The sequence below is a fragment of the Duganella sp. GW822-FHT06D06 genome (genome assembly GCF_058799615.1).
In genome coordinates, this window is record NZ_JBXALQ010000002.1 from 1 (window position 1) to 57,145 (window position 57,145).

Annotated in this window: 52 protein-coding genes and 1 tRNA gene (1 of these 53 cut by a window edge); 15 read left to right on the plus strand and 38 right to left on the minus strand. The window is 65.0% G+C overall.

Features of this window, described 5'->3' with window-relative positions; all coding sequences use genetic code 11:
• Positions 1–2: 2 nt before the first annotated feature.
• From AC1RMD_RS03155 to AC1RMD_RS03275, 25 genes are all read right to left on the minus strand, one after another.
• Positions 3–75 (minus strand) — tRNA-Gly (locus AC1RMD_RS03155).
• A 71-nt stretch (positions 76–146) separates the two neighbouring features.
• Positions 147–2,126, minus strand: a complete 1,980-nt coding sequence (locus tag AC1RMD_RS03160) for a DUF6351 family protein (protein WP_492923578.1) — start codon at positions 2,124–2,126, stop codon at positions 147–149.
• A gap of 55 nt (positions 2,127–2,181) precedes the next feature.
• The gene (gene pgsA / locus AC1RMD_RS03165; protein ID WP_492923580.1) at positions 2,182–2,766 is read right to left on the minus strand and encodes a CDP-diacylglycerol--glycerol-3-phosphate 3-phosphatidyltransferase; all 585 of its coding nucleotides are present in this window, start codon (positions 2,764–2,766) and stop codon (positions 2,182–2,184) included.
• Between the two features lie 96 nt (positions 2,767–2,862).
• Entirely contained in the window at positions 2,863–4,722 is a 1,860-nt protein-coding gene (uvrC, locus tag AC1RMD_RS03170) for an excinuclease ABC subunit UvrC (RefSeq protein WP_492923582.1), read from the minus strand.
• A 9-nt stretch (positions 4,723–4,731) separates the two neighbouring features.
• The gene (gene acpS, locus AC1RMD_RS03175) at positions 4,732–5,127 is read right to left on the minus strand and encodes a holo-ACP synthase (protein WP_492923584.1); all 396 of its coding nucleotides are present in this window, start codon (positions 5,125–5,127) and stop codon (positions 4,732–4,734) included.
• Positions 5,124–5,885 (minus strand): pyridoxine 5'-phosphate synthase, encoded by a 762-nt coding sequence (gene pdxJ / locus AC1RMD_RS03180; RefSeq protein WP_217945918.1) that lies wholly within the window; start codon positions 5,883–5,885, stop codon positions 5,124–5,126. Before pdxJ ends, acpS begins: the two co-directional genes overlap by 4 nt.
• Before the next feature lie 21 nt (positions 5,886–5,906).
• Entirely contained in the window at positions 5,907–6,767 is an 861-nt protein-coding gene (recO, locus tag AC1RMD_RS03185) for a DNA repair protein RecO (protein ID WP_492923586.1), read from the minus strand.
• Positions 6,768–6,779: 12 nt separating this feature from the next.
• Positions 6,780–7,682 carry a GTPase Era gene (gene era, locus AC1RMD_RS03190; RefSeq protein WP_332855850.1) on the minus strand — a complete coding sequence of 301 codons (903 nt, stop codon included), beginning with the start codon at positions 7,680–7,682 and terminating at the stop codon, positions 6,780–6,782.
• 11 nt (positions 7,683–7,693) lie between these two features.
• Positions 7,694–8,500 (minus strand): ribonuclease III, encoded by an 807-nt coding sequence (gene rnc, locus AC1RMD_RS03195; RefSeq protein ID WP_492923588.1) that lies wholly within the window; start codon positions 8,498–8,500, stop codon positions 7,694–7,696.
• A gap of 37 nt (positions 8,501–8,537) precedes the next feature.
• Entirely contained in the window at positions 8,538–8,927 is a 390-nt protein-coding gene (locus AC1RMD_RS03200; RefSeq protein ID WP_492923590.1) for a DUF4845 domain-containing protein, read from the minus strand.
• A 37-nt stretch (positions 8,928–8,964) separates the two neighbouring features.
• Complete coding sequence (gene lepB, locus AC1RMD_RS03205; RefSeq protein ID WP_492923592.1) at positions 8,965–9,882, minus strand: signal peptidase I; 918 nt, start codon at positions 9,880–9,882, stop codon at positions 8,965–8,967.
• Positions 9,879–11,672 carry a translation elongation factor 4 gene (gene lepA, locus AC1RMD_RS03210; RefSeq protein WP_492923594.1) on the minus strand — a complete coding sequence of 598 codons (1,794 nt, stop codon included), beginning with the start codon at positions 11,670–11,672 and terminating at the stop codon, positions 9,879–9,881. The genes lepB and lepA overlap by 4 nt, the downstream gene beginning before the upstream one ends.
• 239 nt (positions 11,673–11,911) lie before the next feature.
• On the minus strand, positions 11,912–12,154 hold the full coding sequence (locus tag AC1RMD_RS03215; RefSeq protein ID WP_492923596.1) for a glutaredoxin family protein: 243 nt from the start codon (positions 12,152–12,154) through the stop codon (positions 11,912–11,914).
• A 41-nt stretch (positions 12,155–12,195) separates the two neighbouring features.
• Positions 12,196–13,722, minus strand: a complete 1,527-nt coding sequence (locus tag AC1RMD_RS03220) for a Do family serine endopeptidase (RefSeq protein ID WP_492923598.1) — start codon at positions 13,720–13,722, stop codon at positions 12,196–12,198.
• Between the two features lie 132 nt (positions 13,723–13,854).
• Positions 13,855–14,169 carry a sigma-E factor negative regulatory protein gene (locus AC1RMD_RS03225; RefSeq protein ID WP_492923600.1) on the minus strand — a complete coding sequence of 105 codons (315 nt, stop codon included), beginning with the start codon at positions 14,167–14,169 and terminating at the stop codon, positions 13,855–13,857.
• A gap of 87 nt (positions 14,170–14,256) precedes the next feature.
• Positions 14,257–14,859: an RNA polymerase sigma factor RpoE gene (gene rpoE / locus AC1RMD_RS03230; RefSeq protein ID WP_492923602.1), complete on the minus strand. Its 603-nt coding sequence runs from the start codon at positions 14,857–14,859 to the stop codon at positions 14,257–14,259.
• A 77-nt stretch (positions 14,860–14,936) separates the two neighbouring features.
• Positions 14,937–15,365, minus strand: coding sequence for a protein YgfX (locus tag AC1RMD_RS03235; RefSeq protein ID WP_492923604.1), 429 nt, complete (start codon positions 15,363–15,365; stop codon positions 14,937–14,939).
• Positions 15,366–15,542: 177 nt separating this feature from the next.
• Positions 15,543–16,790 (minus strand): beta-ketoacyl-ACP synthase II, encoded by a 1,248-nt coding sequence (gene fabF, locus AC1RMD_RS03240; protein WP_492923606.1) that lies wholly within the window; start codon positions 16,788–16,790, stop codon positions 15,543–15,545.
• 30 nt (positions 16,791–16,820) lie between these two features.
• Positions 16,821–17,060, minus strand: coding sequence for an acyl carrier protein (acpP, locus tag AC1RMD_RS03245; RefSeq protein WP_008449912.1), 240 nt, complete (start codon positions 17,058–17,060; stop codon positions 16,821–16,823).
• A 155-nt stretch (positions 17,061–17,215) separates the two neighbouring features.
• A complete protein-coding gene (gene fabG, locus AC1RMD_RS03250; protein WP_492923609.1) occupies positions 17,216–17,962 on the minus strand; it encodes a 3-oxoacyl-ACP reductase FabG in 747 nt (248 codons plus the stop codon).
• A 45-nt stretch (positions 17,963–18,007) separates the two neighbouring features.
• Positions 18,008–18,949 carry an ACP S-malonyltransferase gene (fabD, locus tag AC1RMD_RS03255; RefSeq protein ID WP_492923611.1) on the minus strand — a complete coding sequence of 314 codons (942 nt, stop codon included), beginning with the start codon at positions 18,947–18,949 and terminating at the stop codon, positions 18,008–18,010.
• A gap of 112 nt (positions 18,950–19,061) precedes the next feature.
• Positions 19,062–20,075, minus strand: a complete 1,014-nt coding sequence (locus tag AC1RMD_RS03260) for a beta-ketoacyl-ACP synthase III (protein WP_492923613.1) — start codon at positions 20,073–20,075, stop codon at positions 19,062–19,064.
• 15 nt (positions 20,076–20,090) lie between these two features.
• Complete coding sequence (gene plsX, locus AC1RMD_RS03265) at positions 20,091–21,152, minus strand: phosphate acyltransferase PlsX (protein WP_492923615.1); 1,062 nt, start codon at positions 21,150–21,152, stop codon at positions 20,091–20,093.
• Between the two features lie 194 nt (positions 21,153–21,346).
• Positions 21,347–21,529 (minus strand): 50S ribosomal protein L32, encoded by a 183-nt coding sequence (gene rpmF / locus AC1RMD_RS03270; RefSeq protein WP_008449924.1) that lies wholly within the window; start codon positions 21,527–21,529, stop codon positions 21,347–21,349.
• 198 nt (positions 21,530–21,727) lie between these two features.
• A complete protein-coding gene (locus AC1RMD_RS03275) occupies positions 21,728–22,225 on the minus strand; it encodes a YceD family protein (RefSeq protein ID WP_492923617.1) in 498 nt (165 codons plus the stop codon).
• Positions 22,226–22,353: 128 nt separating this feature from the next.
• Here AC1RMD_RS03275 and AC1RMD_RS03280 point away from each other — a divergent pair, with 128 nt between their 5' ends.
• Genes AC1RMD_RS03280 through AC1RMD_RS03290 form a run of 3 tightly spaced genes read left to right on the plus strand, consistent with a single transcriptional unit; the run spans position 22,354 to position 24,941 of the window.
• A complete protein-coding gene (locus tag AC1RMD_RS03280; RefSeq protein ID WP_492923619.1) occupies positions 22,354–22,944 on the plus strand; it encodes a Maf family nucleotide pyrophosphatase in 591 nt (196 codons plus the stop codon).
• An 8-nt stretch (positions 22,945–22,952) separates the two neighbouring features.
• A complete protein-coding gene (locus tag AC1RMD_RS03285; protein ID WP_492923621.1) occupies positions 22,953–23,678 on the plus strand; it encodes an SAM-dependent methyltransferase in 726 nt (241 codons plus the stop codon).
• Between the two features lie 3 nt (positions 23,679–23,681).
• The gene (locus AC1RMD_RS03290; RefSeq protein WP_492923623.1) at positions 23,682–24,941 is read left to right on the plus strand and encodes a lipoprotein-releasing ABC transporter permease subunit; all 1,260 of its coding nucleotides are present in this window, start codon (positions 23,682–23,684) and stop codon (positions 24,939–24,941) included.
• Positions 24,942–24,967: 26 nt separating this feature from the next.
• Here the strand turns inward: AC1RMD_RS03290 and AC1RMD_RS03295 are convergent, their stop codons facing one another.
• Both AC1RMD_RS03295 and AC1RMD_RS03300 read right to left on the minus strand, forming a co-directional pair.
• Complete coding sequence (locus tag AC1RMD_RS03295; RefSeq protein WP_492923625.1) at positions 24,968–26,236, minus strand: EAL and HDOD domain-containing protein; 1,269 nt, start codon at positions 26,234–26,236, stop codon at positions 24,968–24,970.
• Between the two features lie 105 nt (positions 26,237–26,341).
• Entirely contained in the window at positions 26,342–27,271 is a 930-nt protein-coding gene (locus AC1RMD_RS03300; RefSeq protein WP_492923627.1) for a 23S rRNA (adenine(2030)-N(6))-methyltransferase RlmJ, read from the minus strand.
• A gap of 176 nt (positions 27,272–27,447) precedes the next feature.
• Between AC1RMD_RS03300 and AC1RMD_RS03305 the strand changes: the two genes are divergently transcribed.
• The gene (locus AC1RMD_RS03305) at positions 27,448–27,705 is read left to right on the plus strand and encodes a hypothetical protein (RefSeq protein ID WP_492923629.1); all 258 of its coding nucleotides are present in this window, start codon (positions 27,448–27,450) and stop codon (positions 27,703–27,705) included.
• Positions 27,702–27,929 carry a hypothetical protein gene (locus AC1RMD_RS03310; protein ID WP_492923631.1) on the plus strand — a complete coding sequence of 76 codons (228 nt, stop codon included), beginning with the start codon at positions 27,702–27,704 and terminating at the stop codon, positions 27,927–27,929. Before AC1RMD_RS03305 ends, AC1RMD_RS03310 begins: the two co-directional genes overlap by 4 nt.
• Before the next feature lie 50 nt (positions 27,930–27,979).
• Here AC1RMD_RS03310 and aceA read toward each other — a convergent pair whose 3' ends face one another.
• The 4 genes from aceA to AC1RMD_RS03330 all read right to left on the minus strand — a co-directional run bounded on the left by aceA (position 27,980) and on the right by AC1RMD_RS03330 (position 32,043).
• Positions 27,980–29,275, minus strand: a complete 1,296-nt coding sequence (gene aceA / locus AC1RMD_RS03315) for an isocitrate lyase (protein WP_492923633.1) — start codon at positions 29,273–29,275, stop codon at positions 27,980–27,982.
• A gap of 282 nt (positions 29,276–29,557) precedes the next feature.
• Positions 29,558–30,160, minus strand: coding sequence for an FxDxF family PEP-CTERM protein (locus AC1RMD_RS03320; RefSeq protein ID WP_492923635.1), 603 nt, complete (start codon positions 30,158–30,160; stop codon positions 29,558–29,560).
• A 127-nt stretch (positions 30,161–30,287) separates the two neighbouring features.
• Entirely contained in the window at positions 30,288–30,782 is a 495-nt protein-coding gene (rraA, locus tag AC1RMD_RS03325; RefSeq protein WP_492923637.1) for a ribonuclease E activity regulator RraA, read from the minus strand.
• Positions 30,783–30,819: 37 nt separating this feature from the next.
• On the minus strand, positions 30,820–32,043 hold the full coding sequence (locus tag AC1RMD_RS03330; protein ID WP_492923639.1) for an MFS transporter: 1,224 nt from the start codon (positions 32,041–32,043) through the stop codon (positions 30,820–30,822).
• 94 nt (positions 32,044–32,137) lie between these two features.
• On the opposite strand from AC1RMD_RS03330, the gene AC1RMD_RS03335 reads away from it, so the two are divergent.
• Both AC1RMD_RS03335 and AC1RMD_RS03340 read left to right on the plus strand, forming a co-directional pair.
• The gene (locus tag AC1RMD_RS03335; protein ID WP_492923641.1) at positions 32,138–32,926 is read left to right on the plus strand and encodes an AraC family transcriptional regulator; all 789 of its coding nucleotides are present in this window, start codon (positions 32,138–32,140) and stop codon (positions 32,924–32,926) included.
• A 98-nt stretch (positions 32,927–33,024) separates the two neighbouring features.
• A complete protein-coding gene (locus tag AC1RMD_RS03340) occupies positions 33,025–33,948 on the plus strand; it encodes a GGDEF domain-containing protein (protein ID WP_492923643.1) in 924 nt (307 codons plus the stop codon).
• A 5-nt stretch (positions 33,949–33,953) separates the two neighbouring features.
• Here the strand turns inward: AC1RMD_RS03340 and clpB are convergent, their stop codons facing one another.
• The 7 genes from clpB to AC1RMD_RS03375 all read right to left on the minus strand — a co-directional run bounded on the left by clpB (position 33,954) and on the right by AC1RMD_RS03375 (position 45,202).
• On the minus strand, positions 33,954–36,536 hold the full coding sequence (gene clpB / locus AC1RMD_RS03345; RefSeq protein WP_492923645.1) for an ATP-dependent chaperone ClpB: 2,583 nt from the start codon (positions 36,534–36,536) through the stop codon (positions 33,954–33,956).
• A gap of 100 nt (positions 36,537–36,636) precedes the next feature.
• Positions 36,637–37,113: a molybdenum cofactor biosynthesis protein MoaE gene (locus AC1RMD_RS03350; protein WP_492923647.1), complete on the minus strand. Its 477-nt coding sequence runs from the start codon at positions 37,111–37,113 to the stop codon at positions 36,637–36,639.
• A complete protein-coding gene (locus tag AC1RMD_RS03355; RefSeq protein WP_492923649.1) occupies positions 37,110–39,566 on the minus strand; it encodes a DUF349 domain-containing protein in 2,457 nt (818 codons plus the stop codon). The genes AC1RMD_RS03350 and AC1RMD_RS03355 overlap by 4 nt, the downstream gene beginning before the upstream one ends.
• Positions 39,567–39,645: 79 nt before the next feature.
• On the minus strand, positions 39,646–40,371 hold the full coding sequence (locus tag AC1RMD_RS03360; RefSeq protein ID WP_492923651.1) for a hypothetical protein: 726 nt from the start codon (positions 40,369–40,371) through the stop codon (positions 39,646–39,648).
• Between the two features lie 151 nt (positions 40,372–40,522).
• Positions 40,523–42,931, minus strand: coding sequence for a bifunctional acetate--CoA ligase family protein/GNAT family N-acetyltransferase (locus AC1RMD_RS03365; RefSeq protein WP_492923653.1), 2,409 nt, complete (start codon positions 42,929–42,931; stop codon positions 40,523–40,525).
• A 29-nt stretch (positions 42,932–42,960) separates the two neighbouring features.
• Complete coding sequence (locus tag AC1RMD_RS03370) at positions 42,961–43,950, minus strand: DUF2804 domain-containing protein (protein WP_492923655.1); 990 nt, start codon at positions 43,948–43,950, stop codon at positions 42,961–42,963.
• Positions 43,951–43,960: 10 nt separating this feature from the next.
• On the minus strand, positions 43,961–45,202 hold the full coding sequence (locus tag AC1RMD_RS03375; protein ID WP_492923657.1) for a winged helix-turn-helix domain-containing protein: 1,242 nt from the start codon (positions 45,200–45,202) through the stop codon (positions 43,961–43,963).
• A 144-nt stretch (positions 45,203–45,346) separates the two neighbouring features.
• Here AC1RMD_RS03375 and AC1RMD_RS03380 point away from each other — a divergent pair, with 144 nt between their 5' ends.
• From AC1RMD_RS03380 to AC1RMD_RS03415, 8 genes are all read left to right on the plus strand, one after another.
• Positions 45,347–48,004 (plus strand): sensor domain-containing diguanylate cyclase, encoded by a 2,658-nt coding sequence (locus AC1RMD_RS03380; RefSeq protein ID WP_492923659.1) that lies wholly within the window; start codon positions 45,347–45,349, stop codon positions 48,002–48,004.
• Between the two features lie 87 nt (positions 48,005–48,091).
• Positions 48,092–49,342, plus strand: coding sequence for an exonuclease SbcCD subunit D C-terminal domain-containing protein (locus AC1RMD_RS03385; RefSeq protein WP_492923661.1), 1,251 nt, complete (start codon positions 48,092–48,094; stop codon positions 49,340–49,342).
• Positions 49,339–53,145 carry an AAA family ATPase gene (locus AC1RMD_RS03390; protein ID WP_492923663.1) on the plus strand — a complete coding sequence of 1,269 codons (3,807 nt, stop codon included), beginning with the start codon at positions 49,339–49,341 and terminating at the stop codon, positions 53,143–53,145. Before AC1RMD_RS03385 ends, AC1RMD_RS03390 begins: the two co-directional genes overlap by 4 nt.
• A 32-nt stretch (positions 53,146–53,177) precedes the next feature.
• Positions 53,178–54,329, plus strand: coding sequence for a serine hydrolase domain-containing protein (locus AC1RMD_RS03395; protein WP_492923665.1), 1,152 nt, complete (start codon positions 53,178–53,180; stop codon positions 54,327–54,329).
• 309 nt (positions 54,330–54,638) lie between these two features.
• On the plus strand, positions 54,639–55,259 hold the full coding sequence (locus AC1RMD_RS03400) for a putative metalloprotease CJM1_0395 family protein (protein WP_492923667.1): 621 nt from the start codon (positions 54,639–54,641) through the stop codon (positions 55,257–55,259).
• 41 nt (positions 55,260–55,300) lie between these two features.
• Positions 55,301–55,510 (plus strand): hypothetical protein, encoded by a 210-nt coding sequence (locus AC1RMD_RS03405; RefSeq protein WP_008449977.1) that lies wholly within the window; start codon positions 55,301–55,303, stop codon positions 55,508–55,510.
• A 77-nt stretch (positions 55,511–55,587) separates the two neighbouring features.
• Positions 55,588–56,529 carry a hypothetical protein gene (locus tag AC1RMD_RS03410; protein ID WP_492923669.1) on the plus strand — a complete coding sequence of 314 codons (942 nt, stop codon included), beginning with the start codon at positions 55,588–55,590 and terminating at the stop codon, positions 56,527–56,529.
• A 105-nt stretch (positions 56,530–56,634) separates the two neighbouring features.
• A protein-coding gene (locus AC1RMD_RS03415; protein WP_492923671.1) for a methyltransferase crosses the window boundary here: on the plus strand, positions 56,635–57,145 show its 5' end (the start). 659 nt of this gene lie beyond the right edge of the window; only the first 511 of its 1,170 coding nucleotides appear in the window; its start codon is at positions 56,635–56,637; its stop codon lies beyond the right edge, outside the window.

Below are 57,145 nucleotides of genomic sequence, written 5' to 3' on the forward strand. Positions count from 1 at the left end.
GGAGCGGGAGAAGAGTCTCGAACTCTCGACCTCAACCTTGGCAAGGTTGCGCTCTACCAACTGAGCTACTCCCGCGTCGCTGTCATCAACAACAGGCCAGCATTATAGATGATCCATGGCGGCTGTCAATGGCCTTGATGCCAATCTTATCGCTTCCGCTCCAAAACCGGCGGCCGGCCCTGGTCCGGCTGGCTGTAATCGCAGACGCCATGCGGGAATATCCGCTGCAGGCGGGCCTGCTGCTGCGCCGTCCAGGTCACGCCGGCGGGATAGCTGCCGTCCCGCAGCGCCTGGGCGACCGGCTTCAGCGCACACTTGAAAACGTCGCCCTTGATGGACTCCCCCGCCACCATGCGCGGACTGGAAAACAGCGGGAAGGCCTTGGTGCAGGCGCCCGGCGGCCTGGCGTCCAGGATGCCGTCCCAGACGGACGGTCCGGCGGCGATGACGACGCCGCCGGTATCGATGCAGCGGTCGGTGAATTCGACCGGCGCCGGGCCGCTGCCCAGGACCCGGTCCATGACCGACAAGGCTTCCAGCACCCGGCCCTGCATGTCGGCCTCGGAACGGGTGAACCAGATCACCTGGCGCCGGGCCTCGGCGCGGTTGGCGTCCAGCAGGCGGGCCCGCACCGAGAAGGCCTGGCGTGCATTGTGCATGTTCAGCTCCGGCTCCAGGTAGGGCCGCAGATCGATCATCGGGATGCCGAGGCGCTGGCCGGTGAACACCTGGCCCGAACTGTAGGCCTTGCGCATCGCCTCAACGCTGCCGCTGCCGCGCGGCGCCGGCGCGCCCTGCGGATCGCGGCAGGTGGCGCTGCGCAGCATGTTGCGGCTGTCGTAGGGGTCGTCCTTGCCTTGCCAATCGACGAAGTCGGCCTGCTCCTTCCAGCCGCCCACGCAGGCGTTGAGGCGCAGGAATTCGTCGATGCCGATACTGCCCTGCGCCAACGCCTTCAGGCCGTACTGCACGCCCACGTTGTCGATGGAGATGGGGGCGTAGCCTTGCTGGTCGGTGCCGTAGATGTCGGCCAGGTCGTTCCAGTGGGTCCATTTGACCAGGTCGAACGCACCGGCGGGATAACGGTAGTAGGCCGCGGCAAGGTCATAGCGGTCGTCCTTGTAGCGCGGGTTCAGCACCGTCACGATCGCCATCTTCCAGCCGTTGATGCACTCGGTCGATCCGGCGCCGCCGGTCCAGGCGTGGCGCGCGGTGTCGCTGGCGTTCATGCCTTCGATGGCGATCTGATTGGTCCATTTGGCCCATGGCGAGGCGGAATCGAGCGCCACTTCGTCCTTGAAGTACTGGCCCAGTAGCGGGCAATCCGAGATCGGGATGGTCTGCGTGATCATGTCCGGATAGGATTGGAGCGGAATGCCGCCATCCAGCAGGCCGGGATGGTTTTGCGCGAACAGATACTGCTGCACCGCGCCGCCCGACCCACCCAGGCCGATGGTGAACAGCGGCGCGCCATAGGCTTCGACAAAGCGGGCCTTGGTCAGCATGGCGGTCTGCCCGGCCAGGCGCATGTTGTAATGGACCCCGGCTTCATTGCCGGACGAGCTGACGATGGCGTAGCCCTGCTCCAGCATGGGGACCATCAACTGGCGCTCGTTGCCGCTCAAGCCTCCGGGCTTGAACCACAGCGGCAAGCCCTGGTGATGGCCGATGCCGACGCCGCCGCCCAGCCAGTACACCAGCTTGCGGTTCCAGGCCGCCGGCTCGGGCCTGGCCGTCGGCGCCAGCATGGCGATGGTGTAGACGAAGCGGTTGATGGTGCCTGCTTCCACCCGCACCACGAAGGGCACCGCCGCGCCGTTGCGCTGTATGGTCGTCTGGTCCGATGGGGGCGCCGTGTAGCCGGTGGCGGGATCGAAGGGTTTGAAGCGGCTGCCGGCAAGGTAGAAGTACTGGACCCGCGTGGCGATGGCGCAATTGCGGCTGTAGCCGACGATGGCGCCGCTGCCTTCATCGACCACCGGGTGGCCGATACCATCCTGGTTGTCGACGCTGGGCTGGCCCAGGCCTGCTTCCTGCGTGCGGCAGACGAAGGGCTGTTGCTGCGCCTGCGCCGCCAGGCAGATTGCGGTTGCCGCGCAAGCGGCCAGGAATCTCCAGAACGCCATGGCGGGTGCTCCTGATCTGGTGGGGTGGGCTTCACCAGATCATAGCATTTTGTCACTAGTTCAGCGTGCCCGCTTTTTCCTTGATCAGCGGCCAGGCCAGGCGCAGGTAGTAGAACATCGACCACACCGTCAGCACGGCCGCCACTTCCAGCAGGCGCGAGCCCCAGAACTGGGTGTCGATGGCGCCAAACAGCACGTCATGGAACAGCAGCAGCGGGATGGCCGTCATCTGCGCGGTGGTCTTGATCTTGCCGAGCGAGCTGACCGCCACCGATTTGGAGGCGCCGATCTGCGCCATCCATTCGCGCAGCGCCGAGATGGCGATCTCGCGGCCGATGATGACGAACGACAGCACGGCGTTGGCGCGGTCCAGCTGCACCAGCACCAGCAAGGCTCCCGCCACCATCAGCTTGTCCGCGACCGGGTCGAGGAAGGCGCCGAAGGCCGAGGTCTGGTTCCAGCGGCGGGCCAGGAAACCGTCGAACCAGTCGGTGACGGCGGCGACGATGAACACCAGCGTGGCCGCCAGGTTCTGATCCGCCACGGGCAGCACGGTGGTGGGCAGATAGTAGACGCCTACCACCAGCGGAATCAGCGCAACGCGCAACCAGGTCAACAGTATCGGTATATTGAAGGGCATAAGCTCGGAAATTAGTGCGGCCGTGAAAATTGTTGATGCGCCGCTAGTCTACCTTGCCCAAGCACATTAAACCAGTGCACTGTTGTTGTGCACGCCTCAATGCAGTTGGCGGTAGATCTCTTCCGCGAGGGCGCTGGAGATGCCCTCGACCTGCTTCAGGTCCTCGATGCTGGCGTCGACCACGCCGCGCAGGCCGCCAAAGCGCGCCAACAGGCGCTGGCGGCGCTTGGCGCCTATGCCTTCGATCTCCTCCAGGCGCGAGGTCTGGCGCGTCTTGGCGCGCTTGGCGCGCATGCCGGTGATGGCGAAGCGGTGCGCCTCGTCGCGGATCTGCGCCACCAGCATCAGCGCCGCCGATTCCTTGCCCAGCTCCTGCGAGGCCCGGCCGTCGACGAACATCAGCGTCTCCAGGCCGACGCGCCGCCCTTCCCCTTTGGCGACGCCGACGATCAGGCTGATGTCCAGCCCCAGTTCGGCGAACACCTGGCGCGCCATTTCGATCTGGCCCTTGCCGCCGTCGATCAGCACCACGTCCGGCATGACGCCGTCGCCGTTGGCGACCTTTTCGTAGCGGCGCATCAGCACCTGGCGCATCGCCGCGTAATCGTCGCCGGGGGTGATGTCGTTAATGTTGTAGCGGCGGTATTCGCCGTTCTGCATCTGGTGGTGATGGAACACCACGCACGAGGCCTGCGTGGCCTCGCCCTGCGTGTGCGAGATGTCGAAGCATTCCACGCGCAGCGCGTCGATGTCTTCCGGCTCCAGCTGCAGCGCCTCCACCAGCGCGCGCGTGCGCGACTGCTGCGAGCCCTGCTCCGACAGCAGCCGCGCCAGCGAGATCTCGGCGCCCTTCTGCGCCAGCTCCAGCCACTTGCGGCGCTGGTCCTGCGGCTGGAAGATCAGGTTGATGCGGTGGCCGCACTGCTCCTGCAAGGCCTGCATCAGCGCCGGGTGGTCGAATTCGATATTCAGGATCAGCGTGCCGGGGATGAACTTCTCGGTGTAGTGCTGGACCAGGAAGGCGGCCAGCACCTCAAGCTCGATCGGCTCTTCCGCGATCGCGGCGGCGTCGCCGATGTGGTTGGGAAAATAGGCGCGGTCGCCCAGGTGGCGTCCGCCGCGCACCATCGCCAGGTTGACGCAGGCGCGGCCGCCCTGCACCAGCACGGCGATGATGTCGACGTCGGCGTCGCCGGTGGTTTCCATGCTTTGCTGGTGCAGCACGCGCGACAGCGACTGGATCTGGTTGCGCACCCCGGCGGCCAGCTCGAATTTGAGCTCGCCGGCGTAGCCGTGCATCTTCTTTTCCAGGTCGGCCATCACTTCGCTCTGGCGCCCGCGCAGGAAGCGCGCGGCGTTTTCGACGTCGGCCTTGTAGTCGTCCTTGCTGATCAGATCCACGCACGGACCGCTGCAGCGGCCGATCTGGTGCAGCAGGCATGGGCGGGTGCGGTTGGAATACACGCTGTCTTCGCAGGTGCGGATCAGGAACACCTTCTGCAGGATCTGCATCGATTCCTTGACCGCCCACGAGCTGGGGAACGGGCCGAAATACTGGTTCTTCTTGTCCACCGCGCCGCGGTAGTAGACCATGCGCGGCGCGTCGCCGCCGGTGATCTTCAGGTAGGGATAGGATTTGTCGTCGCGGAACAGGATGTTGAAGCGCGGGCTGAGGGCCTTGATCAGGTTATTCTCAAGGATCAGCGCTTCGGCTTCGCTATGGGTGACGGTGGTCTCCAGCCGCGCGATGCGCTCGACCATCATGGCGATGCGCGGGCTGCTGAGGTTCTTCTGGAAGTAGCTGGAGACGCGCTTCTTCAGGTCGCGCGCCTTGCCGACATAGAGCACTTTGTCGTCGGCGTCGAAATAGCGGTACACGCCCGGCAGGTTGGGCAGCTTGGCGACGGTGGCCAGCACCAGTTCGCGCGGGTCGGGCGCGGCTTCCAGTTCAGTCATGCTATTTTCTCACTGCGCTTGTTCGACGATGACGAAGGCGACGGCGTATTCTTCCTCGTCGCTGACGGTCACCTGTGCCGACAGCTTATGCTGGTCCATGAATTCCTTCAACACGCCGCTGCAGACGATCATCGGCTTGCCGCTGGGGGCGTTGAGCATCTGCGCGGCCGGCCAAGTCATCGGCATGCGCATGCCCAGGCCGATGGCCTTGGAGAAGGCTTCCTTGGCGGCGAAGCGGGTGGCGACGAAGCGGATGCCGCGCGCCGCGTTCCTGGCCTTGCGCGACAGGTACTTTTCCATCTCCTGCGGGCCGAGGATCTTGGCGGCGAAACGGTCGCCGTGGCGCGCCAACGCCTCCTCGATGCGCGGGATCTTGCAGATGTCGGTACCTATGCCGTATATCACTTGGCCCGTCCCAGGCGGGTCGAGACCATGATGGCCTTCATCTCGCGCACGGCGTTCTCCCAGCCGACGAACACCGAATGGGCGACGATGGCGTGGCCGATATTGAGCTCGGCGATTTCCGGAATCGCGGCGATGGCTTGCACGTTGGTGTAGTGCAGGCCGTGGCCGGCGTTGACCTTCAGGCCCTTCGACACGCCATACAGCACGCCGCGGTGGATGCGCGCCAGCTCGGCCGCCTGCTCGGCGCCCTCGGTGTCGGCGTAGCGGCCGGTGTGCAGCTCGATCACCGGCGCGCCGATTTCGGCGGTGGCGTTCATCTGCGCTTCGTCGGCGTCGATGAACAGGCTGACGCGGATGCCTTCGGCCTGCAACTGCTTGACGGCCGCCTGCACGGCCTTGAAGTGGGTGACGACATCGAGGCCGCCTTCGGTGGTGACTTCGGTGCGCTTCTCCGGCACCAGGCAGACGTCGGATGGCTTGATGCGGCAGGCGAAGTCGATCATCTCCTGCGTGACGGCGGCCTCCAGGTTCATGCGGGTCAGCAGCTGCGGCGCCAGCGCGATCACGTCGGCGTCCTTGATGTGGCGGCGGTCTTCGCGCAGGTGCAGCGTGATGCAGTCGGCGCCGGCCTGTTCGGCCAGCAGCGCGGCGCGGATCGGGTCCGGGTAGGTGGTGCCGCGCGCGTTGCGCAGGGTGGCGACGTGGTCGATGTTCACGCCGAGGTCGATGATGGTGCCGGAAGGTTGCAGGAAGCTCATTGGTCTATACCGTTTATCTAGTTATAACTGCATCAAGTCAATCAGGATCTGGCGCGTGTTCAGCGGCGCGCCGCCCAGGTGGTGCGCCAGCAGGAAGCGCATCAGCTGCTTGCTCTGCGCCTGGGTGGCGACGTCCTGGTAGTCTTCGCGTTCCATGTCGAGCAGGGTCTTGCCGGCCACGCGCGGCCACGGATCGGCGGCGCGCTCGGGGCGCGGGCCGCGTTCCGGATCCACCACGTAGACCACGTCGGCCTGCACGGCGCGGCGGGTTTCGGTGCAGCGGGTCAGGTCGGCGGCGACACCCGTCTCTTTAAGTAGGGCCCGTTCGAATTTTCTCAAGACGATGGGCGCGGGTTCGTTGTGCGCCAGCTGGTTCAAGGTGGCGACGTAGTGGTCGAACAGGCGCGGGTGCGCGTCGTCGCGCGCCAGCAGCTTGACCAGCAGCTCGTTCAGGTAGAAGCCGCACAGCAGCGCGGTCTTTTCCAGCGGCAGCATGCCGCCCACCCATTCGGCCTCGGTCAGCGTGCGCAGTTCGGATTTGCCGACCCAGCTGGAGGACAGCGGCTGGAAGGTTTGCAGCACGCCGCGCAGTTGCGAGTGCGGCCGCTTGGCGCCCTTGGCGATCAAGGCCACGCGGCCGAAATCGCGCGTGAACAGGTCGATGATGAGGCTGGTTTCTTTGTAGGGATAGCTGTGCAGGACGAAGGCCGGCTGGCCTGCAACCTTGGTGCCGAAGGTGCGCTCGCGCGACGCTGCGCGCGGGCGTTTCGGTGGGGCTGGTGCTACTGGTGCGGCTGGTGCCGCCGGGGCGGGCACCGCTTCACGCTCCGCCTCAGGCTCGGGTGCCGCTGCGATGTCGGCGTCTAGCGTGGTGGTGGACATCGCCCCTCTTTCTTACTCGTAGCCGTAGGCGCGCAGACCCGCTTCGTTGTCGGCCCAGCCGGACTTGACCTTGACCCAGATTTCCAGGTACACGGGACCGCCGAACAGTTTTTCCATGTCCAGGCGGGCCTGGGTGGAGACTTCCTTCAGGCGCGCGCCCTTGTTACCGATGATCATGGACTTGTGCGTATCGCGCTCGACCAGGATGGCGGCGAACACGCGGCGCAGGTCGCCCTCCTGCTCGAACTGCTCGATCAGCACGGTGCTGGTGTAAGGCAGCTCGTCGCCGACGAAGCGGAACAGTTTTTCGCGGACGATTTCCGACGCCAGGAATTTCTCGCTGCGGTCGGTGATGTCGTCCGGTCCGAAGATCGGCTGGTTCTCAGGCAGGAAGCGCTTGATCTCCTTTTCCAGGCCGTCCAGCTGGAAGCGCAGCTTGGCCGACACCGGCACGATGGCGGCGAAGTTGAACTTGGCCGCGACCTGCTGGGCGAACGGCAGCAGCACCGCCTTGTCCTTGACGCGGTCGGACTTGTTGATCACCAGGATCACCGGCACTTCGGACGGCAGCAGGTCCATCACCTGCTGGTCGGCCGGGCCGAAGGTGCCGGCCTCGATCACGTACAGGATCAGGTCGGACGAGATCAGGGTGTTGGTGACGGTCTTGTTGAGCGTCTTGTTCAGCGCGTTCGAGTGGCGGGTCTGGAAGCCCGGCGTGTCGACGTAGATGAACTGCGCGTCGTCATGGGTCTGGATGCCGGTGATGCGGTGGCGCGTGGTTTGCGCCTTGCGCGAGGTGATGCTGACCTTGGCGCCAATCAGCGTATTCATCAGGGTCGATTTGCCCACGTTCGGGCGGCCCACGATGGCAATATAGCCACAACGGAAGTTGGCGGAGGTCGTTTCGGTATTCATTTCAGTTCTCTTTACTTGTTTGCTGCTTTGGCAGGCGGTGGCGACGGTTCATTACCGGCCTCGGTCGTCTGCACGGTGGCGATGCCGGCCAGCTTGAGCTGGGCAGCGCGCGGCTTGGACTTGCGGCCGGCGGCCGGTGTCTTCACCAACGCTTGTTCGGCCACTTCCAGCGCCAATTTGGCGGCGGCCTGTTCGCCGGCGCGGCGGCTTCCGCCGCGTCCGTAGACCTGGATGCCCAGTTTGGGCACCAGACATTCGATTTCGAATTCCTGGCTGTGCGCGGCGCCATGGGTGGCAACCACATTGTACAGCGGAAGTGAAATCTTCTTACTTTGCAGAAATTCCTGCAGCAGGGTCTTGGCGTCCTTGCCCAGGGTTTGCGGGTCCACCGATTCCAGGATGGGAATGTAGAAGGCCCGGATCACGTCGCGCGCGGGATTGAAGCCGGCGTCGAGGAAGATGGCGCCCAGCAGCGCTTCCAGCGTGTCGGCCAGGATCGAAGGACGGCGGAAACCGCCCGACTTCAACTCCCCTTCCCCCAGCCGCAGGAACTGCGACAGCTCCAGCTTTTGCGCGATCTCGTACAGCGATTGCTGCTTGACCAGGTTGGCGCGCAGGCGCGACAGGTCGCCCTCGTCGATCGTCACGAAACGCTCGTACAGGATGGACGCCACCACGCAGTTCAGGATCGAATCGCCCAGGAACTCCAGTCGTTCATTATGCAAACTGCTGTGGCTACGGTGCGTCAAGGCTTGCTGCAACAGGCCAGCATCCTGGAACGTATAGCCTAAACGGTTTTGCAATAACTGAAGATTCATTGTTCGGTTCGGTTCTTTTTTAAGCTGATTGCTTGATTTATTGATCGGTCTTGGCCGGGGCCGGCACGCCGCTCTTGGCGGTGGTGCCCTGGTATTCCAACAGCAGGCTGGCCGGTCCGACCAGCGGGATTTTCTTTTCGTAGGCGAAGCTGATTTCGAACTCGCCGTTTTCCTTGGCGATCAGCAGATCGCGGCTGGTGATCGAGCTGATGTAGCCGGTGGTCGCGTTGGCGTCGAACGACTTCTGCATCTCCACCACGGAGCCGCCGGTGGCCTTGGCCGTGACGATGGCGTTCTGGATCGCCCGGTATTCGGTGTAGGTCGGCACGATCTTCAGCGCCAGCACGCCAACGAAGCCCAGCGCGGCCAGCACGATGATCAGTCCGACCAGGGAAACGCCCTGCTGCTGTTTCAAGCTTGATTGCATCTTAGTCCCTTTCGCCGTGGCCCGCTGAGCGTGGATTTTACTGGATGCTGCCGATGCGGCGCAGGTTGCCCAGGTTCATCCACACGAAGAATGCTTTACCAACAATGTTCTTGTCCGGCACAAAACCCCAGTAGCGGCTGTCCGCGCTGTTGTCGCGGTTGTCGCCCATCATGAAGTAATTGCCCTGTGGAACCACACAGGTGAAGCCTTCGTACTTGTAGCTGCAATTTTCGCTGTACGGGAACTTCTTCACGCCATCCAGGCTCAACGTAGGCGCCGCCTCGCTGTTGAGGATGCGATGGCTGACGCCGGTCAGGTCTTCCTTGAACTGCTTGTTGTAGGCCAGGTGCTCGTCGTCGAGGTAGTCGTCCAGCGGCGTGTACTTCACTTCCACGCCGTTCACCGTTAAGCGCTTGTTTTCATATGTGATTTTATCACCCGGCACGCCAATGACGCGTTTGATGTAATCCTGGCTCATGTCCAGCGGATATTTGAACACCATCACGTCGCCGCGCTGCGGGTTGTTGATCTGCACGATCTTCTTGTTCAGCACCGGCAGCCGGATGCCGTAGGTGAACTTGTTCACCAGGATCAGGTCGCCCACCAGCAGGGTCGGCACCATCGACGACGACGGGATCTTGAACGGCTCGTACAGGAACGAACGCAGGAAGAACACCAGCGCGATCACCGGGAAGAAGCTGCCCGAGTATTCGATCCAGGTCGGCTGGCGCAGCAGCGCGGTCTCGATCGTGGCGCGGCTGCCCTGGTTGTCGAGCTTGATGCCGTCGGCGGTCAGCTTGGCGTTGCGGGCGTCGTAGTCGGCCAGCGCGCGGTCGGCGGCGGCGCGGCGCTGCTTGGCCAGGTAGAACACATCCAGGAACCAGATCACACCGGTGATCACCATCAGGACGAACAGGATTAAAGCAAAATTACCTAAGATCACTTGCAGGTTCATTTGTCGTCCACTTGTAAGATTGCCAGGAACGCTTCTTGTGGAATCTCTACCGAGCCCACTTGCTTCATGCGTTTTTTACCTGCTTTTTGCTTCTCCAACAACTTCTTCTTACGGCTGATGTCGCCGCCGTAGCACTTGGCCAGCACGTTCTTGCGCAAGGCCTTGACGTTCTCGCGCGAAATCACGTTGACGCCGATGGCGGCCTGGATCGCCACGTCGAACATCTGGCGCGGTATCAGTTCGCGCATCTTGGCCGCCACCTGGCGGCCGCGGTAGGCGGAGTTGGAACGGTGCACGATGATGGCCAGCGCGTCGACTTTTTCGCCGTTGATCAGCATGTCGACCTTGACCACGTCGGAGGCGCGGTATTCCTTGAACTCGTAGTCCATCGAGGCGTAGCCGCGCGAGGTGGACTTCAGCTTGTCGAAGAAGTCCAGCACGATCTCGCCCATCGGCATTTCATAGACCAGCTTGACCTGGCGGCCGTGGTAGGCCATGTCCATCTGCACGCCGCGCTTGCCGATGCACAAGGTGATCACCGAACCGACGTACTCTTGCGGCATGTACAGATTGACCGTGACGATAGGCTCGCGGATCTCGTTGATCTTGGTCGGCTCCGGCATCTTCGACGGATTGTCCACCTTGATGACGCTGTCGTCGCGCATGACCACCTCGTACACCACGGTCGGCGCGGTGGTGATCAGGTCCTGGTCGAATTCGCGTTCCAGGCGTTCCTGGACGATTTCCATGTGCAACAGGCCAAGGAAGCCGCAGCGGAAGCCGAAGCCCAGCGCCTGCGATACTTCCGGCTCGTACATCAGCGCGGCGTCGTTCAGTTTCAGCTTTTCCAGCGAGTCGCGCAGCGCGTCGTACTGGTTGGCCTCGACCGGGAACAGGCCGGCGAACACTTGCGGCTGCACTTCCTTGAAGCCCGGCAGCGGCGCGGCGGCGGGACGGTTGGCCAGGGTGACGGTATCGCCCACCTTGGCGGCCTTCAGTTCCTTGATGCCGGCGATGATGAAGCCCACCTGGCCGGCCGACAGCTGCGGCAGCGAGACCGAGCGCGGCGCGAAGATGCCGACGTCTTCCACCAGCTGCAGCGAGTCGGTGGCCATCAGCCTGATCTTGTCCTTGGGCTTGAGGGTGCCGTTCATCACGCGCACCAGCATCACCACGCCGACGTAGGCGTCGTACCAGGAATCGACGATCAGCGCCTGCAGCGGCGCGTCCGGGTCGCCCTTCGGCGGCGGGACCTTGGCGATGATCGATTCCAGCACGTCTTCCACGCCCAGGCCGGTCTTGGCCGAGCAGTGGACGGCGTCGCCGGCCTCGATGCCGATCACGTCTTCGATCTCGGCGATGGCGCTGGCCGGGTCGGCGTTCGGCAAATCGATCTTGTTCAGCACCGGCACCACTTCCACGCCCAGGTCGAGCGCGGTGTAGCAGTTGGCCACGGTCTGGGCTTCCACCCCTTGCGAGGCGTCGACCACCAGCAGCGCGCCTTCGCAGGCCGACAGCGAGCGCGACACTTCATAGGAGAAGTCGACGTGGCCGGGGGTGTCGATCAGGTTCAGGTTGTAGATCTGGCCGTCGCGGGCCTTGTATTGCAGGGCCGCGGTCTGTGCTTTGATCGTAATGCCGCGTTCGCGCTCCAGATCCATCGAATCGAGCACTTGCGACTCCATCTCGCGTTCGGACAAGCCACCGCACAATTGAATGATACGGTCCGCCAGGGTGGATTTACCGTGGTCGATGTGGGCGATGATGGAAAAATTGCGTATGTTGTTCATTAACAAATATTCAAAAACGGGTTTGAAACGACGGGGCGCGGAAACCGCGCGCAATACGAAAAAAGCGCTCCGAGCGGGGCGGTAATGCCCTGGCGAGCGCCTTGATGACAGCCACTAAAAGCAAAACGGAAGCTTTTCTACCCCCGCATTTTACCGGATTTCAGAGGGGAAAGGCCGACTTATGCGGTGCGAAATGCATATTGCTGAAGGTCCGGGGGCAAAAAACGTCGCGGGTATGCCTATTTATTGAGCAGTTCGCATACTTTCGCTTCGTCCAGGAAGTAGTGGCACAGCTCGGGCTGGGACAGGTCGGCGTACAGCACCGGGACCAGTTCATCGAAACGGGCCACCAGCGCGTCGTCGGCGTCGACGTCGATCACGTCGACGGTGATGGTCCGTTCGGGCGTTTGCAGACGCATCAGCGCGTCCAGCATGTCCTGGCACAGGTGGCAGTAGCTGCGGGAGTAAAGGGTAAAGTGCATGACCGGCGCCCCGCCGCGCCGAAACGGGCGGGGCGAACTCCTCACTTGGCGCTAGGACGCACGGAAACGAACTGCGCGACGTCGCCGCGGCGCACCAGCAGCACCGACGGCTTCTTCGCGTCGAGCTTGGCCACGGCCGCGTTGAACTGCTTGGCGTCCTTGACTTCGACGTTGTTCAACTGCAGCAGCACGTCGCCTTCCAGCACGCCGGCGCGGCCGGCCACGCCTTCGGCCGCGTCCACCACCACGCCGCCGTCGACACCCAGCTCCTTCTTCTGCTCGGCCGTCAGGTCGCTGACCTTCAAGCCCAGCGCGTTGGCCTTGACCACCGCTTCCGGCTCGGCCCCGCTGCCCTTGCCCTTGCCTTTGCCGGCCTTGGCGGTCTTGTCCGCTTCCAGCTCGGCCACGGTCACCGCCAGGTCCAGCTGCTGGCCCTTGCGCCATACCGTCACGCTGGCCTTGCTGGCCAGCGCCGTGCCGCCCACCAAACGCGGCAGGTCGGACGAACGGTTGACCGGCACGCCGTTGAACTTGAGAATGATGTCGCCCGCCTTGATGCCGGCCTTGTCGGCGGGACCGCCCGGCTCCACCAGCGACACTTCGGCGCCCTGCGCGCTCTTCAGGCCCAGCGATTCCGCCACTTCCTTGCTGACTTCGCCGATCTGCACGCCGATGCGGCCGCGCGTGACCTTGCCGTTTTTCTTCAACTGCTCCGACACGCGGATCGCCTCGTCGATCGGCACGGCGAAGGAAATGCCGTTGTAGCCGCCCGACAGGGTGGCGATCTGCGAATTGATGCCGATCACCTCGCCGCGCATATTGATCAGCGGACCGCCCGAATTGCCGGGATTGACCGCGACATCGCTCTGGATCAGCGCCAGGTAGTCGCCGGTGTCGCGCTGCTTGGCCGAGATGATGCCGGCGGTGACGGTGTTCTCCAGGTTGAACGGCGAGCCGATCGCGATCACCCATTCGCCGACGCGGATCTTGTCCGAATCGCCCATGATCAGGAAGGGCAGCTTGTCGCCCTCGACCTTCAGCACGGCGACGTCGGTGCGGGCGTCGGCGCCCAGCACCTTGGCCTTGAACTCGCGCTTGTCGGTCAAGGTGACGAATACCTCGTCGGCGCCGTCGACCACGTGGGCGTTGGTCATCACGTAGCCGTCGGCCGACAGGATGAAGCCGGAACCGACGCCGCGCTGCACCGGCTCGTCGGACGGCGCCTGGCGGCGGCCGCGCGGCGTGCTCTTGCCGCCGGGATTACCCGGCTGCGGCAAGGCGCCGCCAAAGAAGCGGCGCAGGAATTCCTGCATTTCCTCTTCGCCCGGTTGGCCGTCGGCGTTGCCGCGGCCGCCCAGCTTGAGACGTTCGGTGGTACGGATGTTGACCACGGCCGGACCGACGCGGTCGACCAGGTCGGCAAAGTCCGGCAGGCCGATGACGGCGCCGGTGACCGGCGCGGCGGCCGTTGCGGTCGCCAAGCCGAGCACGGCCGGCGAGATCCATACGCTTGCGCTGACCAGCAGCGCGGAAAGAGTTTTACTACCAGCAGAGAAATTATTTTTCATGGAAAGTATCGGTCTTTATAAAGTTCTGGAACGCAAATACCCCTCGGGCAAATTGCACGAGGCTAAGGCTAGCGTATGGTAAGCGAAAAATCGCCTGATGGCGCGCTCGCAGATCTTATAAGCGTATGCGTTTCAAGGCAAGATGACGTCCGCCGGCGACTCGGCCGGATCCGACGCCTGGGAAGCGGCTGGGCGGCCCGCCGGCGCGGCGGCGGGGGCATAGGCAGGCTCGGCTGCCAGACGGGCCGCCAGCGAGGCGCCGAAGCCGCCGCTCAGCTCGCCTCGGGCCTGTTCGCGCAACACGTCGCCGGTCAAGTGGTAGGCGCGCCAGGCCGCCTGCCCCTCCGCCGTATCCAACGCCGCCAGGGCCAGTTCGCGCTCGCTGTCCGCCAACTCGCCGTCGGCCAGCGCCGAGATGTTTTCGTGCAGTCTTTTCTGGGTATCCATCGCGTTTCCCGCCATGTCAAAACAAGTCCGCTGCGCCTGCCGCAGGCGCATTGCCAGACGCCAATAACACTTGCCATCATTCGCCGCTTACCAGCGCTTGTCAACCGGCAAATCCAGCAAAGGCCTCAATTTCTCGGCGATGACTTCGCGGGCGCGGAATATGCGACTGCGCACCGTGCCGATCGGACAGGCCATGATGTCGGAAATTTCCTCATAGCTCAGTCCCTCGATCTCGCGCAAGGCGATCGCGGTGCGTAAATCCACGGGCAAGGCATCCATCGCCGCGTTGACGGTTTGGGCGATCTGCTTGCTTGCCAGCATGGATTCCGGCGTATTGATGTCGCGCAAATGCTCGCCATCGGTAAAGGCTTCGGCTTGTTCGGCGTCGGCTTCGGTCGACGTGGGCGTGCGGCGCCCCTGCGTCGCCAGAAAATTCTTGGCGGTGTTGATGCCGATGCGGTACAGCCATGTGTAAAAGGCCGAGTCGCCGCGGAAATGCCGCAGTGCGCGGTAAGCCTTGATAAATGTCTCCTGCACCACATCCTCGGCTTCGGCCGGATCGTGGACGATGCGCGACAGCAGGCGCATCAGCCGGCGTTGATACTTCGCCACCAGCAGATCAAACGCCTGCTTGTCACCATCCCGTACCCGGTCCACCAGCACCTGGTCGCACTCACGTTCTGTCGTCACTCCTGCATTCCTCGGTGGCATGCAGCGTAGCCGAATAATATAGCCATATGCTATAGAGTTAGCCCGCTGCAAGAAGTTCACAGTGTTCGCGTTTTTATTTCAGCCCGTGTGGCAATGGCCCGGCAAGCCAGCGACAAGGCGCGCCAATCGGCGGGCGTCACGCTGTCGGGCAACACCGTCACCAGCCGCAGCTTGCCGTCGCCGTCGCCCAGCCGTAACATCAGCAAGCCCGGCCAGATGGTCGAACCCTGCAGCAGGCGCAGCGCCACCCCCGTCTCCCGGTATACCGTCAGCCGCAACTGGCCGACAGCGGAAATATCAAGCTGACGTGCAAAACGATACGGACGTCCACGCCACAGGCCAAATAGCCCGGCCAGCACGCAACACAATGGCGCGCACCAGCCAGGACAGGCGGCAGCCGACACTATCGCGCAGCAACACGCGCCGGCGTGCAGCAAGCGCAAACCGGACGAGGGGCGAACGATGACGGAAACCGCAATCGACATGACAGCAGCAGGCGTTCAACAACGGTGCAACAAAACAGGGAATCACAATCGGAAGCGCCGGCCGCGAAGGCCGGGCAATTCTGGCGCCGGCGAATGCCGGCGCCGAATCCTCGCTCACCCTGTTTTGACAGGGATCGCGGGGATTAGTTCGACGCGGGGTCGAACTATTTACGGACTTTAGATCTTGCCGAACACCAGGCTACCGTTGGTGCCGCCGAAGCCGAACGAGTTCTTGACTGCATACTCGATCTTCATCGGACGGGCCACGTTGGCGCAGAAGTCCAGGTCGCAAGCAGGGTCCTGGTTGAAGATGTTGATGGTCGGAGGCGACACCTGATGATGCACCGCCAGTACCGTAAACACTGCTTCCAGGCCGCCGGCGCCGCCCAACAGGTGACCGGTCATCGACTTCGTCGAATTGACCACCATGTTCTTGGCGTGCGCGCCGAAGGTGCGCTTGATGCCCTGCACTTCCGCCACGTCGCCTTGCGGGGTCGACGTGCCGTGCGCGTTCAGGTAATGCACCTGGTCCGGATTGATGCCGGCGTTGGCCAGCGCTGCCATCACGGACTTGCTGCCGCCGCTGCCATCTTCCAATGGCGAGGTCATGTGATAAGCGTCAGCGCTCATCCCGAACCCCAGCAGTTCGGCGTAGATCTTGGCGCCGCGGGCCTTGGCGTGCTCGTACTCTTCGAGCACCATCACGCCTGCGCCTTCGCCCAGCACGAAACCGTCGCGGTCCATGTCCCAGGGGCGGGACGCGGTCGCTGGATCGTCGTTGCGGGTCGATAGCGCGCGGGCCGAGGCGAAACCGCCCAGACCCAGTGGCGACACGGTCGATTCCGCACCGCCGGCCACCATGACGTCGGCGTCGCCGTACTCGATCATGCGGGCAGCCATGCCGATGCAGTGCAGGCCGGTGGTGCAGGCCGTGACGATCGACAGGTTAGGACCACGCATGCCGTACTTGATCGACAGGTTACCCGAGATCATGTTGATGATCGAGGCGGGCACGAAGAACGGCGAGATACGGCGCGGACCGCGCTTGTCGTACTCTTCCTTGGTTTCTTCGATCAGCGGCAGGCCGCCGATACCGGAACCGATGATGACGCCGATACGATCAGCGTTCTCGTCGGTGACGACGATGCCGGAGTCTTGCACCGACTGCATGCCGGCCGCCATGCCGTAATGGATAAAGGTATCCATATGGCGCGCTTCCTTGGCGGGGATGTAATCCTCGATATTGAAGCCTTTGACTTCACCGGCGAACTTGGTGGTGAAAGCTTGCGCATCAAACTTGGTGATGCTGGCAATCCCGGATTTACCCTCGGTGATCGCGGCCCACGATTCGGCAACAGTATTGCCGACCGGAGTCACGGCCCCCAGGCCGGTGATGACAACACGACGGTTTTTAGAACCTCTCAAGCGATTCTCCTAAAGTCGATCGGGCAGAAATTACGCCTTGACGTGGGCGGTAGCGTAGTCGATCGCTTGCTGCACGGTGGTGATCTTTTCTGCTTGTTCGTCAGGGATTTCCATTTCGAATTCGTCTTCCAGGGCCATCACCAGTTCCACGGTGTCCAGCGAGTCGGCGCCGAGGTCGTCGACGAACGAGGATTCGATCTTGATGTCTGCTTCGGCGACGCCCAGTTGCTCAGCGACGATTTTCTTAACGCGTTGTTCGATATCCGACATGTTATGGCTCCATTTGTTTGTTACGGAAAGCGCGCATTTTATCAGGTTTGCGCACTGAAAAACTAATTTCGGTAGCTGCTGCGTATTTGCCGACAACTAGTCCGAAATCACTGCTAAAAGACGAGAACCGGTAGTTTGGACGCCACCGGAACACATCAGTTCATATACATCCCGCCGTTCACGTGCAGGGTGGTACCGGTAATATACGCTGCCTGCGGCGAGGCCAGGAAGGCCACCGCGGCGGCGATATCCTCGGGCTTGCCCAGGCGCGCCAGCGGAATCTGGGTCAGCAAGGCGGCGTGCTGCTCTTCGCCCAGCGCCTTGGTCATGTCGGTGTCGATAAAGCCCGGCGCCACGCTGTTGACGGTGATGTTGCGGCTGCCGATTTCGCGCGCCAGCGCGCGCCCCATGCCTTCCACGCCGGCCTTGGCGGCGGCGTAGTTCATCTGGCCCGGATTGCCGGAGGACGCCACCACCGAAGTGATGTTGATGATGCGCCCGGTCTTGGCCTTCATCATGCCGCGCAGCACGGCGCGCGACAGGCGGCCGACCGAGCTCAGGTTGGTGGCGATGACGCTGTCCCACTCCTCGTCCTTCATGCGCATGGCCAGCTGGTCTTGCGTGATGCCGGCGTTGTTGACCAGGATGCCGACGGCGCCCCAGGTCTTGCTGATCTCGTCGATGACGGCGGCGCAGCGCGCGGCGTCGGTGACGTTGAGGACCATGCCCTTGCCCGCTTCAGCGCCGAACTCGGCCAGGTAGGCCGAGATCGCTTCTGCGCCGGCTTCGGTGGTGGCGGTGCCGATCACGCGGGCGCCTTGACGGGCCAGCTCCTGGGCAATGGCCTTGCCGATGCCGCGCGACGCGCCCGTTACCAGGGCAACTTGATTTGCTAAATTCATTTGTATCCTTAAACGTTGAGGGAGTGTGCCTGAAAACCCGGCCGCTTATTTAAGCAGAGTCAACACGCGTTCCAGCGAAGCTTGATCGATGATGGCGTCGCCCACCAGGGTGGCGTCGATGCGCTTGGTCAAGCCCATCAGCACCTTGCCCGGACCGCACTCGACCACTTGCGTGATGCCTTCGGCGGCGACCTTCTGCATGGTTTCCACCCAGCGCACCGGCGCGGCGGCCTGGCGCACCAGCGCATCCTTGATGCTGGCCGGGTCGCTCAGCACGGCGACGTCGACATTGTTGATCAGCGCGATCTGCGGCGCCGAGAATGTCAGGCCGTCCATGTATGCGCGCAGGCGGTCCGAGGCCGGCTTCAGCAGCGACGAGTGGAACGGCGCCGACACCGGCAGCTTCATGGCGCGCTTGGCGCCCTTGGCCTTGGCGATCTCGCAGGCGCGCTCGACCGCGATGGTGTCGCCGGCGATCACCACTTGCAGCGGCGCGTTGAAGTTGACGGCTTCGACCACCGCGCCGACCACGGCGGCGGCGGCTTCGGCGCAGGCGGCGCGGACCTCGTCGTCCGACAGGCCCAGCACGACGGCCATGGTGCCCATGCCGACCGGCACGGCTTCCTGCATCGCCTGGGCGCGGAAGCGCACCAGCGGCACGGCATCCTTGAACGAGATCACGCCGGCGGCGACCAGCGCCGAGTATTCACCCAGGCTGTGGCCGGCGACGATGGACGGCAGCGGGCCGCCGGCGGCGATCCACGCGCGGTAGACGGCGACCGCGGCGGTCAGCATGACCGGTTGGGTATTGGTGGTCAGGTCGAGCTCTTCCTTCGGACCTTCGGCCATCAGCTTGCCCAGGTCGAACTGCAGCGCGTCGGACGCTTCGGCGATGGTTTGCGCCACCGCCGGATTGCCGGCGAAGCCGTCCATCATCGCGATCGCTTGCGAACCCTGGCCAGGAAATACAAAAGCAAATTTAGTCATACTTCATCCATCTCATTTTTATTGAACGCTACGCTAGCATGCCATCGTGACAGGCTTGCTACCGCTGAGCCCGTTAGAACTCTAATTCTAATTCAGGCCGTTAAAACCGCGCCTAGTCCTGGCGAACATCAGGAAGGCCATTCATCTTCGCCAGGACGGCGCCCCAGGTGAAGCCGCCACCCACACCTTCCATCATGATGTGCTGCCCCTTCTTGATGCGGCCATCGCGCACGGCGACGTCCAGCGCCAGCGGGATCGAAGCGGCCGAGGTATTGCCATGCTGGTCGACGGTGACCACCATCTTCTCAAGAGGCAGGCCCAGCTTCTTGGCGGTGCTGTTCATGATGCGGATGTTGGCCTGGTGCGGAATCAGCCAGTCGATCTGGTCGGCGGTCATATTGGCTTTGTCCAGCGCTTCGTGCGCGACTTTTTCCAGCACCGACACGGCCAGCTTGAACACCGCCGGACCATCCATGTACAGGAAGGCGCTGCCGGCAACCGCGCCGCCATCGACCGAACCGGGCACGCTAAGGATGTCCGAATGACGGCCGTCCGCGTGCAGCTTGGTGGCCAGGATGCCCGGCTCTTCCGATGCGCTCAGCACGATGGCGCCGGCGCCGTCGCCGAACAGCACGCAGGTGGTGCGGTCGTCGAAATTGAGGATGCGCGAGAACACTTCGGCGCCGATCACCAGCACGTTCTTATGCACGCCGGCGCGGATGAAAGCGTCGGCGGTGGAGACCGCATAGACGAAGCCGCTGCACACGGCCTGCACGTCGACCGCCGCGCCGTTGTTGGTGATGCCCAGTTTTTTCTGCACGATGCAGGCGGTGCTGGGGAAGCTGCCGAAGAAGTCCGGCGTCGAGCTGGCCAGCACGATGAGATCGATGTCGTTCGGTTCCAGGCCGGCCATTTCCAAGGCCTGCTTGGCGGCGTTGACCGCCAGGTCCGACGATTTCTGTTCAGGCTCGGCGAAGTGGCGCGCCGAAATACCGCTGCGGCTGACGATCCATTCGTCCGAAGTCTCGATGCCTTTGGCGGCGAGTTGATCAGCCAGATCCTGGTTGCTCACCCGCTTTTCCGGCAGATAGCTGCCGGTGCCTATAATTTTGCTGTACAAAGTCATGCCGTCTACCGTCCACTAAATAGTTGAGCCAGGTACTTCCGGAGTTTCGGTGCTACGCGGCATCAGCTCGGCGATCAGTGTCGAGATATGCGGCAACACGTCATTTTTTGCTGCATCATACGCCCGCTTGATCGCCCATTCAAAGGAATATGCGTCGGCGCCGCCATGGCTCTTGAACACCAGGCCGCGCAGGCCCAGCAGGCTGGCGCCATTGTAACGCGACGGCGACAGGCGGTTCTTGATGGCCTTCAGGGCGCCGCTGCCCAGCAGCGCGCTCAGCATCGTCAGCGGATTGCGCTTGAATTCGGTCTTGACGGTGTCGGCGAAGAAACGCGCGACGCCCTCCACCGCTTTCAGCGTGACATTGCCGACGAAACCGTCGCACACCACGATATCGGTGGTGCCCTTGAAGATGTCGTTGCCTTCGACGTTGCCGTAGAAGTTCAGCGCGCCGCGCTCGTGGTCGGCCTGCAGCAGCTTGCTGGTGGCCTTGACGACGTCGTTACCCTTGATGTCTTCGGTGCCGACGTTGAGCAGGCCCAAGGTCGGACGCTCGATGTTCTCCATCGCCGACACCAGCACCGACCCCATGATGGCGAACTGGTGCAGGTGATGCGGTTCGCAATCGACGTTGGCGCCCAGGTCCAGCATATAGGTCGGACCGCCCTTTTGATTCGGCATGATGCTGCAAATCGCCGGACGGTCGACGCCGGTCATGGTCTTGAGCACGTAGCGGGCGACCGCCATCAGCGCGCCGGTATTGCCGGCCGAGACCGAGGCTTGCGCCTTGCCGTCCTTGACCTGCTCGATGGCGACACGCATCGACGAATCCTTTTTGCGGCGCAGGGCCACTTCGAGCGGATCGTCCATGGTGACTTGTTCCGAGGCGTGCACCACGCTCAGGCGCGGGTGCGCCTCGGCGTGATGCTTCTTGAGTTCGGCGCGGATAACGTCTTCCAAACCGACCAAGATCAGTTCAGCATCGGGCTCGCGTTTGACGAAGGAAATAGCTGCGGGGATAGTGACCGAGGGGCCGTGATCTCCGCCCATACAGTCGATAGAAATTTTGATTGTCATTTGTTTTGATTCAGTACCACGCTCCAGCCTTTACGAGGCAAGCTGCGGCAAGCTGCGGACCAACCAGTTCCAGGTCTACGCGTTTCAAAATGACGGTGTGCAAAAGAGGATTGCAGCCGATGATAAAGAAAAAGCGATGCTTCGCGAGTTATCCACGTAGCACCGCCTATTTCCAGGTCCAGCAAAAGCGTCGATTACTCGTCGTTTTTGGTTTTCAGGACTTTACGACCACGGTAGAAGCCGTTAGGGCTGATGTGGTGACGCAGGTGGGTTTCACCGGTGGTTGGCTCGATACCCAGTTGTGGAGCAACCAGGAAATCGTGCGAACGGTGCATACCGCGCTTCGAAGGGGACTTCTTGTTCTGTTGAACTGCCATGTTAATGACTCCTAATACATAAGTTCTAAAATTTTAACACATTCGACCAGCAAATACATGCGAATCGAGTATCCTGCCGGCAAAACTGAACCGGCATAGTTAAACTGAGATTTACTACATTTCACTGCTGACTTGCCATACTCGATTTACTACACGCGTTTGACACGTTCTTTACAACACTACTTATTCGGTCCTGCTTTATTCGGATTTGAGGCCCTTGAGGGCGTCGAACGGCGACAGCTTCTCGCTCTTGGCCTTGTCCAGCAGAGCGGTGTCGGGGCAGACTGCATGTTTCGGCGTGTGCGGCAAGGCCAGCAACGCTTCGTCTTCCACCAGGTCCATCAGCTCCATGCTGCGGCTGCCGACGATCACATCGATCGTTTCGTCGTTGAGCATTTCTTCGATCTCGTCAGCCTGCTCATCGTCCTTGCCCAGCATCAGCACCGTTTGGGCATCGATGGTATGCGCATAAGAGGTCAGGCAACGCTGGCAGACCAGTCGTACGGTGCCGGAAACCGACAACGTCATCTGCGGGAAGCCCATCTTGCTGGTGCCCCCTGCCGCTGTCCAGGTTATCGTGCCCGACGTATCGGCACAATCCTTGATCAAACGGGTCATTTCGGCAACAGGCGTCACGCCGTGCTGGCTGCCGTTGCTCCGACAGAAATCAAAGGCGTCGATCACAATAGCATTCATTACAGAAATTTCCCCGGAAAACCTGCGATAATAACAGGGTTTTCATCGCCAAGTCAAAGCCTTAGCGTATTTTTCGTTCTTTTTGTGCCGCTGGCACTACCGGCGACAGAGCATATAACATTCCCCACATGACATCAAGTTTACTCGTACTCGCTTCCAGCTCCGCCTACCGCAAGGAACTCTTATCACGGTTGCAACTGCCGTTCGACGTGGCGGTGCCGGACATCGACGAACGCCCGCTGCCCGGCGAGACGCCCAGCGCCACCGCGCTGCGCCTGGCGCGCGAAAAAGCCGCCGCCGTGGCCGCCAAGATGCCGGGCCGCGTCGTCATCGGCTCCGACCAGGTCGCGACCTTGGACGACCGCCAGATCGGCAAGCCGGGCGACCACGCCAACGCGCTGGCCCAGTTGCAGACCATGCGCGGCCGCGAGGTGGTCTTCCACACCGCGCTGTGCGTGTGGGATGGCCGCGACCAGAGCTTCCAATTGGAAGACATCCAGACCGTCGTCAAGTTCCGCGACCTGCCCGACGCCGAGCTCGACGCCTACCTGCGCCTCGAGCAACCCTACGACTGCGCCGGCAGCGCCAAGAACGAAGCGCTGGGCATCGCCATCCTGGAACGCATCGACAGCAGCGACCCGACCGCCCTCACCGGCTTGCCTTTGATCGCGCTGACAGGCATGCTGCGCAACATCGGCGTTTCCTTTTTTAATCTTTGACTGTTTTTATGCCCGGCACCCTCTTTTTAATACCGAACACCCTGGGCGAGACTGAAGCGCTCGCCTTCGTGCTGCCCGAACAGGTGCAGCAGATCACCTCGCAACTCGACTATTTCGTCGCCGAGAACGCCAAGACGGCGCGCGCCTTCCTCAAGCTGGTCGACGCCCGCCATCCGCTGGCCAAGCCGCTGCAGGAAATCACCATCTCCGAACTGAACGTGAACACCCCCGCGGCCGCGCTGGCGGGCCTGCTGGCGCCGCTGCTGGCCGGACGCGATGGCGGCCTGGTGTCGGAGGCCGGCGTGCCGGCGGTGGCCGATCCGGGCGCCGACCTGGTGCGGCTGGCGCACCAGCACAACATCCCGGTGCGGCCGCTGGTGGGGCCGTCGTCGCTGCTGCTGGCCGTCATGGCGAGCGGGCTGAACGGCCAGAGCTTCGCCTTCAACGGCTACCTGCCGACCGACGCCGCGCAGCGCACCAGCCGCATCAAGGAACTGGAACTGCGCTCGCGCAAGGAAAAGCAAACGCAGCTGTTCATCGAGACGCCCTACCGCAACGCCGCCATGCTCGAAGCGCTGATCGCGGCCTGCGCGCCGGCCACGCTGGTGTGCGTGGCGACCGACCTCAGCCTGCCATCGGAAACCATCCGCACCATGAGCGCGGCGCAATGGAAGAACGCGAAAGCGCCGGACTTCCACAAGAAGCCGACCGTGTTCCTGCTGCTGGGCCAGTAGGCGGTGGCCCGCCACCTGCCCTACGAATGGCTGATCGGCGTGCGCTATGTGCGCGCCGGACGGCGCGGCGGCCGCAACCGCTTCGTCTCCTTCATGTCGCTGGCGTCGATCACCGGCGTCGGCCTGGGCGTCGCCGCGCTGATCGTGGTGCTGTCGGTGATGAACGGTTTCCAGCGCGACGTCAGCGCCCGCATGATCTCGGTCCTGTCGCACATCGAAGTGTACGACGCGCGCGGCCTGATGCCGGACTGGCCGGCGGTGGCCGCCGCGACGGCGCGCAACGGCGCGGTGCAGGCCAGCGCGCCCTTCCTCGAACTGCAGGGCATGCTGCTCGAGGGCGACCGCATGAAGCCGGCCACCCTGCGCGGCGTGTTGCCGGCGCAGGAAGCCAAGGTGGCCGATTTCATCCGGGGAGACAACGCGGCCGGCTTCGCCGCGCTGACGCCAGGCGCCTACAACATCGTGCTCGGCGCCGACCTGGCCAGGGAACTGCACGTCAAGCAGGGCGAGCAGGTGATCCTGGCCCTGCCCTCGCAGCATTCGTCGCTCAGCAACATGATGCCGCAGACCCGCCGCTTCACCGTGGCCGGCACCTTCGAGATCGGCCACTTCGAATTCGATGCCGGCATGGCCTTCATCCACCTGCAAGACGCCGAACAACTGCAGCAGGTCGACGCGCCGGCCGGCCTGCGCTTGCGCATCGCCGACGCCAACCAGGCGCCGCAGGTGGCGCAGGCGCTGAAACAGACGCTGGACGGCCAGTACATCCTGCGCGACTGGACCCAGCGCAACGCCACCTGGTTTGCCGCGCTGCGCAGCCAGAAGACCATGATGTTCATCATCCTGTCGCTGATCGTCGCCGTGGCGGCGTTCAACGTGGTGGCCATGCTGGTGATGTCGGTGACCGACAAACGGGCCGACGTCGCCATCCTGCGCACCCTGGGCGCGCGGCCGCTGTCGATCATGAAGATCTTCATGGTGCAGGGGCTGCTGTCGGGTCTGTTGGGGGTGGTGGCCGGCACCGCCGTCGGCGTGCTGATCGCCTGGAACCTGGGCGCGATGGTGGCCGCCTTCGAACACCTCAGCGGCGCCCGCCTGCTGGCCAAGAACATCTATTTCATCAGCGCCGTGCCGTCCGAACTGCGTTGGGACGACGTGGCCGGCGTGGTCGCGGTGGCGGTGGCGCTGTCCTTCCTGTCCACGCTGTATCCGAGCTGGTGGGCGACGCGCAGCCAGCCGGCCGACGCCCTGCGCCATGAATAGCGGGCCGCCACGCCAGTGACTAGTCGCTAGACGCCGCGGGTGTAGTCGGTGACCCACTCGATCGCGGCCAGCTGGATCGCGTACAGCTCGGCCGGGGTCAGCTCCAGTTGATGCAGCATCTGCGCCAGCAGTTGACCGTCGCGGTTGCGCTCGATGTGTTCGATCAGGCTCAGCATGCTGCCGTAGTCGCCGCTGCGGTGCAGCAGCGCGGCGCGCACCTCGTCCAGCACGTTGACGCTTTCCAGCACGTCGCGCATGTGGATCGAGAACAGCGTGTCCATCAGCGACATCACCCCCACCGTGAAGCCGATGTCGGCGCTGACGCGCTGCCCCGGCCGCAAATGCTCGACCATCAGCTCCAGCGTCTTGCCGCGCGTGGTGGCCAGTTGCAGCAAGGGCGAGGTGAATTCCTGCGCGCCGCCGTTCTTCACATACAGCAGGATCTGCAGCCAGCGCTTGAGCTGGCGCCGCCCCAGCACCATCAGCGCGTGGCCGACCGAGTTGATGCGGTAACGCGCGCCGACCGCCGGCGTGTTCACCAGCCGCAGCAGATTCAGCGTGATCAGCGCGTCGTGCTTGACGCTGCGCTCGATCTCGTGGCTGCTGGCGTCGGTGTTGAGCAGGTCCAGCAAATGCAGCACGCTGCGCTGCGACGGCGAAATCTTCTTGCCGCTGAGGATGACGGGGCGGGCGAAGTAATAGCCCTGGAAGTATTCAAAGCCCAGTTCCATGCATTGCTGGAACTCCTCCATCGTCTCGACCTTCTCGGCCAGCAGCTTCTGCTTGGGGTTCTTCAGCACGCGCGTCAGCGCCGGCAAGGTGCCGGGCTGCATTTCCTTGATGTCGACCTTGATGACGTCGCACAGCGGCTGGAATTTTTGCACGTCTTCGGACTGGCAGATCACGTCGTCCAGCGCGAACTTGAAGCCGGCCTGCTTCAGCTCGCGGATGCGCTCGAGGATTTCCGGCGTGGCCTTGACGGTCTCCAGGATTTCCAGGATGACCTTGTCGTTCGGCAGAAAACGGATGAAGTCGCTCATCAGGCCGATGGCGTCGACGTTGACGAAGGCCATCTGGTCGCCCACCACGTGCTCCATGCCCAGCTCGGAAGCGTGGGCGATCACGGTGGCGGTGGCCTCGGCGTCGTCGGTGATGGTGGCTACGTTGTGGACACGGGCGTCACGAAAGAGCAGCTCGTATGCCACCAGCCGCTGCCCCCGGTTGAGGATGGGCTGGCGCGCAAGAAAGAAATTATCGGCGAGCTTGGACGGCATAGTGGACGGCGCGATCATCATGGGAAACTCCCAATCTGCAATCTGCTTTGATTCGGTTTGCCGTCTCAAGCGGCAATCCGCTAACTACGAGACTATACCCAGCTATACCGTCCTGACAATATTTTTCTAGCGCGCAACCGGCCGGCGCACCGCATTGTTGCGCGTACCCGTCGGTTTGCCGCTCTCCAGCGTGTAGCGGGCGCCAGAGTCCTTGCCCAGCACCTTGACCAGGTAGGGCATAACTTCCTTCAACATCGGCTCCAGCGTGTACGGTGGGTTCAAAATGAACATGCCGCTGCTGTGCAGGCCGAAGCCGTCCGGCATCGGCGTGTTGGTGGTCAGCACGACGTTGAGCCAGTCGCTGCACTGCAATTGCTTGAGCTTGTCGGCGAACTGGCGCGACTCCATGCGATGCAGCAGCGGATACCAGACCGCGTAGGTGCCGGTCGGGAAGCGCACCAGCGCCTCGGCCAGCGTGTCCTTGACCTTCTTGTAGTCCTGCTTGTCTTCATACGGCGGGTCGATCAGCACCAGCGCGCGGCGCGACGGCGGCGGCAGCAGCGCCTTCAGCGCCTGGAAGCCGTCGCCGCGGGTGACCAGCACGCGCTTGCCGCGCGTGGTCGAACGGATGCCCTGCTGCGCGGCGTGCTCGTCGAGCTTGCGGAAGTTATCGGCCAGCAGCTTGGCGTCGGCCGGATGCAGCTCGAACAGGCGCAGGCGGTCTTGCTCGCGCGCGACCTGGTCGGCGATGTAGGGCGAGCCGGGGTAGTAGCGCATCTTGCCGCTCGGATTCATGGCGCGCACCAGGTCGACGTATTCCTTGAGCGCCGCCGGCATGTCGGTGCGCTCCCACAACGGGCCGATGCCGGTGTCGTACTCGGCATTCTTGGAGGCGAAGGTGCCGTCGAGCGCATAGACGCCGGCGCCGGAATGGGTGTCGATATAGCTGTAGGCGGTATCTTTTTGATTCAGATACTGCATCAACTGGATGGTCACGAAATGCTTCAACACATCGGCGTGATTACCCGCGTGAAAACCGTGGCGGTAACTCAACATAAGCTTGGTACTTCCTAAATTAGATGGTGCGGAACAATCCGGCATTATCCACTAGAAAGCGTCGGCCGCCAAAAAAGCGCCCATATCGTTTGCGTCAAAGCGTGCACCGGCATGGTGATTAAGATGGAACAGCCGGGCCGCATCCGCAGGCTTGGCGTACTTTCATGGAGGAGTTTATGGCATTCAACAACGTAGGTCCGCTGACCTTCCTGGCGCCGGGGCAAACGGCGTTCTGGAGCTACAGCTATCCCAGCGACCATGGCACGCAGTTCGCCTCGGCCGACGTCAAGGCGCCCAACCTGGGCGCGGTCCACATGGCGGACCAGCAAAGCAAGCGCAAGGAAAACAATGGCAACGCCACCTATTTCGTCCAGATCCACAACAAGGGCATAGGCGGCGCCTTCCACAACCTGCAAGGCGGAGGCATGGTATGAAAATGACCATCATCACCGACGACCAGAACAACATCCTGGGCGCCGTTCAGGGCCACTCGCTGACGGACAGGCAGAACGGCGTGGAAGCGAGCGTCTCGTTTGCGCCGGGCCACGCGACCCACATGCTGGAGGTCGACGACGATCTGGCCACCATCAACGACATCGACGACTTCCAGGGCCGCCTGAAGCAGCATCTGCAACAGCACCTGGCCGGCAAGCCCTAAAGCAAGAACGCGGCGCAGGTGGGGCTCCGCCATGCGCCGCGCCTCCCCTCTCAGGCAACCTTCCTGTCGAAAAATTGCTCGTCCTCGGTCGAACCGTGCAGCGCGGTGGTCGACGACTGGCCGTTCTGGATGCACTGGGTCACCGCGTCGAAGTAGCCGGTGCCCACTTCGCGCTGGTGCTTGACGGCCGTGAAACCCTTGTCGGCGGCGGCGAATTCCGCTTCCTGCAACTCCACGAAGGCCGACATCTGGCGCCGCGCATAGCCGTGCGCCAGGTTGAACATGCCGTAGTTCAGCGCATGGAAGCCGGCCAAGGTGATGAACTGGAACTTGTAACCCATGGCGCCCAGTTCCCGCTGGAACTTGGCGATGGTGGCGTCGTCCAGGTTTTTCTTCCAGTTGAATGAAGGCGAGCAATTGTAGGCCAGCATCTTGCCGGGGAAGCGGGCGTGCACGGCTTCGGCGAACCGCTTGGCGCAGGCCAGGTCGGGCTTGCCGGTCTCGCACCAGACCAGGTCGGCGTACGGCGCGTAGGCCAGCGCGCGCGCGATCGCCTGCTCCATGCCCGGCCTGACCTTGTAGAAGCCCTCCACCGTGCGTTCGCCGGTGCAGAAGGGTTTGTCGTTGTCATCCACGTCCGAGGTCAGCAGGTCGGCCGCTTCGGCGTCGGTGCGGGCGATCACCAGCGTGGCGGCGCCCATGACGTCGGCCGCCAGCCGGGCCGCGGTCAGTTTTTCGATGGCCTCGCGCGACGGCACCAGCACCTTGCCGCCCATGTGGCCGCATTTCTTGACCGAGGCCAGCTGGTCTTCGAAGTGCACGCCGGCGGCGCCGGCCTCGATCATGGATTTCATCAGCTCGTAGGCGTTCAGCACGCCGCCGAAACCGGCTTCGGCGTCGGCCACGATGGGCGCGAAGAAATCGATGTCGTTCTTGCCTTCCGACCATTGGATCTGGTCGGCGCGCTGCAAGGTGTTGTTGATGCGCTTGACCACCATCGGCACCGAGTTGGCCGGGTACAGCGATTGGTCCGGGTACATTTCGCCGGCCAGGTTGGCGTCGCCGGCAACTTGCCAGCCGGACAGGTAAATCGCTTTCAGGCCGGCTTTGACTTGTTGCATGGCCTGGTTGCCGGTCAGCGCGCCCAGCGCGTTGACGTAAGGCTCGTTGTTGACCAGATTCCACAGCTTTTCCGCGCCGCACCTGGCCAGCGTGTGCTCGACCTGCAGGGAGCCGCGCAGGCGCACCACGTCCGCAGCGGTGTACGTGCGGCTGACGCCCTTCCAGCGCGGGTTGCTGTCCCAGTCCTGTTGCAGGGCTGCGATTTGCTGTTCACGGGTTGCCATGGTGCTCTCCTATTTAAAAACGAAATCCGTTAAGCAAATAGTAGACTTTTTTGTGCCACGCACCAATAGTCTTATATAAGACACATAACTAAATATTTATCATTAAAAATCATGCACCTACAAATAATATCTCATGATGCGGAACGACATTTCTTGCAATGGAAGATGAAAAAGTGTCCGCCAGTCACACATTCCCGCAATGTGAAACGGCGGCCCCGCCAGATGAAAAAACACCCCGCACGCCACGAGGCTCACGGGGTGTTGGTGAGTGCTATGTCGGGGTCAGGCTTGGCGGCGGCGCGCGGCAACACCCAGCAGGCCGAGGCCGGCCAGCAGCATGCCGTAGGTTTCCGGTTCAGGCACGGCTGTCACCGTGAAGTCGGTGGCGCCCATATAGGCGCCCGTCATGGTGAAATAGCTGATCGACGCGGTGTTTTCCAGGAAACCGTGGAATTCACCCTGGTTCGTGCCGCCATTGGTCGTGAAGGTCAAGGTGGTCGACTCGATCAGGTTGAAGGCCGCATCGTAGACCGCGATCGTTGCCGGACCGTAATACTGCGGCGCGTAGTTGAGGAAAGCGCCCACGCCGCTGACCGCCTGGGCGAACGCCAGCGTCATGGTGCTGCTGGTGTCGTTGGTGCCAGCCATCGGCATGCCGCTCCACATGCCATTGCCGTCAAATCCGTAGCTACCTGTGTAGCCGAAGACCGAATAGCCGTTGGCACTGCTCCAGTCCACACCCGGCGCAAGATTCTGCGGACCGGGGCCAAAGTAATCCAGCGCAGGCATCGCCAAAACTGTACCGCCCGGTAGTGACGTCACCTGGGCAGCTTGGGCGGATAGCCCGGCGAGAGCGCACAACACAGCAAATGTAAGTTTCTTCATGGAAGACTCCTGATGATCCCGCGCCTGGAAATTGGCGCGTTGTAACTTTCACATGAAAACTTACTATTGTCAATAATTTATTGCATAAATACCACAAACATTTCCATATTGAAAATATTTCACAGTCTCAGGCAAGCATTTGTTGTGCCACCAGTATGCCGTCGGCGTCGGCATAGATCCAGTCGCCCGGCTGCACCGGCACGCCCTGGATGTGGACCCGGACGTTGCGCTCGCCGACGCCCTTCTTGCCGCTCTTTTGCGGATGGGCAGCCAAGGCGCGCACGCCGATTTCGCAGGAATTGATCTCGTCGGTGTCGCGGATGCAGCCGTCGACGATGATGCCGGCCCAGCCGTTGTCCTGGGCCAGCAAGCCCAGCTGGCCACCGACCAGCGCACGGCGCAGGCTGCCGCCGCCATCGATCACCAGCACATTGCCGCCGCCCTGGGTTTCCAGCATCGAACGCACCAGCGCATTGTCCTCATGCACCTTGAGCGTGGTCACGCGGCCGGAAAAACGCCGCTGTTTGCCAAACTGCAGGAACACCGGCGGCAGCACGGCCAGGCGGCCGTCCTCCAGCAGCTTGGCGTGGTCGTCGCATAAATCGGTGGTGGCAAAGCTCATGGTGGTCCCGTCGGCGTTGGTTAAGATAGCAAGGATTCTAAGCTGTTTTGGGCGCGCCCACCACGCCGGTCTTGCTGCCGACGCCGATCGCGGTCAGTATCACCAGCGCCTGGAACACGGCGATGCCGATGAATACGCCCGACGGATGGTTGGCGTCCATCAGCGCGCCGAACAGCAGCGGCCCCAGCGCCAGCCCGCTGTCCAGGCCGGCATACACGACGCCGAACACGCGGCCGGTGGCGTTGGCCGGCGCCGCGCCGCGTATCAGCAGATCGCGCGACGGCCCCGAGACGCCGGTCGCCAGGCCGATCAGCCCCATCAGGACCAGCGCCAGCCAGGCCGGCACCACGACGGCGGCCAGCACCAGCGCCAGCAGCGCCGCCGTGCCGAAAGCCAGCATGATGATGCGGTCGTGATGGCGGCTGGCGGCGCCCAGGAAGCCGCCGTACACCATGCCCAGCGCCGACGCCAGCATGTAGGCGGTGTAGGCCGTGGTGGCCCACGCCAGCGACATGCCGTACAAGCTCACCAGGCTGGTGGCGGCGAAACTCTGGATGCCGGCCAGCGCCACCGCCGAGATCAGGAAGAAGGCAAAGCACATCCACACCACCTGCAACCGCAGGAAGCCGAACGCGCCGCCGTTGCCGCCGCCGGCCGCCGTGGCCGCCGGCGGCGCGACCGCTTCCGGCCGCAGCGCGTGGCGGTTCCAGACCAGCAGCGCCAGCACCGCCAGCGGCAGCAGGGCCGCGCTCAGCAGCGCGGTGCGCCAGTCCGTGCGCGCCGCCACGAAGGTCAGGAACAGCGGCGAGATCGCCCAGCCGATATTGCCGCTGATGCCGTGCACCGAAAAACCATGCGCCAGCCGCGCCTTGGACACCCGCTGGTACAGCAGCGTGTAGTCGGCCGGATGGAACACGCTGTTGCCGCAGCCGGCCAGGAAGGCCCCCAGCATCAGCTGCGCGTAGTTGTGCGCGCCGGACAGCGTCAGCGCCGACAGGCCCAGCAGCGCGATGCCGCTGAACAGCACGGTGCGCGCGCCATAGCGGTCGACGACGAAGCCGGCCATCGCCTGCCCCACGCCGGAGACGGTGAAGAACACCGTCATCAGCAAGCCCAGCTCGGCATAGGAAAGATGGAATTCCGGCTTCAGCCAGGGGATCAGCGCCGCCAGGATCACGTGGTAGAAATGCGAAGTGCCATGCGCCAGCCCGACCAGGCCGATGACCCTGGCGTCCTGCCGCAGCATCGATGTATGGTTCATGCCGCCTCCCTGTTTCAAAAAAAGAAAGCATAGTGTAAGCATTTGGCGCCAGACCGATTTAAGATAGCGGGTCAACATTTGTCGAGAATCCGCCATGCCGATACCGGTCGTCACGCACACGCAATTCAACTGGGATTGCGACTTCCCCACCGCGGCGCGGCCGCTGACCATGTCCGGCCGCGACCTGCCGGCCGACGCCGCGCTGCTGCCGCACCACCATCCATGGGGCCAGTTCACCTACGCCATGCAGGGCGTGATGCGGGTGACGGCCAACCACAGCAGCTGGATCGTGCCGCCGCAGCGCGCCATCTGGATCGCGCCGGACGTCGAACATGCGGTCACGGTGCTGGAGCCAACCCGGCTGCGCCCGCTGTGCGTGCACGCCAGCCGCTCGCCCTTCGCCGACGCCTGCAAAGTGGTCGAAGTGTCGAGCCTGCTGCGCGAACTGATGGCCGCGCTGGAGCAGCACGACCAGGGCGAGCAGTCCGGCCGCGAGCAGCTGCTGGGCGAGATGATCCTCGACGAACTGCCGCGCTGCGCCGGCCGCGCGCTGCGTGTGCCGCTGCCGGACGACAAGCGCCTGAAAACCCTGTGCGACGCGCTGATCGCCGATCCCGGCGCCGAACACACGCTGGCAGACTGGGCCGGTAAGGTCGGCGCCTCCGAGCGCACGCTGACCCGCCTGTTCGAGCGCGAGCTGGGCATGAGCTACAGCCAGTGGCGCCAGCAGGTGCGGCTGGCGCACGCGGCACCGCTGATCGCGCGCGGCGTGCCGCTGTCGCAGGTGGCGGCGCGGCTGGGTTACTCCAGCCAGTCGGCCTTTTCCGCCATGTTCAAGAAGACCTTCGGCAGCACGCCGACAGCTTTTTTCGCTGAAAAATAGATAAACGGTCAAGTTTTAGAAAAATGCACCGTTAATGTTGTCTTGGACGAAAGTACGGTACATTAGTGGAAACTCAACAACTGGAAAAGCGGTATCGCATGACCGACGTGTCACTCTTCTCGAGCGAGCAGATCGCAGCGCTGCTCGCCGCGCTGCCGGACCCGGCATTTATCCTGACCCGCAACGGCACCTACGCCGCCCTGTTCGGCGGCACGGACGCCCGCTACTACCACGACGGCAGCACCCTGGTCGGCAAGCGCATTCCCGATGTCTTGAATCCCGAGAAAGCCGCCTGGTTCCTGGCGCAGATCGCCGTCGCGCTGGCCAAGGACGGCTTGCACGTGGTCGAGTACCGGCTGGACCGCAAGGATGTGAAAGGCCTGGAAAGTGTCGGCCCGGAAGAAACCATCTGGTTTGAAGGCCGGGTGCAGGCGCTGGATTACCAGGTGCTGGGCGAGGATGCCGTGTTATGGGTGGCCAGCAATATCACCGCCAGCAAGAAGCTGGAGGCGCTGCTGCGCATGCAAAGCGAGACCGACTCGCTGACCGGCCTGGCCAACCGCCGCAAGCTGATGCAGGCCCTCGACGACAACCACGAACTGCACGCCCGCTACCGGACGCCGGCCTCGGTGCTGATCTTCGACATCGACCGCTTCAAGGACATCAACGACAAGTACGGCCACCTGAGCGGCGACAAGGCGATCCAGGCCACCGCCGACGTCTGCCGGCGCGAGCTGCGCAGCACCGATTTTCCGGCCCGGCTGGGCGGCGACGAGTTCGTGATCCTGATGCCGCACACCAGCTGGGCGCAGGCGGTGCCGATCGCCGAGCGGCTGCGGCTGCGCATCGCCGGACAGCTGCGGGAACTGGGCACGCTGGGCCCGGGCGCCACCATCAGCGGCGGCCTGAGCGAGATGCTGCCCGGCGACACCTCAAGCGAAGAGGTGTTGAAGCGGGCGGACGATGCGCTGTACCGCGCCAAACGCGACGGTCGCAATCGCATCGTCCACCACGGCGCCTAGCCGAATCAGCTGAAGTCCAGCTCGCCGTTCGCGACACCGATGTGGATGGTGTCCTTGGGGCCGAAGCGGCCTTGCAGGATCAGCTTGGACAGCGGGTTTTCGATCTGCTGCTGGATCGCCCGCTTCAGCGGCCGCGCGCCATACACCGGATCGTAGCCCGCCTCGGCGATCTTTTGCAGCGCGTCCTCGGTGATGGTCAGCGTCATCTCCATCTTGGCCAGGCGCTGTTCCAGGATCGCCAGCTGGATCTTGGCGATGGCGCCGATGTTCTTCTCGTCGAGGCCGTGGAACACCACGATTTCATCGATACGGTTGATGAACTCGGGACGGAAGTGCGAACGCACCTCGGCCATCACCGCCAGCTTGACCACGCCGGGATCGGATTCCTCCATCGCCTGGATCTTGTGCGAGCCCAGGTTGGAGGTCATGATGATGACCGTGTTCTTGAAGTCCACCGTGCGGCCCTGGCCGTCCGTCATGCGGCCGTCGTCCAGCGCCTGCAGCAGCACGTTGAACACGTCCGGATGCGCCTTCTCCACCTCGTCGAGCAGGATCACGCTGTACGGCTTGCGGCGCACCGCCTCGGTCAGGTAGCCGCCCTCGTCGTAGCCGACGTAGCCGGGCGGCGCGCCGATCAGGCGGGCCACCGAATGCTTCTCCATGAATTCGCTCATGTCGATGCGTATCATCGATTCCTCGGTGTCGAACAGGAAGCCGGCCAGCGCCTTGGACAGCTCGGTCTTGCCGACCCCGGTCGGCCCCAGGAACATGAAGGAGCCGTATGGACGGTTCGGATCGGACAGGCCGGCGCGCGAACGGCGGATGGCGTCGGACACGGCGGCGATCGCCTCGTCCTGGCCGACCACGCGCTCGTGCAGCTTTTGCTCGATATGCAGCAGCTTGTCGCGTTCGCCCTGCATCATGCGCGAGACCGGGATGCCGGTCGCGCGCGACACCACCTCGGCGATTTCCTCGGCGCCCACTTCGGTGCGCAGCAGCTTGGGCTTGGCGGCATCGCCGGCCTTCAGGTTGACGCTCTCGGCCTGCTTCAGTTGCGCTTCCAGCTCGGGCAGGCGGCCGTACTGCAACTCCGACACGCGCTGCCAGTTGCTCTCGCGCGTGGCCTGCTCCATCTGCAGCTTGATGCGGTCGATCTCTTCCTTGATGTGGGTGCTGCCCTGCACCACCGCCTTCTCGGCCTTGAGGATTTCCTCGTAGTCGTTCAGCTCCCGGCCCAGCTTGACGATCTCCTCGTCGATCAGGTCCTGGCGGCGGCGCGAGGCCTCGTCCTTTTCCTTCTTGACGGCTTCCTTCTCGATCTTCAGCTGGATCAGGCGGCGTTCCAGCTTGTCCATCACCTCCGGCTTGGAATCGATCTCGATCTTGATCTTGGACGCGGCCTCGTCGATCAGGTCGATCGCCTTGTCGGGCAGGAAGCGGTCGGTGATGTAGCGGTGCGACAGCTCGGCCGCGGCGATGATGGCGGCGTCCGAAATGGCGACCTTGTGGTGCAGCTCATACTTGTCCTGCAAGCCGCGCAGGATGGCGATGGTGGCCTCGACCGACGGCTCGTCGACCAGGATCTTCTGGAAGCGGCGCTCCAGCGCGGCGTCCTTCTCGATGTATTTGCGGTATTCGTCCAGCGTGGTGGCGCCGACGCAATGCAGCTCGCCGCGCGCCAGCGCCGGCTTGAGCATATTGCCGGCGTCCATGGCGCCGTCGGCCTTGCCGGCGCCGACCATCGTGTGCATCTCGTCGATGAAGACGATGGTCTGGCCCTCGTCCATGGCCAGCTCCTTCAGCACCGACTTCAGGCGCTCCTCGAACTCGCCGCGGTACTTGGCGCCGGCCACCAATGCCGCCATGTCCAGCGACAGCACGCGCTTGCCCTTGAGCGATTCCGGCACCTCGTTGTTGACGATGCGCTGCGCCAGGCCTTCGACGATGGCGGTCTTGCCGACGCCGGGTTCGCCGATCAGCACGGGATTGTTCTTGGTGCGGCGTTGCAGCACCTGGATCGCGCGGCGGATCTCGTCGTCGCGGCCGATCACGGGGTCGAGCTTGCCGGCGCGGGCGCGCTCGGTCAGGTCCAGCGTGTATTTTTTCAGGGCTTCGCGCTGGCCTTCGGCCTCGGCGTTGTCGACCTTGGCGCCGCCGCGCACGGTGTCGATGGCCGCTTCCAGCGATTTGCGGGTCAGGCCGTTTTCGCGCGCCAGCTTGCCGGCGTCGGATTTGTCCTCGGTCAGCGCCAGCAGCACCATCTCGCTGGAGATGAACTGGTCGACCCGCTTCTGCGCTTCCCGGTCCGCCAGGTTCAGCACGGAGACCAGCTCGCGCCCGGCCTGCACGTCGCCGCCGGTGCCGGACACCTTGGGCAGCCGCTCCAGCGAGGCGCCGAGCGCCTTGGTCAGGCCGCCGACATTGACGCCGGCGCGCTGCAACAGCGAGCGCGCGCTGCCGTCGTCCTGGTTCAGCAGCGCGGTCAGCAGGTGGACCGGCTCGATGTATTGGTTGTCGTTGCCGACGGCCAGGCTTTGCGAGTCCGACAAGGCTTCCTGGAGTTTGGTGGTGAGTTTGTCTTGGCGCATGGAATAGCTCCGATAAATTTAACTTATCGCATACATAGGGGTATGCGATCCGTTTTCAAGGAGACACCCTTTTAAATGACAAATCCATGCGCTACATCAACTACGGCTCAATGCTCCATTTTTTCAGCGCGACGTCGTCGCTGACGCGCGCGTCCACCCAGCGCGAGCCGGCCGGGGTTTGCTCTTTTTTCCAGAACGGCGCCTCGGTCTTGAGGAAGTCGATGATGTATTCGCAGGCGGCGAAGGCTTCGCCGCGGTGCGCCGAGGTCACCGCCACCAGCACGATCTGCTCCAGCGGTTTGAGCGGGCCGACCCGGTGGATCACCAGCGCGCCGAACACCGGCCAGCGCCGGCGGGCCTGCTCGATGATGGCCAGGATGGATTGCTCGGTCATGCCGGCGTAGTGCTCCAGCTCCATCTCCGCCACGCTGGCGCCCTCGTTCAGGTCGCGCACGGTGCCGACGAAGTTGACGATGGCGCCGACCTTGGGGTTGGCGGCGCGCAGCTGCGCCAGCTCGGTGCTCAGGTCGAAGTCTTCGGTCTGGATGCGGACCTGGAAGCTGTCGCCCGCGCTCATGCGCGCTCCGCGGCGCCGATGCGGCGGAACAGTTGCTCGATGCGGCTGGCGGTGCGGTCGTCGGCCAGGGCCGGCATCGCGCACAGTTGCAGGTAGGCGCTGCCGGCGCTTTGCGGCTTCTGGCCGGACTTCAGCGACGATTGCAGTACTTCGACCTGCATCTTCAGCCGTTCGCGCGCGAACTCGGCGCCGCTGTCGACGCCGGCCACGATCTCCAGCCGCAGCACTTCATCGAGCAGCCTGGCGCGGTTGCGCTCCAGCTGCTCGGCGTAGGCGCTACGCCGCTTTTCGTCAACCTTGTCGAGCGCGCCCAGCGCCGCGTTGAAGCGGCCGTGCAAGGCGCGTTCGTACTCGGCCGCCAGCGGCGGCAGCGCCGACCAGCGCGACTGCCAGTCCGCACCGTCGATGGCCGCGCCGTCGGCCGGCGTGCCGATCGCGCTTTCCAGCGCCTGGCACAGGCGCAGCTTGTCGCGCAGCGCGTTGGCCTGGGCGGCGCCGGCGCGGCGCTTGATCGCGTCGGCCTGGCCCTGCACCGTCGCCACCGCCGCCTGATAACGCTGCGTGATGCGCGCTTCGGACGCGCGCGGCACGCCGCCGGCCGCATGCCAGGCCGCCGCCGCGTCGCGCAGCGTCTTGGCGATGGCCGCCAGCTGCGCCTTGTCGTCGCCGCTGAAGCTGGCCGTTTCCAGTTCCTGGCACAGCGCTTCGCGCGCGTGCAGGTGGGCCTTGCGTTCGTGGTCGGCGGCGTGCGCGGATTCCTTGCGCTTGGCGAAAATCGCATCGCAGGCGGTACGGAAGCGTTGCCACAAGGCTTGCTCGATCTTGCGTTCCAGCGGCAGCGCCTTGGCCTGCTCTTGCCAGCGCTCCTGCAAGCGGCGCAGATTGTCCAGGGTGTGGCGGTCGCTGGCCTGCATCTGCTCGGCCTCGGCGATCAGTTGCTCGCGCTTGGCGCTTTCGATCTTGCGCTGCTCGGACAGCGGCGCCAGCATTTGCCCCAGCGCCTTGTCGAAGGCCTGGTCCAGTTTGCGTTTTTCCTTGCGGTCGATGGTGCCCAGCCGGCCCCACACCTGGCGCAGGCGCTGGCCGGCGGCGGCCACGTTCTTCAGGTCCGCGCCCTCGCTGGCGACCGTGGCGGCCATGTTGCGGGTTTCGTCGATCAGGGCCTGGGCCTTGGCGGCGTTGGCGTGGCGCTCGTCGGCCAGTTGCTTGAAGTGGGCGGCGGCCGGCGCGTAGGCGGCGGTGCAGGCGCCGTCGAAACGTTCCCACAAACTCTTGGGCGCGTGGCCGGAGACGGCGTCCAGCGACTTCCAGCGCTCGCGCATGCTGCCGACCTTCTTGGCCAGCTCGCTCATCGCCAGGCCCAGCGCCGGCAGTTCTTCGACCGCCTTGACCAGCTCCTCGCGCGAGACGTTGCCGCCCCAGCGGGCCCAGTCGCCCAGGCGCTTGAGCTCGGCGCGCACGTGGTTCAGGCGGTCGGTCTGGGCCGGCGTCAAACGGGTCTTGTGTTCCTTGAGCCATTTGTCGTGGTCGGCGGCGGCGTGCAGCAAGCCCTGCTCCAGCGCGGCTTCCATCGCATCCAGCGTTTCGAGGAATTTCTTGTCGGTTTCCTTGGGCACGGCCGGCTTCTTCGGCTCGCGCGCGGCGGGCGCAGGCGCAGCGGCGGGGGCTGGCGCGGCGGCCGGCGATTCCGCCGCTGGCGCGGCTTCCGGCGCGGCGGCCGGACGCAGGCTGGCGGCCGCCAGCGCGGCGCGGCTGTGCTCCAGCGCCTGCGCGAAATCGCTCAGCAAATGCTTGGGCAAGGCCTTGTGCTCGGGCGCTTGCTGGTATTCGGCATGGGCCGCGGCGTGGCGCTCCAGCGCCTGCTGCGCTGCTTCGGGCGGCAAGCCGGCGGACGGCAGCTGGCGCAGCGCCGCCATCGCATCGATGATGCTCCGCTGCAGATTGACTTGCGCCTCCAGCCGCGCGGCCAGCGCGGCGCGCGCGCCGGCGAACGGCTCGGCCAGCTCCGGCACGGCGGCGGTGACCTGCCATTGGCGGTCCAGGTCGGCGACCTGGTTGGGCGTCAGCTTCTCATCCTGCAGCAAGCGCTGGGCTTGATCCAGGCAGGCTTGGGCTTTGTGCCGCTCGGCCAGCTGATAGCGGATCGCATCCAGCCGTCCCTGCATCAGCTTGGCGACGCGGCGGTCGGTATTGCGCATCGCCTGCAACACCTGTTCGAGGTGGGCCTGGGACTGCACATGTTCGGCGGCGGCCAGGCGCACGCCGGCAAATTCGCTGTGCAGGATCAGTTCGACGGCGGCGGCCTCGTCGCCCGCCAGCGTGGCGGCGCGCTGCGCCTGCTCCTCGCGGCGGCTGGCCGATGCGGCAGCGGCGGCGCCCTGCTCGGGTGTGGCCACGGCGGCCGCTTGATCGGCCGCCTGGTCGGTAGTTCGCTTGAAGATGAAATCGAACATGGATGCGCTATGAGATGGCTAAAACCACCATCATAGCAAAGCGAGGGGATTTTGCCCGATGCGTATGCTAATTGGGCGGTTATTTCATCGCCGGCAGCTGCCGGGTCGATCGGACGAGGCTGGCGGGCGCCGATTGCGCCGCGCTTTCCTCGATACTTACTATCGGCAACACCTGCAAACCCGGGATGCTGATCTGGCCGTCGTCCACCACGCGCACCGCGCCGGCCAGGTTGCGCGCGGCGACCGCCTTGGGCTTGGCCGCCTCGACCGCCTCGACCGGGGTCAGGCCCGAGCGTTTCATTTCTTCCAGATGCTTGTCGTGCATCATCAATTGATTTGCAATGGAAAACCACGTTTCGCCGGCGATGGCGTTGCGGGCGATGGCGAACAGTTCCTGCTCTTCCTTTTCCAGCCGCTTCAACAGCGAGGAGCAAAAGGTTTCGATGCTGTCGCAAATCAGGTTGACCTGTTCGTCGCGCACTTCGGCCACCGAACCGAGCCGGTCTTGCAGCAGGCGGATCGACAGCAGCGCCGACTGGTTCAGACGGTTGAGCTCGTCCAGCAGCTGGTCGGCGCGCTCGGTCGCCTCGCGCAGCGCGGGGATCAGGTACATCTCGGTTTTACGCCAGTGGCAAGCCTGGTACAGGCTGTTCAAGTTCTCGCAGGCGTATTCCAGCTGCGACAGGGTGATGCTGTTCTGATGCATCAGCGTGGAGCGCACATACTTTTGGAACGATAACAAACTGAGGCGGACGCTAGCGTGCTCCACCGACAGTGCTACCAGAGTATATGTGGCAGTTAACATTCTGACTCCCAAAACTGAAGTTGCGCGCGCCCGGATGAGCGGCAAGACCGGAAGTAAAAGTGTAAATAAAGCCGACAAACACGCTTTGAGCTAGAACAAATTCAGACCAAGGCGCTATACGTGTCAATATATAGCAAGCCGGCCGCGAATGCTATCGTAAAGACAATTGCAGCCGCACCATTCCCGCTTCCGGATGCGGTAAAACCACGCCGCCGAAATGGCGCACCAGTTTTTGCACGCCGAGATTTTCCGACAAGGCGTCGCCGACGATTTCCGCCGTGCCGCGGCTGCGGAAATAATCGACCAGTTTCTGGAACAGGATGTAGCCCAGGCCCTGCCCCTTCAGGTCGGAACGCACGATGACGGCAAATTCAGCGGACTGATTGTCCGCATCGGCCACGGCGCGCACCACGCCCAACGTTTCCGGTTCGCCGCCGGGGCCGTTGCGGGTGGCGATGAAGGCCATCGCGCGGTCGTAGTCGATCTGCGTCAGCCGCGCCAGCTGCGACGGCGGCAGCTCGCGCATGGCGGTGAAGAAGCGCAGCCGCACATCGTCCGGGTCGAGCGCGGCGAAGAACACCTGGTGCTGCGGCGCGTCCTCCGGCCGGATCGGCCGCAGCAGGATGCGGCCGCCGCGCCAGTCCAGCTCCTGCTCCAGTTCCAGCGGATAGGGACGGATCGCCAGCGTGTTGTCGCTGCGCGCCGGCGCCAGCAGCACGCGCGCGGCCAGCGCCACCACGCCGCCGCCGAGCGCCAGCAGCGGATTGAGATCGAGTTCCGCCAGTTGCGGCAGGTCGGCCACCATGTCGGCCACCTGCACCAAGGTGCGGCACAGCGCGTCGGCGTCGGCGGCGGTCTGGCCTTGCGCCAGCAGGCGCGCCACGCGGGTGCGGCCGACCATGTCGCGCGCCAGCACCATGTTCAGCGGCGGCAGGCCGGCGGCGCGGTCGGCCGCCACCTCCGCCGCGATGCCGCCCTGGCCGAAGAACACCACCGGCCCGAACACCGGATCGGTGGCGATCTGGATGCGCGCCGCCGCCAGCGTCGGCCCGGTCAGCGCGGCCTGCTGCGGCGTGGCCAGCGCGATGCCGTAGGCCGACAGCAGCGCGCGCGCGTCCTGGTCGGACAACGCGCCGCGGCCGGCGGCCAGGGCGGCGCTCACCAGCGCCTGGGCCGCCGCGCGTTCCGGCGCCGCCGTCGCCGGCAGGCGCGCCGGCACTTCCATCAGCAGCTCCTGGTTGCGCCGGTACTGGGCGATTTGCAGGAAGCCGTGGATCGCTTTTTCCGGCGTGTCGTAGGTGGGCAGGCCGGCGTCGGCGAACACCTGGCGCGCGGCCGCCACCGAGCGTCCGCCCAGCCAGCAGGACAGCACGTTCTTGTTAGCGTTGCGCATCAGCGGCGCCACCGCCGCCGCGATCAGGCTGCTGGGCACCATGGCGGTCGGCGCGTGCAGGAACAGCAGCGCGTCGGCCTGGGTTTCGCGCAGCAGCGCTTCGACCGCGCTGGTGTAGCGCTCGACCGGCACGTCGGCCAGCAGGTCGACCGGATTGGCCAGCGGCGCGTCGGCGCGCTTCAGCAGGCGCAGGGTCTCGGCCGACAGCGGCGCCAGTTGCGCGCCGCCGCACTCCAGCGCATCGGCCGCGATCAGGCCCAGGCCGACGCCGTTGGTCAGCACCGCCAGCCGCTCGCCGCGCTGCGGGCGCTGGCGCGCCAGCGTTTCGACGGCGTCGAACAGGTCTTCGGTGGAATGCACGCGCAGCATGCCGGCGCGGCGGATCGCGGCGTCGAACACCAGGTCGGCGCCGGGGGCGGCGTCGCGCCCCACCTTCAGCACGATCACCGGCTTGCCGCGCGCCGCCAGCCGTCCGGCCGACATGAACTTGCGCGCGCAGCGGACATCCTCGATGCACAGCAGGATGGCCTCGGTCCCGGGGTCGCCGGCCAGGTAGTCCAGCAGGTCGCCGAAATCGACGTCGGCGCCCTCGCCCATCGCGACAAAGCGCGAGAAGCCGATGCCGCGCAGGCTGGCCCAGTCCAGCACCGCCGCGCCCAGCGCGCCAGATTGCGAGACGAAGGCCAGCTTGCCGGGAGCGGCGGCGAGGTGGGTGAAGCTGGCGTTGAGCCCCAGCGCCGGCGATTGCAGGCCGACGCTGCCCGGTCCCAGGATGCGCAGCAGGTGCGGCTTGGCCGCGTCCAGCATCGCCTGCTGCAGGCTGCGGCTGCCGGCCTTGATGTCGGCCAGCCCCGCCGTCATGACGATGGCGGCGCGGGTGCCGCGCGCGCCCAGTTCCGCGATCAGTCCCGGGATCGTCGACGGCGGCGTGCACAGGATGGCCAGGTCCGGCGCCGCCGGCAAGGCCGACACCCTGGCGTAGCACGGCATGTCGTGCAGCACCTGGTGCTTGGGATTGAGCGGCCAGATAACGCCGCCATCGCCGCCAAAGCCGGCTTCCGCCAGGTTGGCCAGCACACGGGCGCCGATGCGCTGCGGGTTGTCCGATGCGCCGATCACGGCCACCGAGCGCGGTTGGAACAATCGATCGAGATTCCTGATGCTCATGGCGGCCCTACCTTTTTACCAGCGGTGAATTACCAGCGTGAAGCGTGGTCCTCGGTCACGCCCATCATCTGCGTGACCATGCGTTTGGGTTGATCGGGCGCGCTGCGCACCCAACCGGTGAAGGTGCCGATCGGCTGCAGGTAGCGGCTGGCCGCCACCACCAGGTTCTTGTTGTCGCGGCGCGCGCCTTCCGGCGTGAAGTACAGCTCCAGCAGATCGTCCTCGGTGAAGATGTGCCACTGCGACAGCGGATCGCTGCTATCGTAGATGAAGTGCACCGGCCCCAGCGCGTGCACCTGGCCGTCCAGCCACAAGGCGTTCTCGTTGCCGCCGAAGTAGCCCGACTGCAGATTGAAGCCCAGCTCCAGGTTGTGCGCCGAGGCCCAGCGCCAGGCGGTGTTGCGCGCCAGCAGGCCGTTGGAGTAGTCGAAGCTGGCGACGCCGCCGGCCAGGTTGTAATCCTCGCGGAAGGTACGCACCTCGCCGGTCAAAGGCAGGCCGGACGACTTCTGCGTGGCATGCACCGAGCCTTGCGCCACCGGCCCGGTGGCCAGCAGCAGCGGCGAGGCGCCGGGGCCGAATTCGGCGTCGATCTCCAGGTAGTCGCAGCGTAGCGTCAGCGCGTAGCTGCCGTCGTCGCGGCTGTCGATGGCGATGCTGCTCTTGCGCGTCTTGAACCGGCTCGACGCGCCGGCATGGTCGGCCAGCCGCGCCGACAGGCCGGGCAAGCCATCCTGGCCGAAGTTGGCCAGCATGTCGCCGTCGCTGCGGTCGAAGGCGTAGGCGAAGGCGGTGCTGGTCCAGCCCAGGTCGACGATGGCCACCGCGCAGAATATCTGCTCGGTACACAACGCCACGTAGTGCCAGCGCTTGTGGTGAAAGCGGCGCCAGAAGCGGCTGCGGGCGAACGGCGCGGCCAGCTGGCTCCAGTCGATATGGCCAACCTGGCCGGCGTAGCGGCCGAACAGCGGCTGGCCGTCGGGGCTCAGCAGACTGGCGGGGGCGGCGGGCAAACTCATTGAACTCCCATCATGCAGCTTCCATTTCCTTGGTGTTGTTGCCCAGCGCGGCACGCAGCAGCGGCGCCAAACCGTCCGGCGTGGCCTGGGCGAGCCGTACCTCCGGGCACTGGTGCCAGTTGGCCAGGCGCTGCAAGGCGGCGGCGACGTCGCGCACGAAGCGGTCGCTGACGCGCACGCCCGGCTCCAGCGCCAGCGATTTCAGTTCGAACACGCCGCCGCGCCGGTGCGCCTTGGCGTCGACCCGGCCGACCAGCGCGCCGCGCCGCAGGATCGGCAGCGTGAAGTAGCCGTAGCGGCGCTTGTCCGCAGGAGTGTAGCACTCCAGCCGGTAGTCGAAGCCGAACAGTTCCAGCGCGCGGCGCCGGTCCCACACCACCGGATCGAACGGCGACAGGATGGTGGTCAAGGTCGGCGCCAGCGTGCCGGCGGCGGCCGCCGCCAACAGCTCGGCGTGGTCGGGATGGACGTAGATCGGATCGTCCCAGTCGTCGACCCAGGCGCGCAGCAGCAGGCCCTGCTCCACCAGCTGCGCCGGATCGAGCCGCGGCGGCTTGGTGCGGAAGTAGTCGCTGATCCAGCCGGCGCGGGCGCAGCCCATCGCCTTGACCGCCTTCAGCACCAGCTCGCGGCGGGTGTCGTCGATGTGCGGCGTGCGGCGGTCGTCCCAGCCGGGCAGCACGCGCTCGGCCAGGTCGTAGATGCGCTGGAAGTTCTCGCGCGCGGCGATCATCAGCGCGCCGGAGGTGAACAGCACTTCCAGCGAGCGCTTTTCCGGCTTCCAGCTCCACCAGCCGCCGCTCTGGCCGTCGGTGCGCTCGAAGTCCGAGGAACGGGTCGGGCCGTTGGCGCGGATGTGGGCCAGCACGGCATCGACGTCGGCGCGGCGCTCGCGCATCCAGGTCTCGGAATACTTCCAGCCCATCGCGCCCGGGTCCAGCATGCGGTGGCGATACAGGCCGTAGTCCTCGATCGGCACGAAGCAGGCCTCGTGCGCCCAGTACTCGAACAGCTGGCCGGCCGCCAGCGCCTGCTCCAGCCAAGGCTGCGGGTAGTCGCCCAGGCGGCTCCACAGCACCAGGTAGGGACTGCGCGCCACCACGTGGATGGTGTCGATCTGCAGCACGCCCATTTGCCGGATCGCGTCCACCACGTCGGCCGGGCGCGCCTTGCGGCGGCGCGCTTGCAACAATCCCTGCGCCGCCAGGTGCAGCGCCCGTGCCGCGGCCAGGCTGATGATCAATTCGTTCATGAACGCTATTCTAATAAAGAAATCAACATTGCCTGTGATCCGAAAGGGGTTTTTTTTGACGCGCCAGCCACAAACGTGACATTTCCGTGCAGAATATCCACACATGGCAAGCGGCTTTCATTTCGCGGGGAACGTTAATTTTCGATGAACTATTTCGCCATCCGCCCGATCGTGATGTACTTGCGCCACCTGTATCGCGCGATACTGCTGCCCGTGTTTGCACTGGCGCTGCTGGCGGCCATGTGGGCGGCCGTGACCTACCAGATCGGCCAGGAGAAGCAGACCGCCCACTACGAGGCGGTGCTGCATAGCCAGTCGCTGGCGCGCACGCTGGCCGAACACACCAACCACCTGCTGCGCCAGATCGACCACGCGACGCAGCTGTTCAAGCTCAAATACGAGGAAACCGGCGGCACGCTGCGGCTGGCCGAATTCACCCGCAGGAACGGCCTGCTCGATTCGCTGCTGCCGTCCAAGCTGGACCTGCCGCTGGCGTTGATCGGCGCCGACGGCCAGTTGCTCGACAGCCGCAACGGCTACTTCGCGCCGGACCTCCGCGAGCAGCCGCTGTTGCTCCATCACGCCGGCAATCCGGCCGATACGCCGCTGGTGTCGACCCCGGTGGTCGAGCCGCGCACCAAGAAATGGCAGATCCTGATCTCGCGCCGGCTGAACGACAGTCGCGGCGAGTTCGCCGGCATCATCATGGTGATGATCGACCCCGCCGCCTTCGTCGAGGACTACGACCGCCTGACCGTCGATCCCGGCGGCGCGGTGTTGTTGATCAGCCGCGAAAACGGCATGTCCACCGCCCGCGTCGACGAACAGCTGATCATCAGCGACGCGATCGACTTCACGGCGGCGCAGGGCGGCGGACAGCTGTCGGACGAGCTGCTGCTGGCGCATCCGTTCGACGCCGTCGAGCGCATCTACGGCTACACCGAGATGCCGCGCTACCTGATGCTGGCGGTGGTCGGCAACCCGGTCGCCTCGGCGATGGCGCCCTTCGAGCACCGGCGCGACATGTATTACAGGGCGGCGGCCGTCGCCTCGGTGCTGGTGCTGCTGTTTTTCGGCCTGCTGATGCAACAATCGCATCGGCTGCGGCGCAGCGCGCGCATGGTCACCGAAGCGCAAACCATGCTGCGGGCCGCGGCCGACGCCAGCATGGACGCGGTCTACCTGTTCAAGGCCTGCCGCGTGCGCGGTCCGGGCAAGGAAGTGGTCGACTTCACCATCGCCGACCTGAATGAACGCGGCGCGGCGCTGCTGGGCTCCACCGCCGAAGAAGTCAAGGGCAAGCGCCTGATGGAAGTGCTGCCGGCGCTGCACACCGAGGGTTTCCTCGAAAAATACAAGACGGTGCTGGCCAGCGGCCGGCCGCTGGAGGAGGAATTCGAAGTCGACTTCCTGCCGGGCGGCGCCCATCTGTGGCTGCACCACCAGATCGTCGCCATCCACGAAGGCGTGGCAGTGACGGTGCGCGACATCACGCCGCGCAAGGAAAGCGAGCTGGCGATGCGCAAGAACCAGGCGGAGCTGGCGGCCGTCAACGACGCCTCGCCGCTCGGATTGATACGCGCCGATCCCACCGGCCACTGCACCTACGTCAACCGCACCTTCGAATTCATCACCGGCCTGACGCGCGAAGAGGCGCTGGGCGACCAGTGGATGCGCGCGATCCACCCGAACGACCGGCCGGTTCTGAAGGCGGCGCTGAACCACATGGCCAAGACTCGCGTGCCCTACCAGGACACGGTGCGCTGCGTGCACCCGGACGGCATGATGGTCTGGATCTCGTTCAAGGTCGCGGCGATGGTGGTAGACGGCCAAATCTACGGCTACGTCGGCACGGTGGACGACATCACCCACGTGCGCAAATCGGTGATGGCGCTGCGCGAGAGCGAAGCGCGGCTGCGCACCATCGCCGACACGTTGCCGGCGATGGTGGCGTATGTCGACTCGGAGGAGATCTACCGCTTCCACAACGTCGCCTACGAACGGGAATTCAACCGCACCGGCGTGACGGTGCTGGGCAAGACCATCCTGGCGACCATGGGCGAAGAGCGCTATCAATTCCTGTCGCCCTATATCAAACGCGCGCTGGCCGGCGAGACGCTGACCTTCGAGGAGGAAGATCCCGACGCCACCGTCGGCCGCACCTTCGAGGTGGTCTACATCCCGCAGATGGACGAAGACGGCATCACCGTGATCGGCTTCCACGTCATGCGGCAGGACATTACGGCGCAAAAGCGCGAGAAGCAGCGCCTGCTCAAGCTGTCGCAGGTCGACGCGCTGACAGGGCTAACCAACCGCGCCGGCTTCCTGCAAAAGCTGCAGGACACGATGGCCGCCTGCCGCGAAAGCCAGGGCCTGATGGCGGTGATGTACATGGACATCGACCGTTTCAAGCCGGTCAACGACACCTTCGGCCACAGCGTCGGCGACGCGCTGCTGAGGGCTTTTTCGGGGCGGCTCACGCACGCCATGCGCGCCAGCGACACCATCGCCCGCCTGGGCGGCGACGAGTTCACCATCATCATGGAGCGCATCGGCCGCATCGACGCCGCCGATGCGCTGGCGGCCAAGATCGTCACCGCGATGCAGGCGCCGTTCGACCTGGATGGCACGGTGGTGTCGATCTCCGCCAGCATCGGCATGGCCTACTACCGCGGCGAGGATGTCACCCCGGCCGAGTTGCTGAACCGCGCCGACGTGCTGCTGTACGAGGCCAAACAGGGCGGCCGCAACACCTATCGCGCCGGCCCGGCCCTGCCGACGACGGCCAGCAACGCGGCCTAGCGGGAGGCCGATCCACTTTTATCAACTCATCCGGCGCCATCTTGCGCTATATTGTGCGCTTCCCGGCTGTTTTGATTACACATCTTCATGCGTCTGCTGCACACCTCCGACTGGCATCTCGGCCAATCCCTGCATAATTTCGAGCGTACTTACGAGCACCAGCACTTTCTGGACTGGCTGCTCGACACCGTCGCCGCCGAACAGGCCGACGCGCTGCTGATCGCCGGCGACATCTTCGACAACGCCAATCCCTCGGCCGCGTCGCAGAAGCAGCTGTATCGCTTTTTGCAGCGGGCCAGGGAGCGCGTGCCGCATCTGAACCTGGTGGTCATCGCCGGCAACCACGATTCGCCGGGACGGCTGGAGGCGCCCGGACCGCTGCTGGAAGCGCACGGCACGCGGGTGGTCGGCAGCGTGCAACGCAAGGAGGACGGCGAGATCGACCTGGAACAGCTGGTGCTGCCGCTGACCGGCCGTGGCGGCGCGGTCGAAGCCTGGTGCCTGGCCGTGCCCTTCCTGCGCCCCGGCGACGTGCCGCGCGTGGCGGCCGACGAAGGTGCCGATCCTTGCGCCGATCCGTATTTGGCCGGCATCGCCCTGCTCTACAAACAGGCGCTGGAACTGGCGCTGTCCAAGCGCCAGCCAGGCCAGGCGATACTGGCCATGGGCCATTGCCACATGGTCGATGGCCAGATGTCCAACGATTCGGAACGCCGCATCGTCATCGGCGGCACCGAGATGCTGCCGGCGGGGATCTTCGACCCGGCCATCGTCTACGCCGCGCTGGGGCATCTGCACCTGGCGCAAAGCGTCGGCAAGCAGCAGCACATCCGTTATTGCGGCAGCCCGATTCCGTTGTCGTTTGCGGAGGTGGGCTATCAGCACCAGATCCTGCGCATCGATATCGACGGCGGCGAAGTGCGCGAGATCGCACCGCTGATGGTGCCGCGCGCGGTGCAGTTGCTGCGCGTTCCCGCCAAACCGGCGCCGCTGGCGCAGGTGCTGGAGGAACTGGCCGCGCTGGACGCGCAGCCGGCGGAGCCGGAGCAGCAACCCTTCCTTGAGGTGCGGGTGCGGCTGGATGCGCCGGAGCCCGGCCTGCGCGCGCGCATCGAGGCGGCGCTGGACGGCAAGCCGGTGCGGCTGGCCAAGATCGAGACCTCCAGCGCGGCGCGCAGCACCTCCATCGACGACGAGGTGATGACGCTGGACCAGCTGGAGCAGCTCAAACCGGACGATATCTTCCGCCAGCTGTACCGGCAAAGGTTCGACAACGACGCGCCGACTGACCAGTTGAGCGCCTTCGCGGAACTGATGTTGACGCCGGGGCAGCCATGAGAATCCTGAAAATCGGCGGCAAGAACCTGGCCTCGCTGGCGGGCGAATTCGGCGTGGACTTCGAGCAGGAGCCGCTGGCGTCGACCGGCCTGTTCGCCATCAGCGGCCCGACCGGCGCCGGCAAAAGCACCCTGCTCGACGCGCTTTGCCTGGCGCTATACGACGCCACGCCGCGCCTGTTGAAGGTCGCCGGCCGCAGCTACCTGACCGACGTCGGCGCCGAGACCATCTCCACGCAGGACCCGCGCACGCTGCTGCGTCGCGGCACGGCCGAGGGCTTTGCCGAAGTGGATTTCGTCGGCAACGACGGCGCTTCGTACCGCGCCCGCTGGAGCGTGCGCCGTTCGCGCACCAAGGCCGAAGGCGCGTTGCAGCCGACCGCCATGACGCTGCATCTGCTACCGTCGCTGCAGGCCATCGGCGGCACCAAGACCGAAGTCAAGGTGGAGATCGAGAAGCGCATCGGCCTGTCGTTCGAGCAGTTCACCCGCGCCGTGCTGCTGGCGCAGAACGAATTCTCCGCCTTCCTCAAATCCGAGGACAACGAGCGCGGCGAACTGCTGGAAACGCTGACCGGCAGCACCGTCTACAGCGAGATCTCGATGCGGGCGTTCGAACGCGCCAAGCTCGAACAGGCGGCGCTGCAACGGCTGAGCGCACGCCTGGCCGACCAGAAGCCCCTGAGCGCGGAACAACGTGGCGAGCTGGAAGCGCAAAGCGCGACCGCAGCCGCCGAGCTTCAGGTGCTGGAGCAGCGCAAAGCCGAGCTGGAACAGGAACTGCGCTGGCACAAGCAGGCCGAGAAACTGTCCGAAGACGAGCAGTCGGCGCAGCAGGCCTGCCAGGCCGCCGTCGCCGCCGTCGAAGCATCGGCGCCGCGCCGTACCGCGCTGGCGCGTATCGCCGCAGTGCAGCCGGCGCGTCCGCTGGCCGGCGAGATCGACCGCATCGCCGCGGACATCGCGGCCACGCAAGCGGCCATCGCCGCCAGCACGCAGGATGCCGCACTCGCGGCGCAGGCGCTGGAACGCGCCACGGCGGCGCAAACGCAGGCCGCCTCGCAAGTGCAGGAGTCGGAAGCCGCTCAACGCACAGCGGCGCCGCAGCTCGACCAGGCCAAGGCGCTGGATGCCCGTATTGAGGCCATGCTGCCCGCTTACCGCCAAGCCGCCGCCGCCTGCGAAAAGGCCGACCAGGCGGATGCCGTCGCCAGGGCCGCGCAGACGGAACGACAGGATGAACGCAAGCGCCTGGCCGCGCAGCATGAAGCAGGCGTCGCCTGGCTGGCGCAGCACAAGCAATGGCAGACGATGGCGCAATCGTGGGAGCGCTGGGACGTGCTGTTCGTGCAGGCCGGCCAAGCCGCCTCGCAAGCCGAGAAGTTAAGCGGCGCGCTGGCCCGCGTGCAACGCAACGCCAAGGCGCATCGCGACGACGAGGCCGACGCCAGCGGCAAGCTGGCCGCTTCCGCCAACGCCCTGCAAACGTTGGAAGCACAACGGCAGGAAACGGCGCGCGCGCTGACCGCCTTCCCGGTCGAGCAGTTGCAGACCTCGCGCCACGATCTGGAACTGCGCCGCGATCAGTTGGCGTCGGCGGAAAAGCTCTGGATCGAACTCGATGCGCGGCAATCCCGCCATACGCATATCCAGGCACAGTCCGCGCAGCTGCGGCAGGCGGTGAACGCCGCCGAGATCCAGCTGAAGGCGGCGCAGCAGGAAGGCGTCGGCATCCTGGCCGCCTCTTCACAGGCGGAGCGTTCGCTGAAGCTGGCGGAAGCCGCCTGCGCCAAGAACGTCGAATCGCTGCGCGCCGCGCTGGAGGACGATACGCCCTGCCCGGTATGCGGATCGAACGAACATCCATATCGCCACGACAACGACGGCCTGCACGACATGCTGGCCGAGTTCCAGGCGGAAGTCACCCGCTGCCGCCAGCAGCTAGAGGCAAATGTCAACCAGCAGGCGGCGCAGCGCGCCACCGAGCAGGCCAGCCTTGAGCAGTTGAACGCGCTGGCCAACGAAGGCCGCACCGTGGCGCAGGCGCTGGAACGCGTCGCCGCCGCTTGGCACAGCCACCTGCACCCTGCGGACCGGGACCAGGCCGCGCCGCAACTTGCGGCGTCGCTACCGCCGGAGCCCGAGCGCACCGGCTGGTTCGTCGAGCAGTTGGAGATGGTGCGCGACGCGCTGCAAGCCATCGAGCGGCAGGAACGCGCCCTGCATGCGGCCCGCATCGCCCGCGACCAGGCGCAAACGGCCTACGATCGGGCGGCGGCCGAACACACGCGTTTGCAAAGCGTGGCCTCGCACGCCCAGACCGCGCTGGCGCAATCGAACACGGAACACAAGGCACTGGACGACCAGCGCATCGAAGTCGCCTTGACGCTGAGCGCCCTGCTCGCCGACCTGGATCCGGCCTTCAGCGGCGGCGACATGCCGAGCGACGACTGGAAGGACGACTGGAAAGCCGGCCCCGCCCGATTCTACGAAGCCCGCCAGGCCGAAAGCAAACAATGGCTGGCGCAGCGCGCCGCATACGACGAACGCGCCGCCGCCATCGCCACCGTCGAGGTAGAGGTGAAGGCGCTCAATGAGGCGCAGGCCAAGGCCGGCCTGGACGCCGTCAACGCCCGGGTTATCTACAGCAGCGCCGACGCCGCGCTCAAGGACATGCAACAACAACGCATGGCGCTGTGGGGCGGCAAGGAAGTGCGCGATGTCGAAACGGCGCTGATCGCCGCCATCGACGCCACCAGGGAGCGACTGGCCGGCCTGCAAACCGCCGCGCAGCAGGCGGCCCAGGCCCGCGCCCGCGCGGACGAAGCGCTGGCCCAGGCCGCGCAACGACTGGCCGCACTGCGCGGCGCATCGGCATCGGCGGCGGCCGCGCTGTCCGACTGGATCGCCGCATTCCAGCAGCGCCAGCCCGACGCCGGCCTGCGCGACCTGGAGCACCTGCACGCGCTGCTGGCCCACTCAGCAGAAGAAGTCGACGCCGAACGCGCCGCGCTGCAAGCCATCGACCGCGCCGCCGACCATGCCGCCACCGTGCTCAATGAACGCCAGCGCCAACGCGAACAACACAGATTGTCCGCACCGCCGGAACGCGCGTCGGCAGACGAACAAACGCCGATCGCGTTGCTGGCCGCCGCGCTGAACGAACTGGCGGTCGAACGCAAGACAGCCCACGACAGCGCCGGCGCCCTGCAACTGGCGCTGGCGCAGGACGACGCCAAGCGCCGGCAATCGCAAGCCATGCTGGCCGAGATCGAACAACAGGAAGCGATCGAACAGCGCTGGGCGCGCATGAACGACCTGATAGGCTCGGCCGACGGCAAGAAGTTCCGCAACTACGCCCAGCAATTCACGCTGGACGTCCTGCTGGGCTACGCCAACGCCCACCTGAACCACCTGGCCCGCCGCTACCAGCTGGAACGCATCGACAACCCGGCCAGCCCGTCGTTGGCGCTGTTGGTGCGCGACCAGGACATGGGCGGCGAGATGCGCTCGGTACATTCACTGTCCGGCGGCGAATCGTTCCTGGTGTCGCTGGCGCTGGCGCTGGGACTGGCCTCGCTGTCGTCCAACCGCGTGCGCGTCGAATCGCTGTTCATCGACGAAGGCTTCGGCAGCCTGGACGCCGAAACCCTGCGCGTGGCGATGGATGCGCTGGACGGCCTGCAAGCGATGGGCCGCAAGGTCGGCGTCATCTCGCACGTGCAGGAAATGACGGAGCGGATCGCCGTGAAAATATTGGTACAACCTTCGGCGGGCGGCAAGAGCGCGGTCACAGTGCAGTAGAATGGTATTTTATTGTTAATTCAGGCCGGCTCATGAAATTGCTGCTTCGTCTGTGCTTTTGCATATCGACCGCACTGCCGCTTGCCCATGCCGCGCCCTGCGCCGCACCATCCGCGCAAGGCGACGGCTGGGAGCTCGCGGCGCCTGAAGCATCGGGCTTCAACGCCAACGCGCTGTGCGTCACGCTGACCGCGCTGGCCCAGGGCAAGGACAATATCCACGGCATCGTCATTGAACGCCACGGCAAGCTGGTGGCGGAGATGTACCGCACCGGCAAGGACCGCTCGATCCGGCGCGGGCTGGGCGTGTGGCCGCCATTCGCGCCGACCGTCGAATTCGGGCCGGACACGCTGCACGACGTGCGCTCGATCGGCAAGAGCGTCATCGGCCTGCTGGTCGGCATCGAGAAGCAGCGCGGCAAAATCGGCGCGCTCACCACGCCGGTGCTGGACTACTACCCTGAGTACCAGGACTTGCGCACGCCGCTGCTGAACGCAGTCAACCTCGAACACCTGCTGACCATGAGCGGCGGCTGGAAGTGGGACGAAGGCGCGCAGCCCAACAACGAGCTGCGGCTGTTCTGGAAATCCGACCAGCTGCGCTATGTGCTGGAACGGCCCATCGTCGCGCCACCCGGCGCCGTATGGAACTACAACGGCGGCGGCACCACCATCCTGGCCGACATCGTCAGCCGCGTCAGCGGCCAGCCGTGGATCGAGGTCGCGCGCAAGGACTTGTTCGAACCGCTGGGCATCTTGCAGTGGGAATGGGTGACCGACTTGCGCGGCCGGCCGGCGCCGTTCGCGGGACTGCGCCTGCGGCCGCGCGACATGGCCAAGCTGGGGCGGCTGATGCTGAACCACGGCCGCTGGAACGGCCGCCAGATCGTGGCCGAGGAATGGGTGGATGAATCGCTGAAGCCGCGCCTGAGCGTGGGCTTCAAGAGTCCGGGCAACCAGCCGGACGAGCTGCACTACGGCTACCAGTGGTGGGAGGGCACGGCGGCCTGGCACGGCCACCGCACGCCGTGGAGCGCCGCCTTCGGCAACGGCGGCCAGCGCATCTTCATCGTGCCGGAGCTGGACCTGACGGTGGTCATCACCGCCGGCGACTACGGCTCGGAGGCGATGGGCGCGAAGGTCAACCAGCTGCTGCACACGCTGATCGCCACCGTCAGCGACTAGCAGCTGCTATCGATCGCGGCGCTCCTTTCGCTCCAGCTTGAGCATCTCCCACCCCAGCTCGCGGCGGATTTGCTGGGCGTCCGGCGGCGGGCGCCGTTCCGTGATTTGCGTCCGCAACCACTGCCGCACAGATTCTTTGCTCGGTTGCTTCTTTTGGTCCATGGCCTGGCCTCTTTGGCGGGAGATGATCCCCAGTAGACCTTCAACGCGGGCGCGCCGCGCCAGTTGACCGGCGGGGCGCCGTTAATTTGCAACCATTTGCTACAGATTTGCTATCATTCAGACGAGCAGGAGGCAATGCGCACCACCATGAGCACAGGCGCCATATCACCGAGTTCCGCCAGCCAGCCGCCGGTGCGCGCCACGCCACCGGCGCAAGTGACGTCGTCGGTCACGCCTGCCGGTCCGGCTTCCGCCTCGACCAGCTCATCCCCGAACACCAATTTTTCCGGCAGCGACTCCGTCACCAACCTGACGCCGGAAGCGCTGGCCCTGGTCGCCCAGCTGAAAGCCCGCGACACCGAAGTGCGCCAGCACGAGCAGGCGCACATGGCCACCGCCGGCGGCCTGGCGACTTCCGGCGCCTCCTACACCTACCAGCGCGGACCGAACGGCGTCGATTACGCCATCGGCGGCGAAGTGCATATCGATACATCGCCCGGCCGCACGCCGCAAGAGACCATCGAACGGGCCCGCACGATCCAGGCGGCGGCGCTGGCGCCGGCCGATCCCTCCGGCGCCGACCGCGCCGTGGCGGCCCAGGCGGCGCAGCTGGAACTGCAAGCCCGCGCCGAACTGGCGACGCAGCAGCTGGAACGGGCGACGGCCCGGCTCAGCGGACCGGGCTCCGGCTCGGGCGACGCCGACAAAGTCCGGCGCAGCTACGAAACGCCGCCGCTGGTGCCGCCCAAGCTCGACATCTATGCCTGAGTGATAGAATCCCGCCTTCGCCAGTCCAACCAAGAGCAACCATGTTAAAAGCACCACGCACCCTGACCTTCAAATGCGCCAAATGCGCCAAAGCCGTGCAAGTCCGCCTGCAAAAGGTGTCGGCCTGCTCGCACATCCAGCCTTACCTGGGAATTTGCGCCTGCGGCGAAGTCAAACACCACGCCATCGGCCAGAAAGACGCCGTCGCATCCTACCTGGCGGCGCCGGAAGGCTGGACCCACCATCATTAATCTTTGCGCAGACCTCAAGAAATCGCCAGCGGCACCGTTATAGAAGTACTATCAAACGAAATCCGCTGGAACCTGCCATGTCTATCCTACCTGCTCTCGGCCCCCGCGCTTTGCCAGCGCCCCTCTATGGCGGCAACACGCTGCATGACACCCGGACGACCGGCGCCAGCGCGACCAAGGCGGTGAAAGCGGTGGATTCCTCGCCGATTTCGCTGTCCAGCGACAGCCTGGAAAAGCACGTGGCGTCGGTCGGCAATGCGACCATCGACTTCGCGCAGGACTTGCTGGGCAGCTTCGCCAAGACGCTGTTCGGCGACTCCGGCAAGGATGCCGTCATCAGTTTCGACTCGGCCAGCCTGGACACCTCGTCCAGCTTCGCCGTGGGCGTGCAGCATAGCTCGGGGCCGAACGGCAGCAGCGACGCCGCCGCCTTCCAGCTGACCGACAGCTCGCACTTCATCGGCAAAGGCACGATCACCACCGCCGATGGCCGCAAGTTCGATTTCGAAGTGGAGGTGCAGTACGACGCCGAACTGAGCGCCGCCGCCAGCCAGACCACCAGCAACAGCCAGCCGTCCAGCGACGCCGCCGGCAAGCGACCAGTCGCCGCCAACGGCGCCAGCGCCGACAACCTGCCGTCGGTGCAGGTGCCGAATATCGACTTCCCGGGCACGCTGGCCGACCTGTTCCAACTGATCGGCCGCGACCTGCACTCGGCGCTGTCGACCGGCGACAGCTCGCCGAGCCAGGCCAGCAACGGCATCGACCGCAACACGCTGCGCAGCCTGTCGCTGCGCCTGCTCAGCCTGGTCGACAGCAAGGACACCAACACCTACACCGCGCCGACCGCCGCCGACAAGGCCAAGGCGGCCGCCGACGCCTACAGCGCGCAGGCCGCGCCGGAACCGATCAAGGCGGGTCCGGCGGGCGTCAGCGCACTGCCCGCGCTGGCCGACGATCCGATCTCGACCACCGCCGCCAACGACGCCGCAACCAGCGCCAAAGACGCCAGCAGCTAAGCGCCAAGTATAATAAGCGCCTCAACACCAAAACGCCGGCGGGGATGGACACCATCCCCGGCGTTTTTTGTGCTTCCGCTTATTACACCTACCGATTGCCCCGACATGTCCGCACAAACCACCGCCTCCCCTACGCCGCAACAGATCCACTGGGAGGAGAACGGCGTGCAGTGCACCGCGCGCTGGCGCTCCGAAGCCGGCATGGCGCCGCCGAAGCGGGTCGTCATCGCCGACGACCGCACCAATGCCGACGTGGCCTACCGCCTGGCCTGCGAAGGCACGGCGCTGCTGTGGCGCGGCGACTTCCAGAACGCCCGCCAGCTGCTGCAAGCGCTGGCGCGCCGCGCCGACCACAAGGCCAAACCGGCCAAGAAAGCCAAGCCGGCCAAAGTGCCCGCCACGCCGACCGAAGCCTTCCACCTGCACCGCCAGGCGCAATCGCAACGCGCGCGCACGCTGGCCATGCTGCTGATTCCCTTCGACGACGCCTACGCCATCCCGCTGCGCCGCGCGCCGGACGTGCAGCTGGCCTGCAACGAGGCCTACGGCCGCTTCGAGGAACCGTTCGTCGCCTCGCTGCGCGAGCTGCTGGGCGTGATCGGCGCGCACGAATGGC

Coding starts and splice junctions, on each gene's coding strand:
- lepA (WP_492923594.1), bottom strand. CDS start 11,672: ATGAACAACATACGCAATTTTTCCATCATCGCCCACATCGACCACGGT.
- rraA (WP_492923637.1), bottom strand. CDS start 30,782: ATGAGCTTTGCCACCACCGATTTATGCGACGACCACGCCAAGCTGCTG.
- AC1RMD_RS03160 (WP_492923578.1), bottom strand. CDS start 2,126: ATGGCGTTCTGGAGATTCCTGGCCGCTTGCGCGGCAACCGCAATCTGC.
- AC1RMD_RS03280 (WP_492923619.1), top strand. CDS start 22,354: ATGACATCAAGTTTACTCGTACTCGCTTCCAGCTCCGCCTACCGCAAG.
- AC1RMD_RS03380 (WP_492923659.1), top strand. CDS start 45,347: ATGAACTATTTCGCCATCCGCCCGATCGTGATGTACTTGCGCCACCTG.
- AC1RMD_RS03310 (WP_492923631.1), top strand. CDS start 27,702: ATGAAAATGACCATCATCACCGACGACCAGAACAACATCCTGGGCGCC.
- AC1RMD_RS03405 (WP_008449977.1), top strand. CDS start 55,301: ATGTTAAAAGCACCACGCACCCTGACCTTCAAATGCGCCAAATGCGCC.
- recO (WP_492923586.1), bottom strand. CDS start 6,767: ATGTCCACCACCACGCTAGACGCCGACATCGCAGCGGCACCCGAGCCT.
- uvrC (WP_492923582.1), bottom strand. CDS start 4,722: ATGACTGAACTGGAAGCCGCGCCCGACCCGCGCGAACTGGTGCTGGCC.
- AC1RMD_RS03370 (WP_492923655.1), bottom strand. CDS start 43,950: ATGAGTTTGCCCGCCGCCCCCGCCAGTCTGCTGAGCCCCGACGGCCAG.
- acpP (WP_008449912.1), bottom strand. CDS start 17,060: ATGTCGGATATCGAACAACGCGTTAAGAAAATCGTCGCTGAGCAACTG.
- pgsA (WP_492923580.1), bottom strand. CDS start 2,766: ATGCCCTTCAATATACCGATACTGTTGACCTGGTTGCGCGTTGCGCTG.
- AC1RMD_RS03385 (WP_492923661.1), top strand. CDS start 48,092: ATGCGTCTGCTGCACACCTCCGACTGGCATCTCGGCCAATCCCTGCAT.
- AC1RMD_RS03320 (WP_492923635.1), bottom strand. CDS start 30,160: ATGAAGAAACTTACATTTGCTGTGTTGTGCGCTCTCGCCGGGCTATCC.
- AC1RMD_RS03285 (WP_492923621.1), top strand. CDS start 22,953: ATGCCCGGCACCCTCTTTTTAATACCGAACACCCTGGGCGAGACTGAA.
- plsX (WP_492923615.1), bottom strand. CDS start 21,152: ATGACAATCAAAATTTCTATCGACTGTATGGGCGGAGATCACGGCCCC.
- AC1RMD_RS03215 (WP_492923596.1), bottom strand. CDS start 12,154: ATGCACTTTACCCTTTACTCCCGCAGCTACTGCCACCTGTGCCAGGAC.
- AC1RMD_RS03260 (WP_492923613.1), bottom strand. CDS start 20,075: ATGACTTTGTACAGCAAAATTATAGGCACCGGCAGCTATCTGCCGGAA.
- AC1RMD_RS03395 (WP_492923665.1), top strand. CDS start 53,178: ATGAAATTGCTGCTTCGTCTGTGCTTTTGCATATCGACCGCACTGCCG.
- lepB (WP_492923592.1), bottom strand. CDS start 9,882: ATGAACCTGCAAGTGATCTTAGGTAATTTTGCTTTAATCCTGTTCGTC.
- AC1RMD_RS03400 (WP_492923667.1), top strand. CDS start 54,639: ATGAGCACAGGCGCCATATCACCGAGTTCCGCCAGCCAGCCGCCGGTG.
- AC1RMD_RS03375 (WP_492923657.1), bottom strand. CDS start 45,202: ATGAACGAATTGATCATCAGCCTGGCCGCGGCACGGGCGCTGCACCTG.
- AC1RMD_RS03350 (WP_492923647.1), bottom strand. CDS start 37,113: ATGAGCGCGGGCGACAGCTTCCAGGTCCGCATCCAGACCGAAGACTTC.
- era (WP_332855850.1), bottom strand. CDS start 7,682: ATGAATACCGAAACGACCTCCGCCAACTTCCGTTGTGGCTATATTGCC.
- AC1RMD_RS03300 (WP_492923627.1), bottom strand. CDS start 27,271: ATGTTGAGTTACCGCCACGGTTTTCACGCGGGTAATCACGCCGATGTG.
- AC1RMD_RS03330 (WP_492923639.1), bottom strand. CDS start 32,043: ATGAACCATACATCGATGCTGCGGCAGGACGCCAGGGTCATCGGCCTG.
- AC1RMD_RS03200 (WP_492923590.1), bottom strand. CDS start 8,927: ATGCAATCAAGCTTGAAACAGCAGCAGGGCGTTTCCCTGGTCGGACTG.
- pdxJ (WP_217945918.1), bottom strand. CDS start 5,885: ATGAGCTTCCTGCAACCTTCCGGCACCATCATCGACCTCGGCGTGAAC.
- AC1RMD_RS03220 (WP_492923598.1), bottom strand. CDS start 13,722: ATGAAAAATAATTTCTCTGCTGGTAGTAAAACTCTTTCCGCGCTGCTG.
- rnc (WP_492923588.1), bottom strand. CDS start 8,500: ATGAATCTTCAGTTATTGCAAAACCGTTTAGGCTATACGTTCCAGGAT.
- clpB (WP_492923645.1), bottom strand. CDS start 36,536: ATGCGCCAAGACAAACTCACCACCAAACTCCAGGAAGCCTTGTCGGAC.
- AC1RMD_RS03410 (WP_492923669.1), top strand. CDS start 55,588: ATGTCTATCCTACCTGCTCTCGGCCCCCGCGCTTTGCCAGCGCCCCTC.
- AC1RMD_RS03335 (WP_492923641.1), top strand. CDS start 32,138: ATGCCGATACCGGTCGTCACGCACACGCAATTCAACTGGGATTGCGAC.
- AC1RMD_RS03225 (WP_492923600.1), bottom strand. CDS start 14,169: ATGGATACCCAGAAAAGACTGCACGAAAACATCTCGGCGCTGGCCGAC.
- rpmF (WP_008449924.1), bottom strand. CDS start 21,529: ATGGCAGTTCAACAGAACAAGAAGTCCCCTTCGAAGCGCGGTATGCAC.
- AC1RMD_RS03365 (WP_492923653.1), bottom strand. CDS start 42,931: ATGAGCATCAGGAATCTCGATCGATTGTTCCAACCGCGCTCGGTGGCC.
- AC1RMD_RS03305 (WP_492923629.1), top strand. CDS start 27,448: ATGGCATTCAACAACGTAGGTCCGCTGACCTTCCTGGCGCCGGGGCAA.
- AC1RMD_RS03275 (WP_492923617.1), bottom strand. CDS start 22,225: ATGAATGCTATTGTGATCGACGCCTTTGATTTCTGTCGGAGCAACGGC.
- AC1RMD_RS03390 (WP_492923663.1), top strand. CDS start 49,339: ATGAGAATCCTGAAAATCGGCGGCAAGAACCTGGCCTCGCTGGCGGGC.
- AC1RMD_RS03360 (WP_492923651.1), bottom strand. CDS start 40,371: ATGTTAACTGCCACATATACTCTGGTAGCACTGTCGGTGGAGCACGCT.
- fabD (WP_492923611.1), bottom strand. CDS start 18,949: ATGACTAAATTTGCTTTTGTATTTCCTGGCCAGGGTTCGCAAGCGATC.
- aceA (WP_492923633.1), bottom strand. CDS start 29,275: ATGGCAACCCGTGAACAGCAAATCGCAGCCCTGCAACAGGACTGGGAC.
- AC1RMD_RS03355 (WP_492923649.1), bottom strand. CDS start 39,566: ATGTTCGATTTCATCTTCAAGCGAACTACCGACCAGGCGGCCGATCAA.
- AC1RMD_RS03235 (WP_492923604.1), bottom strand. CDS start 15,365: ATGTCGATTGCGGTTTCCGTCATCGTTCGCCCCTCGTCCGGTTTGCGC.
- AC1RMD_RS03295 (WP_492923625.1), bottom strand. CDS start 26,236: ATGATGATCGCGCCGTCCACTATGCCGTCCAAGCTCGCCGATAATTTC.
- AC1RMD_RS03340 (WP_492923643.1), top strand. CDS start 33,025: ATGACCGACGTGTCACTCTTCTCGAGCGAGCAGATCGCAGCGCTGCTC.
- fabG (WP_492923609.1), bottom strand. CDS start 17,962: ATGAATTTAGCAAATCAAGTTGCCCTGGTAACGGGCGCGTCGCGCGGC.